The organism is Phreatobacter sp. (genome assembly GCF_030691135.1).
Lineage (GTDB): Bacteria > Pseudomonadota > Alphaproteobacteria > Rhizobiales > Phreatobacteraceae > Phreatobacter.
On the sequence record NZ_JAUYFA010000072.1, the window covers coordinates 1 to 55,707 of the forward strand.

Sequence of the window (55,707 nt, forward strand, 5' to 3'; positions counted from 1 at the left end):
CCAGATCGGCGAGTTCATCGAGACGCTGAAGACGGAACTGTCGCTCTCGGCGGACCAGAAGGAGCGGATCGACGCCATCGTCGCCGAGGTGCGCCCGCAGTTCCGCAGCCTTTCGGACCCGTCGATGGACCGCGCCCAGCGCGTGACGCGCATGCGCGAGATCCGCGCCGACATGGCCCGCCGGATCGACGCCGCGCTGACGGCCGACCAGCGCAAGGCCTTCGCCGACATCCGCGCCCGTTACGACGGCGCCAGGAGCGCCGATGGCGGCATGCCCGGGCGCGTCTTCGTGGTCGGAGCCGACGGCCAGCCGCAGGCGGTGGCGCTGCGCCTCGGTATTTCCGACGGCGCCATGACCGAGGTGCTGACCGGCGACCTGGAACCGGGACGCGAGCTGATCATCGGCACCGGCCAGGCGCCAGGGGCGGCGCCGGCGTCGCGCGGCTTCCGGATGTTCTGATGGCGCTGATCGACACCACCGATCTCGCCCGCCACTACACGCTCGGCGACCAGGTGGTCACGGCGCTGGCCGGCGTGTCCGTGAAGGTCGAGGAAGGCGAGTTCGTCGCCGTCATGGGGCCGTCTGGCTCCGGCAAGTCGACCTTCTTGAACCTGGTGGGATGCCTCGACCGGCCGACGGCCGGCCGCTACGTGCTCGACGGCGAGGAGGTCTCGGCCATGTCGGCCGATGCCCTCGCCGACGTGCGCAACCGCAAGATCGGCTTCGTCTTCCAGCAGTTCAACCTGCTCGACCGCCAGGACGCCCTGGCCAATGTGGCGCTGCCGATGGTCTATGCCGGCGTCGCCCGCCGCGAGCGCCGCATCCGCGCCGAGGAGGCCCTCGGCAATGTCGGCCTCGCCGAGCGGGTCCACCACCTGCCGACCCAGCTCTCGGGCGGCCAGCAGCAGCGCGTCGCCATCGCCCGCGCCCTGGTCAACCGGCCGAAGGTGCTGCTGGCGGACGAGCCCACCGGCGCCCTCGACAGCCGCACCTCGCTGGAGATCATGGCGCTGTTCCAGGACCTCAACCGGCGGGGCATGACGGTGCTCATCGTGACGCATGAGGCTGACGTGGCGAGTTTCGCCGGACGGGTGGTGCGGTTCCGCGACGGCAAGGTGCTGTCCGACACGCGGCAGGAGCCGCTGGATGCGGCCAAGGCGCTGGGGGAACTGGTGGACGAGGTGGCGTGAGGGGGTCATCGCTCCTCACCAGGACGCCGTACCCTCCACCGTCATGCCCGGCCTCCACGAACGACTTTCCATCACCGGAGAGGGCCATGGTTCCTCACGGCCCCACCCGCACCCTCCCCTTGTCGCTCCGCTCCAAGGAGAGGGGGACTACGACGTCGCGCCCTGCGGGCGCCGGCGGAGCCAGGCCCAGCCGATCCCGGCGGGAGGGCGTTCAGAGCGTCACCGGATGGGGTACCGGTAGGGCCAGGCCCAGCCGATCCAGGGGGAGCGGAACGTCATAGTCCCCTCTCCACGCGCAGCGTGGGGAGGGTGCGGGTGGGGCCTTCTTCGGCGAAGGTTCAGCCATTCGCGTCATTCAGGCCCAGTTCACGAACCTCCACCGTCATGCCCGGCCTCGTGCCGGGCATCCACGAATTCCATCTCCATCGTCGTGTTCAAGTCGTGGATGCCCGGGGCAAGCCCGGCCATGACGGAGAGGGCGGTGTCCCACCTCTCCCCGCCGGAGAGAGGTGGAGGCGGCGCCCCGCACGCGCCCGCCCCTCTCACCCTCCGTTCACCACCTCACTCCCACACATAAAGAAATCTTTATGTCTTTATTGCCTCCCGCCGGTCCCCGTGCTACAGCCCCGCGCGACAAGCCGGTCATTCCGCCGGCCCTGCGCACTTCCGAGGAACCCATGGCTCTCGACCAAGGCAACGACTTCATCGTCCAGGACATCTCGCTCGCTCCGTTCGGCCGCAAGGAGATCGACCTCGCCGAAACCGAAATGCCGGGCCTGATGGCGACGCGCGCCGAGTTCGGCGCCTCGCAGCCGCTGAAGGGCGCCCGCATCGCCGGCTCGCTGCACATGACCATCCAGACCGCGGTGCTGATCGAGACCCTGAAGGCTCTCGGCGCCGACATCCGCTGGGTGTCCTGCAACATCTACTCGACCCAGGACCATGCCGCCGCCGCCATCGCCGCCGCCGGCATCCCGGTCTTCGCCTACAAGGGCGAGACGCTGACCGAGTACTGGGACTACACCGCCAAGCTGTTCGACTGGCACGGCGGCGGTTTTCCGAACATGATCCTCGACGACGGCGGCGACGCCACCATGTTCGTCCATCTCGGCCTGCGCGCCGAGAACGGCGACACCGCCTTCCTCGACAAGCCGGAATCCGACGAGGAAGTGATCTTCTTCGCGCTCCTGAAGAAGAAGCTGGCCGAGAAGCCGAAGGGCTGGTTCGCCGAGCTCGCCAAGTCGATCAAGGGCGTGTCGGAAGAGACCACCACGGGCGTCAACCGCCTGTATCAGCTGGCCGCAGCCGGCAAGCTGCTGTTCCCGGCGATCAACGTCAACGACAGCGTCACCAAGTCGAAGTTCGACAATCTCTACGGCTGCCGTGAATCGCTGGTCGACGCGATCCGTCGCGGCACCGACGTCATGATGTCGGGCAAGGTCGCCTTCGTCGCCGGCTTCGGCGATGTCGGCAAGGGTTCGGCCGCCTCGCTCCGCCAGGCCGGCTGCCGCGTGCTCGTCTCCGAAGTCGATCCGATCTGCGCCCTGCAGGCGGCGATGGAAGGCTACGAGGTCGTCACCATCGAGGACGCCCTGCCGCGCGCCGACATCTATGTCACCGCCACCGGCAACAAGGACATCATCACGGTCGACCACATGCGCGGCATGAAGGACCGGGCGATCGTCTGCAACATCGGCCACTTCGACAACGAGATTCAGGTCGCCGGCCTGAAGAACTTCAAGTGGAACAACATCAAGCCGCAGGTCGACGAGATCGAGATGTCGTCCGGCAAGCGCATCATCCTCCTGTCGGAGGGTCGCCTGGTGAACCTCGGCAACGCCATGGGTCATCCGTCCTTCGTCATGTCGGCCTCGTTCACCAACCAGACGATCGCCCAGATCGAGCTGTGGACGAACCCCGGCAAGTACGAGAACAAGGTCTACACGCTGCCCAAGCACCTCGATGAGAAGGTGGCCATGCTGCATCTGGAAAAGATCGGCGTGAAGCTGACCAAGCTGCGCCCCGACCAGGCCTCCTATATCGGCGTGCCGGAGACGGGCCCGTTCAAGTCCGACCACTACCGCTATTGATCGCAGGCTTCGGCTTTGCGACAGAAAGGCCCGGCCTCGCGCCGGGCCTTTTTTGTTTCGGGCGAGCTGCATCGGGGAATTGCGTCCTTCGAGGCTCGTTCGCTTCGCTCTCTCGCACCTCAGGATGTGGGATGGTGTGCATGGCATCGATGTCTGTTGAAGCGCGGCCGTTCCGGCTTGCTCAACCAGGGTGCCCTTCTTTCCCGTCCTCATCCTGAGGTGGGAGCGACAGCGGCCCTCGAAGGACGCACTGGACTGATGCAGCGCCATAGACAAGACCCGCCATGCCCCTGACCCTCTCCACCCTCGCCGCCGGCATCATCGCCCCCCTCGTCGGCTTCGCCGGCACGGTGGCGCTGGTCATCGCGGCGGCGCAGGCCGTCGGGGCGACGCCGGCGCAGACAATCTCCTGGCTTGCCGCCGTATCGCTCGCCAAGGCGCTCGGCGGCATGGCGCTGACCTGGCGCTACCGCATCCCGATCGTGCTCGCCTGGTCGACGCCGGGTGCGGCGCTGATCGGCGCCTCGTCCGGCATCGCCTTTCCCGAGGCGGTCGGCGCCTTCGTGCTGGCCGCCGGGCTCATCATCCTCACCGGCCTCGTCAAGCCGCTGGGCGACTGGGTGGCACGGCTGCCCGCCGCCATCGCCGCGGCCATGCTCGCCGGCATCCTCGTCAGGTTCGTCATGGACGTGGCGCTGGTCGCGCCCGGCGCCCCCTGGCTCGTCCTGCCGCTGGTGGCGATCTTCCTCGTCATGCGCCTCGCCCATCCGGCGAGCGCCATGCTGGTGGTCGTCGTGGCCGGCGTGGCCCTGACCTATGCGATGGGGCTCGCCGGGCCGCTGCCGACCGATCTCGGCCTCGCCCATCTGGAATGGACCAACCCGGTCTTCGCGCCGGCGGTGCTCATCGGCCTCGGCGTGCCGCTCTATCTCGTCACCATGGCGGGACAGAACCTGCCCGGCATCGCCGTGCTCAGGGCCAACGGCTATGACCCCAAGGTCGGGCCGATCATCGCCACGACCGGGTTCGTCTCGCTGGTCTCGGCGCCCTTCGGCGCCCACCCCTCGAACCTCGCCGCCATCACCGCGGCCATCGCGGCGGGGCCAGATTCCCATCCCGACCCGGCGAAGCGCTGGCCGGCCGGCATCGTCTACGGCCTCGCCTTCATCCTCTTCGCCGCCTTTGCCGGCCCCTTCGTGGCGCTGTTCGCCGCCATGCCCAAGGCGCTGATCACGACCATCGCCGGACTTGCCCTGAGCGGCGCGCTGATGGGCTCGCTGGCGGTCGCCATGGGCGAGGCGCGGACGCGCTTTCCGGCGCTGCTGACCTTCGCGGTGGCGGCCTCGGGGGTGACGGTCGCCGGCGTCGGCGCCGCCTTCTGGGGCCTCGCGATCGGGCTCCTGGCCTATGCGGTCGAGCGGGGCTGGCAGGCCATGTCGAAAGCGTGAGGCGCGTCACGAGGCGGTGAACATCCCATGCCCGCGCCTTGAACAGGGGGCGTCCGGCGCTTACCTTGACGGCAACGTTCCGATTCCTCCGGACCCACCAGGAGAACCACCATGGGCGCTGTCGCCGCCACCACCGACGCATCCTTCGACGCCGACGTCATCCAGTCGGACACGCCGGTCGTTGTCGATTTCTGGGCCCCCTGGTGCGGCCCCTGCCGCATGATCGCTCCCGCCCTCGACGCCATCTCGGCCGAGATGGGCGACAAGGTGAAGATCGTGAAGGTCAATGTCGACGAGAACCCGAAGATCGCGTCGAACTACGGGATCATGTCGATCCCGACGCTGATGATCTTCAAGGGCGGCCAGATGGTCGACCGCAAGACCGGCGCCTCGCCGCAGGCGGCCTTGAAGCAGTGGATCTCCGGCCACGCCTGACCGGCCTCTGCCCTCCCCGTCTCGCGAAAGCCGCCGGTTTCCGGCGGCTTTTTCGTATGCGGCCCCGGATTTCTCCGACTGCCGAAGGCCCCCGCGCCGTGACAGCCTGACGGGGTGACTGTCGAGAGCGACACGCTTCCCCCTCCCCCGATCCGCCGGCGCCTCGCGAACGGCGGGGCGCGGGTGCTTGACTGGCTGCTGCCGCCGCTCTGCATCGCCTGCCGCAATCCCGTCGGCAGCCACCACGCCCTCTGTCCCCATTGCTGGAAAGGCGTCGCCTTCATCACCGCCCCGGTCTGCGAGCGGCTCGGCACGCCGCTCGCCTTCGATCTCGGCCCCGGCGCGCTGTCGCCGGCCGCCATCGCCCAGCCGCCGGCCTTCGACCGGGCGCGGGCGGTGTTCCGCTTCGACGATGTCGGCCGGGCGCTGATCCATGCGCTGAAATATGGCGACCGGCTGGAAGTGGCGGTGGCACTGTCCGGCTGGATGGTGCGGGCCGGACGCGACCTGCTGATCGATGCCGATGCGCTGGTGCCGGTGCCGCTGCACTGGACGCGGCTCGTGGCCCGGCGGTTCAACCAGGCGGCCGAGCTCTCCCGCCACATGGCGGCGCAGACCGGCCTCGCCAATGAGGCGCTGCTGCTCAGGCGCGTCCGCCGCACCCGCCATCAGGTGGGGCTGACGCGGGCGCAGCGGCTGGACAATGTCACCGGCGCCTTCCGCATCGCCGAGGACCGCAAGGGCTGGGTGCGCGGCAAGCGGCTGGTGCTGGTGGACGACGTCCTGACCACGGGGGCGACCATCGAGGCCTGCTGCCGGGTGCTGAGACGGGCAGGTGCGGCCCGCATCGACGTGCTGACCGCGGCGAGGGTTGTGGAGGGGCCTTTCGCGGTCCATATCTGAGGGCCTGCCACCACCGCCACGGAAGCCGCGATGCCGGAAATCGTCGTCTACACCAAGGATTACTGCCCCTATTGCCACGCCGCCAAGGAGCTGCTGCGCAAGAAGGGCGCCGCCTTCACCGAGGTGGACATCCAGAAACATCCGGACCGGCGCGCCGAGATGATCCAGAAGGCCGGCGGCCGGACCACGGTGCCGCAGATCTTCATCGGCGGCAAACATGTGGGCGGCTGCGACGACATCCATGCGCTGGACGGCGCCGGCAAGCTCGACCCGATGATCGCGGCCTGAACCATGGCCGAAGCGATGGGCGGATCCTTCACGGCGGCCTGCGTGCAGATGCGCGCGGACGTCGCGGTCAAGCCGAGCGTCGATCAGGCCATCGCCCTGATCCGCGAGGCGGCGCGGGCCGGGGCGGATTATGTCCAGACGCCGGAAATGACCAATATCCTGCAGCCGGACCGGCCGAAATTCTTTGAGGCGATCCGCTCCGAGGCGGAGGATCCGTCGATCCCGCTGTTCCAGGCCGAGGCCATGGCGCTCGGCATCTGGCTGCATATCGGGTCGCTCGCCATCCGCATCGGCGAGAAACAGGCGGCGAACCGGGCCTATCTCATCTCGCCCGACGGCGAGGTGGTCGCCGCCTATGACAAGATCCACATGTTCGACGTCAACCTGCCCAACGGCCAGACCTACCGGGAATCGGCGGCCTATGCGCCCGGCGACGTGGCGGTGACGGCGGACCTGCCGTGGATGCGGCTCGGCGTCACCATCTGCTACGACCTGCGCTTTCCCCATCTCTACCGGAAGCTCGCCGAGCAGGGCGCCGGGGTCATGGCCATCCCCTCCTCCTTCACCGTGCCGACGGGGGAGGCGCACTGGCATGTGCTGATGCGCTCGCGCGCCATCGAGAACGGCGCCTTCGTGATCGCGGCGGCACAGGGCGGCCTGCATGCCTGCGGCCGGTCGACCTATGGCCACAGCCTGATCGTCGACCCCTGGGGCCGCATCCTGGCCGAGGCCGACCATGACGAGCCCGGCGTGATCCTCGCCGCCATCGACCCGTCCAGGGTCGGCGAGACCCGTGGCCGCATTCCCTCGCTGACGAATGGCCGGGTGTTCCGCGTGGCGGAGGCGCCATGATCCGCTACGCGCTCCAATGCGAGAAGGCCCATGCGTTCGAGAGCTGGTTCCCCTCCTCCGACAGCTATGAGGCGCAGCGCAAGCAGGGCTTCGTCGCCTGCCCGGTCTGCGGCTCGACCCGCGTCGACAAGGCGCTGATGGCGCCGCAGGTGGCCCGCAAGGACCGCCGCGCCGCGGCGGAATCGACGCCGCCTGCCGCCGCGCCGCCCGCCCCCGTCGCCATGGTCTCGCCGGCCGAACAGGAGCTGCGCGCCAAGATCCGCGAGTTGCGTGAGCATCTGGTGCAGAACGCCGATCCGGTCGGCGAGCGCTTCGCCGAGGAGGCGCGCAAGATCCATTACGGCGAGACCGAACACCGGTCGATCTATGGCCGGGCGAGCCCCGACGAGGCCCGCGAGCTCGCCGAGGAAGGCATCGAGTTCCATGCCCTGCCGGTGCTGCCCGACGACCGCAACTGATGCGGCACCGGGCGGGCTTTGCCGCGGCGGCGTGGCCTGCTAGGCGGTAGGCCCAAGGAGCTCTCCCATGCATCGTCCCCTGCTCGCCGCCGCCTTCCTCGCCCTTGTCGCCAGCCCGGCCCTCGCCGCCCCCGCGAGTGTCCGCATCGCCAATGAGAGCGTGGCGACGCTCTGCGCCGAGGAGGACAATGTCGACCTCAGGCTGCACAGCCCGTCGGTGCGGCGCTTCCGGGTCGAGGCGACCCATCCGGCGGTGATCGGCACGATCGTGCAGGACATCACGGCGCCGGACTTCACCGACTGCACCATCACCGACAAGGCCGATTTCCGCTTCACGCCGCGCACGGTGGTCATGCACGAGGACGACCGGCTCAAGGTCGTCGGCATCACCTTCGACAAGTTCTGGCGGCCCGAACAGGTGCCGGTGACGGTCGGTTCGCGCACCGAGAGCGGCTTCCACCTGTTCCAGCTCTTCCTCAAGGAGGGCACCGCGGCACCCTACGAGTTCCTGGTCATGTATCCGGTCGACGGCTACTGGCGGCTGAAGCCGCGGCCGCCGGCGCATCTGCCGGACATCGTCTACGGCACCTCGGCGCTGATCGGCCCGATCGAGGTGATGCAGCGGCCGGTGGTGAACCTCTCGGCCATCCGCTTCGACCCCGCGACGATGACCTTCCAGCTGAGCTTCCGGGCCGGTGGCAGCGCCACGGTCAAGGTGGCGGAGATCGACCGGGTGCGGGTCGCGCTCGACGTGACGCTGGAGCGGCCCGTGACCGGTGGCCCCTTCACCGGCCTGCGCTCCATGTATGTGACGGAGACCAATGCCGACGGTGCCCGCGTCGAATGGCGGGCGGCCGGCGCCAACCGCTGGCAGGAGGCCCCGGTCATGGATTTCCGCGGCGGCGAGGGCATCGAGATGAAGCTGACGCGGGCGGTGCCGAGCCGGCACAACACTTCGGCGCCGGACTATCGCTTCATCGGTTTCGCCGACTGAGACACCAACGAGCGGCCGCGCCGCGGGGGAAGAACGCCATGCACGCCATCGTCATCGAAGGGTTCGGCGATCCCGCCGCCACCATCCGCCTGAAGGAGATGCCCGAGCCGGCGCCGCCCGGCCCCGGCGAGGTGACGGTGGAGATGCTGGTGCTCAACATCAATCCCTCCGACCTCCTGCAGATCCAGGGTCTCTACGGCACGTCGCGGCCGCCGCTGCCCTTCATTCCCGGCGGCGAGGCGGTGGGCCGCATCGCGGCTGTGGGCGAGGGCGTCAGCGGCCTCGCCGTCGGCGACATCGTCTCGCCGATGATCCTCAATTGCTGGGTCGAGCGGGTGACGATGAAGGCCGGGCTGGTGATGAAACTGCCCGTCGACATCGACCTCAGCCAAGCCGCCATGCTGAAGGGCAATCCGGCCACCGCCGAGGCGCTGCTGTCGGATCAGGTGGCGCTAGCGCCCGGCGACTGGCTGATGCAGAACGCGGCGAATTCCGCCGTCGGCACCTTCCTGGTCAAGCTCGCGGCGCAGCGGGGGATCAAGACGCTGAACGTGGTGCGCCGCGACGGCGCGGTGGCGGGTGTGAGGGAGGCCGGCGGCACAGCCGTGCTCGCCGATGCGCTGGAGGACCCCCGCGCCTTCCGCAAGCGGGTGCAGGAGGCGACCGGCGGCGCGCCGGTGAAGCTCGCCATCGACGCGATCGGCGGGGCTGCGACCGGCGTCATGGCCGGGGCCCTCGCCGACGGCGGCACCGTGGTCAACTACGGGCTGCTCTCCGGCGAGCAGTGCCGGATCGACGCCCAGCACCTGATCTTCCGCAAGATCACGCTGAAGGGCTTCTGGCTGATCCACTGGTTCCAGGATGCCGGCCGGGCGCGCATCGCCGAGACCTATGGCCGGATCGCCCGCGGCATGGCCGAGGGCACGCTGACGACGCCGGTGGCGGAGGTGGTGCCCATGGCGGAAGCGGCGCGGGCCATGGCGCTGGCAGGCGAAAGCGGCCGGACCGGCAAGGTGCTGATGGTGACGCCGGCGGGCGTCGCGGCGGGGGTGTGACGGCAGGGAGCTGTTGCCTCATCGCCCCGTTCGGGAGCGCCGCTGTTCAGAGGCCCCACCCTGACCCTCCCCGCTGCGCGGGGAGGGGGACTTCCACGGCGGCCCATCCCGTCATCCCTGGCGCCAGGCGCGACCGGTAGAATGGAAGCGGGACGTCATAGTCCCCCTCCCCGCGCAGCGGGGAGGGTAAGGGTGGGGCCTCGTTTCGATGTCCGCTCGTGCCGAGTCTTGCTCCGGACGGACACCCCACAGGGCGCCCGCCGCATCACGCGTAGAGGCGCTTGATGGCCTCGGCATATTTCGCCTCGATGGCCTTGCGGCGCACCTTCATCGTGGCGGTGACCTCGCCGTCGTCGTGGTCGAGTTCCTTGTCGAGGATCTCGAAGCGGCGGATGTTGGCGACCTGGGCGATGGTCTCATTGGCCTTGTCGACGGCCTGCTGGACGAGGTCAACGACCTCGGGCGCCTGCGACAGGTTCTTGTAGTTGGTGAAGGCGATGCCCTTCATCTCGGCCCATTTGCCGACCGTGTCCATGTCGATCTGGATCAGCGCCGCGACATATTTCTGGCGGTCGCCAAAGACGATGCATTCCTTGATGAAGGGGCTGAGCTTCACCGCATGCTCGATCTCGGTGGGCGACAGGTTCTTGCCGCCGGCGGTGATCATGATGTCCTTCTTGCGGTCGATGACCTTGAAGTGGCCGCCCTGCATCTCGGCGACGTCGCCGGTGCGCAGCCAGCCGTCGACGATGGTCTGACGGGTGGCCTCCTCGTTCTTGTAATAGCCCTCGAAGATGGTGGCGCCGCGCGCCATGATCTCGCCGTCCTCGGCGAGCTGGACCTGCGTGCCCTTCATCGGCTTGCCGACCGTGCCGACGACGACGTCGTCGAGCGTCTGGCCGAGGATACCGCCCGAGGTTTCGGTCATGCCGTAGATCTCGACCAGCGGCACGCCGATGGTGCGGAAGAAGCGGATGACCTCGGGCGAGATCGGCGCCGCGCCGGTGAAGGCGATGCGGCAGCGGGTCAGGCCGATGGCGTTCTTCAGGGCGCGGAACACCGTGACATAGGCGAGGGCATAGGTTGCCCGCTCGGCGAGCGTCCATTGCGACCGGGGCTTGTCGGCGAAGGGCGCGCAGCGGTCGAAGGCGGTCTTGTACAGCCATTTCTGGACCGGACGCGCCTCGTACATCTTCACGCGGATGCCCGAATGCATCTTCTCCCAGATGCGCGGCACGCCCAGGAAGCTGGTGGGACCCACCTCGCGCAGGTCCTCCTGGACCGTGCGCAGCGACTCGCCGAAATCGACCCTGCTGCCGGCATAGAGCGGCCCGAAGACCGTGGTCGCCTGTTCCGCCACGTGGCAGAGCGGCAGATAGGACAGCGCCGTCCAGCCCGTGCCGATGCCGTAGCGGTCGATAAGGCCGTTGGCGCCGGCGCGGATGTTGCTGAAGGAGAGCATGGCACCCTTCGGCTTGCCGGTTGATCCAGAGGTATAGATCAATAGAGCAATGTCGGAGAGCCGATGGTCGCGCATCAGGTCGTCGATGATCGCGGGGTTCTTCTCGTACTCGGCGCGGCCCAGCGCCTCCACCGCATCGAAGGTCATGACCAGGCCCGGCTCGTAGCCGGCGAGGCCGCGGTCCTCGAGGGCGATGATCTTCCTGACCTTGGGCAGGTCGGCGCGCGCCTCCACCACCTTGTCGATCTGCTCCTGGTCCTCGCAGACGACGATGGTGCAGTCGGCATGGTCGAGCACATAGGCGACTTCGTTGGCCGGGCTGGTCGGATAGACGCCGACCGTGACGGCGCCGAGGACGCCGGCGCCCATCTGCGACAGCACCCATTCGATGCGGTTCTCGGAGATGATGCCGATATGGCCCCTGGGTTCGAGGCCGACGGCGCGGAAGCCGAGGGCGAGATGGCACGACCGCAGCCAGTAGTCGGCAAAGGTCGTCGGACGCCAGATGCCGAAGCGCTTCTGCCGGAGGGCGATCTCAGCCCCGCGCTCGACCGCGTGTTTCTTCAGCATCTGCACGACCGAGAGCGGCGGCAGGGCGGCTGCGGGATCGGCCGCCGCAGGGCTCGCCGCCTCGCGGGCCATGTCCAGCGGAAGGACGGTTGCGGTCATGACAGCCACCTCTTGCGCCTCTTGTAGTGCTTGATGTCGCGATAGCTCTTGTGGGCGAGACCGAGATAGAATTCCTGCACGTCGCGATCCGCGATCAGCTTCTCGGTCGGCCCGTCGATGACGATGCGCCCGGTCTCCATGATGTAGCCATAGTGGGCGATGGAGAGGGCGACGGAGGCGTTCTGCTCGACGAGGAGCATGGAGACGCCCTCCTCGGCATTGATGCGGGCGATGATGCCGAAGATCTCCTCCACCAGCAGCGGCGCGAGGCCGAGCGAGGGCTCGTCGAGGAGGATGACGCGGGGCTTGGCGACCAGGGCGCGGCCGATGGCCAGCATCTGCTGTTCGCCACCCGACAGATAGCCGGCAATAGACTTGCGCCGCTCGGCGAGGCGCGGGAAGTAGCGGTAGACGATGTCGAAGTCCGGCGTGACGCCGGAACGGCCGGTCAGGGCATAGGTTGCGGCGGTGAGGTTCTCCTCGACCGTCAGGTCGCCGAAGATGCGCCGGCCTTCCATGACGTGGAACAGGCCGCGGCGGACCAGCTTGTGCGGCGCGCTCTGCTCGACGGTCTCGCCGTCGAACCTGATCCGCCCCTCGGTGACGAGGCCGTTCTCCATCGGAAGGAGCGCCGACACGGCCTTGAGCACGGTCGACTTGCCGGCACCGTTGGAACCGAGGAGGGCGACGATCTTGCCCTTCGGCACGGCGAGCGACAGGCCGCGCAGGGCCTGGATCGCCTTGCTGTAGACCACCTCGATGTTGTTCACCTCGAGAATGAGGTCGCCGGTCGTCGCCATGGGGCCCTCGGGCACTGGAGATGGGATGGCGGGGCGGCCGCGCGCGGCGACCGCCCCTGCCGGGATCAGGCGCTGGCCGTGATGGTGATCCAGTCGGAGGCCGGCTTCAGCATCTTGTCGGCGGCGCTGTACTGGTAGACGCGGCCATGCGGGAAGGAGTTGTTCACCATCGAGACCGGCACGCCGAAGATGCCGCCGGTATCGTAGTTCTTCAGCGCGCGGGCGTGCTTCATCATGTTGACGACGTTCAGCTCCTCGTTGGCGCCGAGGGTGCGGCGCAGCACCTCGATGGCCAGCATGGCGTTGGTCCAGCCCTGGTAATAGGCGTGGGTGCGGGTCTTGCCGACATTGGCGGCCCGGATCGCCTCGACCTGGACGCCCTTGGCATCGGCGTCGAAGTTGTAGCAGGAGACGCCCATATAGCCGTCGGCGGCAGCGCCGGCGCGGTTCATCAGCACGGTGTCGGTGGAGTAGAACGTGCCCATGAACTTCGAGGTCATGCCGGCCTGGCGGGCCTGGGCCATGAATTCCGGGATCGGCTGCAGCACATAGCCGTGGAAGATGACGAAGTCGGGGTTGCGACGGCGGATCTTGAGGACATCGCCCGAGACGTCGACCGAACCCGGCTGCGTGACGATCTTCTCCACCACATTGAGCTCGAGGCGCTTGGCTTCGGCCTCGGCGGCAGCGATCGGGTCACGGCCGAACTCGGTGTCGGAATGGACGAAGACCACCGAGGCGCCCTTCTTCTGGGCGGCGATGTAGCGCAGCAGCACGCGCATCTGGTCCGAATAGTTGGGACCGGGGATCCACTGGTTCGGGAAGGCCTGCGCATTGTCGATCTCGGAGGCGAAGGAGGCGCCGCCCATGACGGTGGTGCCGCGGCGGTTCAGCTCCGGATTGATGGCCTTCTGGAAGCCGGTCGAATCACCGAAGAAGACCGGCGTCTGATGCTGCGAGGTGATGCGGGTGAAGATGGCGACGGCATTGTCGACGCGGTAGCCGGAATCCTCGTTGACATAGCGGATGCGGCGGCCGGCGACGCCGCCGGCGCGGTTGACGAACTCGAAATGGTCGCGGCCGCCCTCGAAGCCCTCGACGCCGGCGAAGGCGAAGACGCCGGACATCGGGTTGGCGGCGCCGATGACGATTTCGGGGGCCTGGGCAAAGGCGCGGCCGCTCGCGGTCGAGACGAGGGCGGCGCCGAGGCCGAGCTGGTGGAATGCACGGCGGGTCAGACGGGTCATGGTTGTCTCCTCTGGGGTTGGATCCCGCCTTGGCGGCGGTTCTTGTGTCTTGGGCTCACGTCCTGAACGGCCAGAGGGCGAAGTAGCGGCGCGTCCTGCGCCACATCTCCGCGAGCCCCATGGGTTCGAAGATGAGGAAGCCGATGATGAGCAGTCCGAAGATGATGTTGCGGACCGGGGCAAGATAGATGGATGCGTCGGGGAACCAGGGCACAAGGGCCGTGGCCGAGAGCTTCAGGAATTCCGGGATGAGCGTCATGAAGACGGCCCCGAAAATCCCGCCGACGATGGTGCCGGCCCCGCCGACGATGACGGCGGCGAGGAAGAAGATGGAGGCGAGCGCCGGGAAGCTCTCCGGCGTGACGACGCGGAAGAGATAGGCCCAGAGGCCGCCGGCGACGCCCGCATAGAAGGACGAGATGGCGAAGCTCATCAGCTTGTACTTGAGCAGCGAGATGCCGATGATCTCCGCCGAGATGTCGCGGTCGCGGATGGCGATGAAGGCGCGGCCGACGCGGCTGCGGAAGAGGTTCTTGGCCGCCAGCACCATGATCACGGTGATGGGCATGACCAGCCAGTAGAGCCGGTCCGGCGTCGCCAGCTCGATCCCGGCGATGGTGGCGGTGGGCACGTTGAGGCCGCGCAGGCCGCCGGTCACCGGCGTCCAGTTGAGGAAGACGAAGCCGAGGATGACGGCGGCGGCGAGCGTCGCGATGGCGAGGTAGAGACCCTTGATGCGCAGCGAGGGCAGGCCGACGAGATAGCCGATGCCGGCAGCGACGGCGCCGGCGAGGACGAGATTGAGCAGGACCGGCGTGTCGAAGCGGCCGTCGAAGAAGGCCACCGTATAGGCGCCGACCGCCATGAAGGCGGCATGGCCGAGGCTGACCTGGCCGGTATAGCCGGTGAGGATGTTGAGGCCGGTGGTGGAGATGACGTTGATCATCACCAGCACGGCGAGGAACATCCAGTAGTTCGAGCCGTTCAGCGGAAACAGGACGAGCCCTGCGAGCAGCAGGCCGAACCAGACCTTCTGGGTGTCGGTCTTGAACAGCCCCTCGTCGGCCGCGTAGCTCTCCTTGGCGGTACCGACGCGCATCAGAGCCTCTCGATCTCGTGGGTGCCGAACAGGCCGTAGGGCCTGACCACCAGCACGACGAGCAGGATGGTGAAGGTGGCGAGAAGCTTGAACTCGCCGCCCATGAAGCGGCCGACCATGGCTTCGAGCCAGCCGATGAAGAGGCCGGCGATGAGGGCGCCGAGGATCGAGTCGAGGCCGCCGACGATGACCACGACGAAGACCGACAGGCCGAACAGGCCCATCGCCGAGGAGATGCCGCCGACCGAGCCGACGAGGATGCCGGCCAGCGCCGCGACGACGGCGGCCAGCATCCAGGAGAAGGAGAAGACCCCGGGCACGTCGATGCCGACGGAGGAGGCCGCCGCGCGGTCGGTGGCCGTGGCGCGCAGCGCGATGCCGCCGCGCCAGAACGAGAAGACCGTGATCAGCACCGCCATCGCCGCCGCGGCGATGACGAAGGAATAGGCCGTCTTCGAGGGAATGAAGACCTCGCCGAAGAGGACCGGCTGCGAGGGCAGGAATTCCGGCAGGCGGCGCGGCTCGGCCGACCAGACGAGCTCGACGACGCCGATCAGCACCGAGGTCAGGCCGATCGTCACCATGAAGACCGAGACCGGATTGTCCTTGAGGAGCGGGCGGATCATCGTCCGCTCGATCAGCCCGCCGATGACGGCGGCCACCGCCAGCGTCAGCGGCACCGAGGCCCAGATCGGCAGCGAGAGGCCCGCCGAAAAGCCGTAGAAGACGAAGGCGCCGATCATCAGCATCTCGCCGATGGCCAGATTGATGACCTTGGTGGCCTTGTAGATGATGACGAAGGCGACCCCGGTCAGCGCCATGAGCGAACCGGTGCCGATACCGGCGAGGCTGGTCTCGACGATGTCGATGAATTCCACGGCCATCACGCCACCTCGCCCATTGCGGCGCCGTCGAGAGCAGCCTTGCGCGGATCGCCGGAGCCGCCGAGATAGGCCTTGATCACGTCGGGGTTGTTGCGCACCTCGGTCGGCGAGCCGGCGGCGATGCGGCGGCCGAAGTTCAGCACGCAGACATGGTCGGAAATGTCCATGACCATGCCCATGTCGTGCTCGACGAGCAGCACGGTGACGCCCCATTCGTCGCGCACGTCGAGGATGGCGCGGGCCATGTCCTCGGTCTCCTCGCGGTTCATGCCGGCGACGGGCTCGTCGAGCATGAGGATGCGCGGGCGCATGGCCAGCGCCCGGGCGAGTTCGACCTTCTTCTGCAGGCCGTAGGGCAGGATCGCCACCGGCACGTTGCGGATATGGTCGAGCTCGAGGAAGTCGATGACGTCGCGCTCGATCTCGGCGCGCAGCTCCATCTCCTCGCGCCGGGTCTTGCCCCAATAGAGGAAGGCGCCGAAGACGCCGGAGGTCAGATGGGCGTGGCGGCCGAGCTTGATGTTGTCGAGCACGGTCATGCCGCGGAACAGCGCGATGTTCTGGAAGGTGCGGGCGAGGCCGAGCTTGGCGCGGTCACGGGCCGGGACCTGGGTGATGTCGACGCCGTCGAGCTTCACTGTCCCGGTCTTCGGCCGGTAGAAGCCGGAGATGGCGTTGAAGGCCGAGGTCTTGCCGGCCCCGTTCGGGCCGATCAGGGCCGTGATGGAACCGGGCTCGACATGCAGGTCGATGCCGTCGAGCGCCTTCACCCCGCCGAACTGCAGCGACAGGTTCTCGACGTCGAGACGGGCGGCGGGCGGCCGCACGGGCGCGGCCGAATGTGATGGCGACACCGCCAATTCCTCCCCTGGAAGTGCCGCGCGGCTTCAGCCGTCTTCGACACCGATGCGTTCCTGCGCGGGCCGCGAGACCCGTTCCTTGCTGGCAACCTACTCATGGGTACGGCGAGGTCAATGTGAGTTGCGCCGAATTCGATCCGATTCAGCCCTTCGGAGGATGGCGAGACGTCGCATCCCATCAAAAATCAGCTTGGAACGTCCAGCCACGGAACCACTGCTCACCTAGTGGCCAGAATCTCCGACGCAGACGTGTTGCATAACCATTTTCGTATTAGCTTGATCTGTCCACTCGCCTGCCACGCATTGTAACTTTGCCAATACGTGAACGAACCATCTCTCAACGAATCTGGCTGCTCGTGCAATATGACAAGCGATTTACTCTTCGAAGAGTCCAACCACCCCTCAAAAAATGTGTTAATTGTGAAATCCCCCCAGCCGTACCCAGACATTATTACGTGATCTACATCCTTCAGATTTCTAGCAAAATGATAAAATACATCATTGTAAATGCCGTAATGGTACATAATTGCCTTTTCTCTTCCAGTGAGAAAAGAAGCCTGATGACGCAAAGGAACTACTCTTCGTCCGTTTAAGTCAATTATATTTGCTATTTTGCCCCTGTCTGCCATCCCAATTTTTGTTATCCCATCCTTCCAGAACCGGAACCAGTTTATTGCGCCATGAAGCTTAAAGATACGCACCCTTGAAGCCTTGTACGTCCCCTCATTAGCCCAACGAACATCCCCATCGGGCGGTCCGAAGCCATCCGCGTAATCTATCCCCTCCGACTGCAAAAATTGCTCAATCAGAACGTCGTGATTCAGCGAGAATATTGAAATATTTTTAGCTTTTTTATATTTTATTAATTCTAATAAAGACTCAAATCCATACTGATACTGTTTATCCAATGAATCGGATATTGTTTCCTCAATGTAGTCACATATCAGATTGCATTTGTCTGATAGGTATTGCATTTTTTCGTACTTTGATCCGCCGACTAGCTCATCTTTTATTCTATTGAGGCCGCTATGCATGAAGGAGGATGTAAATATGTTATCGCAACGCCCTTCTCCCCAAAACCCAATCTCACTACAAAGCGAAAACAAGTCCTCATAGTTTGGCTCGTTACTTCTAAATGCCGGCCCAGAAAACGAAAAACCAGAGCCTCTACGGAATATTCCTTGGCGTCTCATGTTTTTTTTAAATAACTTTGATAATACTTCTAGTATCCTCACATGCTCTTGATTGTTCAATAATGGATCTAAGGTGCGAATCTTTGTCGTCGCCTCCAGTGCCGTTGGCAGCTTAGAGGGAACAGAGACGCCAGCTCCAAAGAAAAACATTAGGTGCAATTTGAGCCCTCGCCCTATCGAACGCTGGGACATATTCTGTATGATTTTTTGCTTCATATTATTCGATTAAATACGTATACGTTCACTTTTAAATACGCGGATACATTACAATCAACACTTACAGATCTGCTTCGGCCGACCGCTTCCGTCGATCATCCATTCGGGCAGGGACGCCGAATGGCTGATGTCAATCGGCCAGGAAATTGGGGAGTGCTATTCGAAGGTCGGCTGGGCCATTTGCAGTGGCTCGACCGCCATCCCATGCCGGGTCTTGCCAGCGGCCCTGCCCTCGTCCCATGATCCCGCCCCACAACGGACCGTCAGATGTCCGGATCGTCGAGAGAAACGCACACAGGAAGGAGGCGCACCATGTCGGAGCGCAGGAAAGACTTCGCCGTCACGCGGCGCATCGCGGTTGCCGGCATCGGCGCCGCCGGCTTCGGCGCCGTCATGGCGCCCTGGGTCTCGAAGGCCCAGACGCTGAAGACCGAATACAAGCTCTCCGTCGTCGGCAACCGCCCGATCGCGCTGTCGGAAGGCGCGTTCCAGTGGGCGGAGATGGTGACGCAGCGCACCAACGGCCGCATCAACGTCAAAGTCTATCCGGGCTCGCAGCTGGTCGGCGGCGACCAGACCCGCGAACTCGTCGCCATGCGCCAGGGCATCATCGACTTCACGGTGTCCTCGACCATCAACATCTCGCCGCAGGTGCGCGAGATGAACATCTTCTCGCTGCCCTTCCTGATGCCGAACCACCGGGCCTTCGACGCCATCGTCAACGGCGAGGTCGGGCAGGCCCTGTTCAAGGTGATGGAGACACGCGACGTCGTGCCGCTCGCCTGGGGCGAGAACGGCTTCCGCGAACTGTCGAATTCCAAGCGGCCGATCCAGAAGCCGGAGGATCTGCGCGGCCTGAAGATCCGCTTCGCCGCCGGTGCCATCTTCGCCGACATCTACAATGGCCTCGGCGCCAATCCGGTGCAGATGTCCTTCGCCGACCTGCAGCCGGCGCTCTCCACCGGAGCGGTCGACGGCCAGGAGAATCCGGTCAACCTGTTCCTCGGGCTGAAGATGGACGCGCTCGCCCAGAAGCACATGACGATCTGGAACTATTGCGTCGATGCCGGCCTCTTCCATGTCGCCAAGCCGGTCTGGGACACGTTCTCGGCCGCTGACAAGGAGATCGTCCGCGAGAGCGCCCGCGATGCCGCCAAGGTGCAGATCGGCGCGACCCGCAAGGGCCTCGGCGTGGTCGACCCCAACGACAAGTCCTCGCTCGAGGAACTCGCCCGGCGCGGCGTCGCCACGGTGACGCTGACGGCCGAGGAGAAGCGCGTCTTCGCCCGCGCCACGCGCCCCGTCTTCGACAAGTGGGCGGCGCAGGTCGGTGCCGATCTCGTCAAGAAGGCCGAGGCGGCCGCCAACGCGGCGAGCTGATCCTCGCCTCCTTCCGATCAAACCCGGTGCAGCCGGTCGGTCCGCCGGCCGGCTGTCATCGCCTGCAGACCTCGCCCGCCTGCCCGATTCCGCCGTCCGAAAGCGTCCCGCCTTGCCCGTCGACCGCGACCCTACGGCGATCCCGCCGGCCCCGAAGACCCGCGTGCCCCTGAAGCTCGAGGAAATGCTGATCGCCGCCGCCATGGCGGCGATGGCGCTGATCACCTTCGGCAACGTGGTGGTGCGCTATCTCACCAATGTCTCCTTCGCCTTCACCGAGGAATATTCGGTGGTGCTGATGGTGGTGGTGACGATGGTCGGCTCGTCGCTGGCCATCGCCACCGGACGCCATATCCGCATCGGCGTGCTGATCGACGGGATGACGCCTGCCCGCTGGCGCTGGTGCGAGATCGCCGCCCTCGCCCTCGTCATCGTCTGTTTCGGCCTTCTTCTCGTCCATGGCGGCCGTCTCGCCTGGGACGAATACCGCTTCGAGGTCCTCTCGCCGGGCCTCGGCAACCCGCAATGGATCTATTCCGGGATGCTGCCGCTGCTGTCGATCGCCGTGATCGCGCGGGCCGCCGGCCGGATCATGCGGCTCGCCCGCGGCGAGGACGCATGACCGCCACCATCCTTTTCGTCGCCTTCGCGGCGATGCTGCTCGCCGCCGTCCCCGTCGGCGTCTCCCTCGGGCTCGCCGGTGCGCTGGCGATCTGGCTCGCCGGGCAGAGCATCATGGCCATGCCGACCAACGTCTATGCCGGCATCGCCAAATACCCGCTCATCGCCATTCCGATGTTCGTGCTGGTCGGCGCCGTCTTCGACCGGACCGGCGTCGCGCTGCGCCTGGTGCGCTTCGCCACCGCCCTGGTCGGTGCCGGCCGCGGCGCGCTGGCGACCGTCTCGGTGCTCGTCGCCATGGTCATCGGCGGCATCTCGGGTTCCGGTCCGGCCACCTCCGCTGCGGTCGGCCAGGTGGTGACGGATTCGATGGTGAAGGATGGCTATCCGCGCGCCTTCATCGCCTCCACCGTCGGCGCCGCCGCCGCCACCGACATTCTCATTCCGCCGTCCATCGCCTTCATCATCTATGCGGTGATGGTGCCGGGCGTCTCGGTTCCCGCCATCTTCGCGGCGGGCATGATCCCCGGCATTCTCGCCGGCCTCGCCATCATCGTGCCGATCCTCGTCATCTCCTGGCTGAAGGATTTCGGCGGCAAGTCGCGCGCCGAAGGCGATGCGCTGACCGTCTGGGGCACGTTCAAGGAGGCGATCTGGGGACTGATGGCGCCGATCATCATCCTCGGCGGCATGCGCATCGGCGCCTTCACGCCGACGGAAGCGGCCGTCATCGCCGTCGCCTACGGCCTGTTCATCGGTTTCTTCATCTACCGGACCCTGACCCTGCGCGACGTCTACGAGATGCTGGTGGAGGCGGGCGAACTCTCCGCCGTGATCCTCATCGTCGTGGCGCTGGCTTCGGTCTTCGCCTGGTCGATCTCGACGCTCGGCATCGTCCAGCCGATCGCCGACGCCATCGTCGGGCTCGGTCTCGGCGGGGCCGGCACGCTGGCGCTGCTGGTGGTCCTGCTCATTATCGTCGGCATGTTCCTCGACGGAATATCGATCTACCTGATCCTGCTGCCGATCCTCATCCCCATCGCCAATTCCTTCTCCTGGGACCTGGTCTGGTTCGGCGTGATCCTCACCATGATGATCGCCATCGGCCAGTTCACGCCGCCCGTGGCGGTCAACCTGATGGTCTCCTGCAAGATCGCCCGGGTGCCGATGGAGGCGACGATCCCCTGGGTCATCTGGATGGTGCTGGCCATGACCATTGCCATGGCGATGGTAGCGGCGGTGCCGGATCTGGCGCTCTGGCTGCCGCGGGTGCTGGGGCTCTGAGCGCGCCGCGCGGGCGCCCCGGCGTCCGGTTCATCCTTGATGCACCGCGGAAAATCCACCATTGTCCGCCGGTCGACTGCAACCGGACGGGCGCAGGTTCACCAGAGGCCGTCGAGGCCCGCTGAGAGGCGATTACGCGATGAGTTCAAAGGTCTATTCCTCCGCCAGGGAGGCCCTTGCGGGCCAGATCAAGGACGGCATGACGATCATGTCGGGCGGGTTCGGTCTCTGCGGCATTCCCGACGTGCTGATCGAGGCGGTGCGCGATTCGGGCGCCAAGAACCTCACGGTCATCTCGAACAATGCCGGCGTCGACGGGGCCGGCCTCGGCATCCTCCTGGAGACCAAGCAGATCGCCAAGATGATCTCGTCCTATGTCGGCGAGAACAAGCTCTTCGCCCAGCAGTTCCTCTCCGGCGAGCTGCAGCTCGAGTTCAACCCGCAGGGCACGCTCGCCGAGCGCATCCGGGCGGGGGGCGCCGGCATCCCGGCCTTCTTCACCAAGACGGGCGTCGGGACGGTGATCGCCGACGGCAAGGAAGTCCGTGACTTCGACGGCGAGACCTTCGTGATGGAGCGCGGCCTGTTCGCCGACATCTCCCTTGTCCACGCCTGGAAGGCCGACAAGGAGGGCAACCTTGTCTTCCGCAAGACCGCCCGCAACTTCAACCCGATGATGGCCACCGCCTCGCGCATGACCATCGTCCAGTGCGAACACCTGGTGGAAGCCGGCGAGATCGACGGCGACGCCATCCATACCGCCGGCATCTATGTGAAGCGCATCGTCCACGTGCCGAACGCCGCCAAGCGCATCGAGCAGCGCACCACCCGCCCCAAGGCAGCCTGAGAGGAACACTGACCATGGCCTGGACCCGTGACCAGATGGCCGCCCGCGCCGCCAAGGAACTGCGCGACGGCTTCTACGTGAATCTCGGCATCGGCATTCCGACGCTCGTCTCCAACCACATCCCCGCCGGCATGAACGTGCAGCTCCAGTCGGAGAACGGCATGCTCGGCATGGGCCCCTTCCCCTATGAGGGCGAGGAGGATCCCGACCTCATCAATGCCGGCAAGCAGACCATCACCGAACTGCCGACGACGAGCTATTTCTCCTCCTCGGACTCCTTCGCGATGATCCGCGGCGGCCACATCAACCTGTCGATCCTCGGCGCCATGCAGGTGGCGGAGAACGGCGATCTCGCCAACTGGATGATCCCGGGCAAGATGGTGAAGGGCATGGGCGGCGCGATGGATCTCGTCGCCGGCGTGCAGAAGGTCGTCGTCGTCATGGAGCACACGGCCAAGGACGGCCCCAAGCTCCTGAAGCGCTGCAACCTGCCGCTGACGGGCGCCGCGGTCGTCGATCTCGTCATCACCGATCTCGGCGTCTTCGCCATCGACAAGAAGGGCGGCACCGGCATGACGCTGATCGAGCTCGCCGAGGGCGTCACCCTCGCCGAGATCGAGGCCAACACCGAGGCGAGCTTCACCGTCGCGCCGGGCCTGGCGGCGGCGGCCTGAGCCCCGGGCGGGGCCTGCGCCCGGCACCGATCCGAGCCGGGAGGCCGCATGGGCCTCCCATTGTCATTGCCGCGCCGCGTCATGCATGATGTCACGTCGGTTTGCGGCCATCGAAATGCCATGTCGCATCTCCATGGTTCCGGCTTCTTCAGGATTGTGACCTCAACGGTCCGCCCAATCGGGGGCGGCCCGGGCCGGGATCGGGACCGCTGCGCTTGAGCCTTGCTTCACCCATCCGCCGCTTGGTCATCGTGGTCGGCGCGGTCACTCTGGCGCTGGCCGGCGTGCTGGCGCTGGTGCCGCTGCTGCTGCCCACCGAGACGGTGCGCCGCACGGTGGTGACCGAGCTCAGCGAGCGCCTGGGCATGCCGGTGTCCATCCGCGGCGACATCGCGGTCTCGGTGCTTCCGCAATTCTCCATCCGTCTCGCCGACGTCCGTTTCGGCGAGGGGGATGCGGCGACGGGCGAGCCGCCGGCGCGCGCCGATGCGGTGGTCGGCGCCCTGCGGCTGCTTCCGCTGCTGTTCGGCAACGTCGCGGTGTCCGACTACACGCTGATCCGGCCGAGCATCTCCGTCCAGGTCGCCGCCGACGGCGCGTCCAACTGGGACAAGTCCTTCGAGCGGCTGCGCGAGAAGACCCGCCTCAGGCGCGGCGGGCTGACCGATTTCCGCATCGCCGACGGGTCGGCGACGGTAAACGACCTGAAGACCGGCCGGCACTTCGCGGTGACCGGCATCGAATTCGCGGTGTCCTGGCCGGGAGCCGACCGGCAGGCCAATGTCTCGGGCAAGCTGACCGTCAACGGCGAGCAGCTGGAGGTCAACGCCATCGTCGCGCGGCCGCAGGCGCTCTTCATCGCCGAGCCGACCGGCCTCAAGATGCGATTCGCCTCGGGGCCGGTGCGTGGTGGCTTCGACGGCTCGCTGACCAACGGCGACACCGTCACCGCCGTCGGCGCCCTGACGCTGGAAGGCGCTTCGATGCGCAACTTCCTGCGCTGGATCGGGCAGAACCCGGGTATCGGCCCCTCGCTCGGCAGCTTCGCGCTGAAGGGCCAGGTGGAGGTCCTGCCGAATTCCCTCGCCTTCACGAAGGTCAATGCGGAGCTCGACGGCAATGTCGCCGACGGGGCGCTGATGGTGAGCTTCGCGGGGGAGCGGCCGCAGATCCGCGGCACGCTGGATGCCGGACGCTTCGTGGCGACGACCTATTTCCGCGACCTCAACCTGACGCCGTACGCCGGACGGGGCTGGAGCCGGCGACCGATCGACCTCTCGGCCATCTCCAGCATCGACCTCGACCTCAGGGTCTCGGCCCGCGAGCTGATCGTCGGCCGTGCCCAGTTCGGCCGGTCCGCCGCCGCGCTGAACGCCCGCAACGGTCGTGTGAACGTCACGCTGGGTGAGGCTCTGGCCTATGGCGGCGTCCTCAGCGGGGCCCTGGTGGTTTCGCCGAGCGGCGAGAGCATGGATGTCAGGGCGTCGATGACCGTGCAGCGCGGGCAACTCGCCCTGGGGCTCGGCGAGTGGTTCGGGTTCCGTCGTCTCGACGGCACGGCCAATATCCAGCTCGGCCTCGAGGCGCGCGGCGGCAGCATGGCCGAACTCGCCCGCACCACCAGCGGACAGATCACGCTCAACGCCATCGAGGGTGCCGTCTACGGCTTCAATGCGGAGGCGATCCTGCGGCGCCTCGAGCGGCGGCCACTCTCGGTCGTCGGCGCCGATGCGCGGTCCGGGCGCACGCCTTACGAGCGGGTCGCCGCCACGGTGCGCATCGTCGGCGGCGTGGCGACCACCACCGACATGCTGCTCGAGGGGCAGATGGTGCGCGTCAGCGTCGAGGGCTCGGCCCAGCTTCCGACGCGCGAACTCGACATGCGCGGCATCGCCACGCTGAAGCGCACCGCCAGTGCGGCGCCGCGCCCGGGGGAGGGCGATTTCGAGCTTCCCTTCGTCGTGCAGGGGTCCTGGGACGATCCCTTCATCCTGCCCGATCCCCAGATCCTGATCCGCCGCTCCGGCGCCGCCGCGCCGCTGCGCGACATCACCCGCGATCGCGACGCGCTGCGCGCGGTGCTGGACGCCATCAACCGGCAGGCCGGTTTCGACAGCGACCCCGCGCCACTGCCGCCGATTTCGTCCTACACCCCCTATCCGCCGATCCCGCCGCGGAACTGACGCTTCGCCTCTCCTCCACGGGATGGCGGTGTGCGAGGGTTTCGGTATCACGGTGCCCGTCCCGATTCGCCTGCCAGAGCCGCCATGCCCTTCCAACGAGACCTCTTCCCGCCCCCGTTCCGGGTCACCCGTCCCTGGCCCTCCGCGAGACGCCTCGTCGCCGCCGCGCTCGTGGCGATGATCGCGACGGCGGTCGCCTTCCCGACCCTCGCCCAGGTGGCCGCGCCGCCGGCCGCGTCGCAGCAGGTTCCGGCACCGACGCCTGCGATCGCCGCCGCCCAGTCGGCGCTCGACACGGCGCGCGCGACCCTCGACCAGTCCGAAGCCATGCTGGAGCGCCATCTCTCCGAGGGTGAACTCGCCGGATTGCGCAGCCGGCTCGACCCGGTGCGCCAGGCGCTGATCGAGGTGGTCGGCCAGATCGAACCGCGGCTGACCGATGCCCGCGACCGCCTCAACCAGCTCGGACCGAAGCCGGCCGAAGATGCGCCGGCCGAATCGGCCGAGGCACGCCAGCAGCGCGACGAGCAGACGCGGGTCGTCGGCGAACTCGATGCCCGGGTGAAAGCGCTGAAGGTGCAGCAGGTGCGCGTCGACCAGATCGCCGAGCGCATCACCGACCGCCGGCGGCAGCTGTTCACGGCGCAGCTCCTCGAGCGCTCCGTTCCCATCGTCGATCCACGCTTCTGGCTGCAACTGTCCGAGGCCCTGCCACGGCTCGGAATCTCGGCCCGATTTCTCGCCGAGGACTGGTGGCATCACCTGACGCAGGTGGCGGGCGTGAGCCGCATCGCCGCTGCGCTCGGTCTCGGCCTGATCGTGGCGCTGATGCTCTATTCGCTGTACCGCCAGGCCCGTCGCTACGGGCTCTACGCGAGCCCCGCGGACGTTCCGACCTCCGGCCTGGCGCGCATCAAGGCGGCGATCCGCACCGCCCTCGAACGCTCGCTCGTCCTGCCGATCCTCGCGGCGAGCCCGCTGCTCATCGTGCAGAACTTCGACCTCGTGCTGCCGCGCGCCCAGCCCATTCCCTGGGCGCTGTTCTTCGCCGTGCTGATCGTTTCCGTCACGCGCGGCGTGATGCAGGCCGTCATGGCGCCCGGCGCCCCGGCCTACCGGCTGGTGGCTCTGCCGGACGCTTTCGCCGAGGCGGTCTTCGTGTCGGTCAGGGCGGCCGCCTGGATCCTCGCTGTCGGCATCGTGGCGCTCGCCTTCGCCCGGGTGATGATCGCGCCTGTCGCCGTGACCGTGGTCGTCACCGGGCTGACCGCCGCCGGCATCGCGGTGGTGATCTTCCTGTTTCTGCGCGGCACGACCCAGCGCCACTTCGACAGCGAGGACGGCGGTGTTCCAGAATCCGCCCATCATGTCATGCCGCCGCCATGGGCATGGACACGCCCGGCGCTCTGGATCGCGCTCGCCCTCATCACGGTCGCCCTCGTCGCCGGCTATACGGCGCTGGCAGCCTTCATCGCCAGCCGCATCGCCGGCGCCGTCGTCATCGCCGCCATCACTGTGATGGTGCTGGCCTTTCTCCACGCCATCATCGCCGAATGGTTCGGCCCCTCGACGGTTCGCGGACGCTCGCTCTCCGCCGCCATCGGCATCCGCCCGGACCGGCTCGACCTCATCGGCACGCTGTTCGGCGGCGCCCTTCACGTCATGGTGCTGCTGGCTTCGGCCATGGCGGTCTTCGGCCCCTGGGGCTTCGGCGGCGCGGCGGCCTCGCTCGACGACGCCTTCTTCGGCATCCGCTTCGCCGAACTCTATTCCCTCGCCGTCACCCTTCTCGGTGCGGGCGTGATCCTCGCCATCGGCATCCTCGTGGTGCGCGCCGTGATGAGCTGGTTTCGCGACAAGGTCCTGCCGCGGACGGGCATGGATTCGGGCCTGCAGAACTCCATCGGCACCATCGTCGGCTATGCCGCCTTCGCGCTGGTGGGGAGCCTGGTGCTGCGCCAGATGGGTCTCGACCTGTCGAACATCACCATCATCGCCGGTGCCCTTTCAGTCGGCATCGGCTTCGGCCTGCAGTCCATCGTGCAGAACTTCGTCTCGGGCCTGATCCTGCTCGCCGAGCGGCCGATCCGGGTGGGCGATTCCATCGTCGTGAAGGGCGAGGAAGGCCATGTCCGCAAGATTTCCGTGCGCTCGACCGAGATCGAGACCTTCGACCGCGCCACCGTCATCCTGCCGAACGCCGAACTCATCAGCGGCGTCGTCAAGAACTGGACGCTGTCGAACACGCTGAGCCGCATCACCATTCCGGTGCGCGTCGCCTATGATTCCGACCCCGACCTCGTCCGCGACCAGATGGTCGCCGCGGCCTGCGACAACCGCTTCATCGTGCAGGACCCGCCGCCACGGGTGCTGCTGATGAGGTTCGGCGATACGGGGCTCGAATTCGAGCTGCGCGGCGTCGTGACCAATGTCGAATATGCGCTGACGACGCGTTCGGACCTGCAACTGGCGATCCTCAGCCGCTTCCGCCGCTACGGCATCATCATCGCGCCGCCAGTGCAGAATGTTCAGACGACGGCCGATCCGGCGCTGGAGGCGGCCGAGACCGCAGTCGCGGAGGCCCCCGCCGAGACGCCCGCGAAGCCCAAGGCGGCTTCCCCGACGCCGGGCAAGCCCGGGCCGAAGCCCTCGCACTGAGGCGGATTCCGGCGGGGTCGTCCCCGATCCCGCTGGTGAATGTTCAGCCCCCGGCCCGGCCGATGGTCTCCGACAGCGGCGTCACCGCATCGCCGACCCAGGCGCGCAGGGCCATCAGCCCCGGCGGTGTCACGGTCAGGGCGCGGCCTTCGGTGGACGGGCGGACCCAGCGGCGTGCCACGGCGTGGTCGAGAATGGCGCGGCCGAGCGTGCCGCCGAGATGTGGCCGCCTTTCGCTCCAGTCGAGACAGGCGCGGCAGAGCGGCCGGCGGCCGGCCTCGAGGGCGGAGAGGTCGACGCCCTCGGCGCGGAAGAAGCTGCGGCCGGCTTCTGTCAGGCTGACCTGACCCTCCGCCGCGGTGAGGCGCCCGTCGGCGAGGAGGCCCTCGTAGAGGCGCACGGCCCATTCACCGGCCATGTGGTCATAGCAGGTGCGGGCCTGGCGCAGGGCCGGGTCGCGCGGGCCGGGCCGCGTGCGCAGACGCCCGGTGCGGGCGGCGAGCCCCATCAGGCCCTCCAGCACATGGGCGACGTCGGGCCCGGAGAGACGGAAATAGCGGTGGCGGCCCTGCGCCTCGACGAGCACGAGGCCGGCCTCGCTGAGCCGCGCCAGATGGCCGCTCGCCGTGGGGGCCCTGACGCCGGCCTCGCGCGCGAGCTCGCCGGCGGTCAGCGCCCGGCCGGCCATCAGCGCGCCGAGCATGTTGGCGCGGGCGGGATCGCCGATCAGGGCGGCGATGGTGGCGATGGACGGACCTTCCTTCATGTGACGCCTCCCCGGACGACGGGATGTCCCGCAACCTCGGACAGGCTACACCGGGCGGGGCACGATTGCTTCGTCCTCCGCCGAAACGTCGGGCCCCCGAACCGGTGGATTGTGCGGCTCTCGCCTTCGCAGTCAGGATCCCGCCATGGCCATGCTCGCCCTCGCCGCCGCCGTCTTCGTCCTCGCCGGCCTCGTCAAGGGCGTTATCGGGCTCGGCCTGCCGACGATCGCGGTCGGCCTCCTCAGCCTGTTCATGGCGCCGGCCCAGGCGGCATCGTGGATGCTGGTGCCCTCGCTGCTGACCAATGTCTGGCAGGTGGCGGCGGGGCCGAATCTCTGGCCGCTGACCCGGCGGCTCGCCACCCTGCTCATAGGGCTCGTGGCGGGCACCTGGCTCGGCAGCGGCATCATCACCGGGGCCTCCGCCGGTCACGCCTCGGTGGCACTCGGGGTGGTGCTGATGGTCTATGCCGGGCTCGGCCTGTCGCCGCTACGGCCGCGCGTGCCGGCCCGCGCCGAGCCTTTCCTCTCGCCGCTGGTGGGGCTTATGACGGGGGTGGTCTCGGCGGGGACGGGCATCTTCGTCATGCCGTCGGTTCCCTATCTGCAGGCGCTGGGGCTCGAGAAGGACGACCTCGTCCAGGCCCTCGGCATCACCTTCCTCGTGGCGACCGTGGCGCTCGGGGTGGGCCTGTTCAGCGAGGGCGTGCTGGCGGGCGGCACCGCCCTCATATCGCTGTGGATGCTGGCGCCCGCGCTGCTCGGCATGGCGCTGGGACAGGCGATCCGCGCCCGCATCAGCCCCGCCGCGTTCCGGACATGGTTCATGATCGGGCTGATGCTGCTCGGCGCGCATCTGGCGGTGAAGCCGCTGCTGTGAGGTGGATGCGAGAAGGATGACCCACCCGCACCCTCCCCGCGCTGCGCGCAGGGAGGGGGACTTTGACGTCCCGCCTCTCCGTCGACGGCTGGGCCTGGCGCAGCCGATGCTAAGGGTTCGAGACGTCGTAGTCCCCCTCCCCTTGGAGCGGAGCGCAAAGGGGAGGGTGAGGGTGGGGCATTCGGCAGCGAGCGCGCCCCCCGCCCTACCCCGTCAGCCATTCCCGGAGCTTGGTCACCCGCGGCTTCATGCGGCCGCCGTCGACGGCGATGCGCAGCGCGCGTATCTCGCCGACCATGACGACCAGCGACCGCCCACGCGTCACCGCGGTGTAGATGAGGTTGCGGGCGAGCATGGCGTAATGCTGCGTCGTCACCGGGATGACCACCGCCGGATATTCCGAGCCCTGGCTCTTGTGGATCGTCGTGGCATAGGCCGGCATGAGGTTTTCGAGGTCGCCGAACGAGTATGAGATCTGGCGGCCGTCGAAGAGCGCGACCAGCTCGCCCTCGTCCTGATCGATGCGCAGCACCTGGCCGAGATCGCCGTTGAAGACGTCGCGGTCATAGTCGTTGGCGGTCTGCATGATCCGGTCGCCGGCGGCATAGGTCCAGCCGTAGCGCTCGATGGAGCGGCCGGCCGGGGGATTGAGCACCTTCTGCAGCTCGACATTGAGGTTGCGGGCGCCGAGCACGCCCTTGTTCATCGGCGCCAGAACCTGGACGTCGCGCATAGGGTCGAGGCCGAAGCGGCGCGGGATGCGCTCCTTAACCATCTCGATGATCTTGGCGAGGCCGCTCTCGGGCGTCGTCGCCTCGACCCAGTAGAAGTCGCTCTCGGCGCCGGCCGGCACGGCTTCCGGCATCTCGCCGCGGTTGATGCGGTGGGCGGTGGCGATGATGCGGCTCGCCTCGGCCTGGCGGAAGACTTCCGTGAGACGCGCGACCGGAACGAGGCCCGAGGCGATGATGTCGGCAAGCGCCTGACCGGGACCGACGGGGGGCAACTGGTCGACGTCGCCGACGAGCAGCAGGCCGGCATCGGCGGGCAGCGCCTCGACCAGGGCGAGCATGAGCGGGATATCGACCATGGAGGTCTCGTCGACCACCAAGAGGTCGCAGTCGATGAGGTTCTCGCGCCCGCGCGAGAAGGCGCCGAATTCCGGATCGATCTCCAGCAGGCGGTGGATGGTCTTCGCCTCGATGCCGGTCTGCTCGGTCATGCGCTTGGCGGCGCGGCCGGTCGGGGCGGCGAGCACCACGGAGATCTCCTGCCGGGTGAGGAGCTTGAGGATGGTGTCGAGCAGCGTCGTCTTGCCGACGCCGGGGCCGCCGGTGATGACGGAGACCTTGGCCGACAGGATCGTCGCCAGGGCTTCCCGCTGCGAGGGGGCGAGCGGCTTGCCGGTGCGCGCCTCGACGCGCGGCACTTCCGTGGCGAGGTCGATCTTGCCCCAGGGCGGCGAGCCCCTGGCCAGATCGCGCAACCGCTCGGCGATGATCGTCTCGGCGCGGTGCAGGTCCTTCAGGAAGAGGTGCGGCTCGCCGCCGATCGTGTCGGCGACGAGGTTGCGGGCGGCGATTTCGGCGGCTGCCGCGTCCTCGATGAGGGCGATGTCGCCGTCGAGCAGGCGGGCGGCGAGCGCCACCGCCTCGTCGCGCGGCAGGCCGGTATGGCCGTCGTCGCGCGCCTCCTGGAGGGCATAGGTGATGCCGGCACGCAGGCGCTCGGGCGCGTCGCGGGCAAGGCCCAGCGACACCGCCACCTGGTCGGCGGTGAGGAAACCGATGCCTTTGACATCGCGGGCGAGGCGGTAGGGATCCTGGCGGATAAGGCCGATGGCGTCGGTGCCGAGCGCCCGGAAGACACGCGCCGCCTGGCCGAGGCCGAGGCCGTGCTCCTGCAGGAAGACGCCGAGATCGCGGACGATGCGATCCTCGGTCCAGCTCTCGGTGATGCGGCGGATGCGGGCCTCGGTGAGGCCGACGATCTCCTTGAGGCGGTGCGGCTCGTGGTCCAGCACCTCGAAGGTGCGCTTGCCGAAGGCCTGGACGATCTTGTGGGCGGTGGCGATGCCGATGCCCTTGATGGCGCCGGAGGCGAGATAGCGCTCGATGCCATCCTTGGAGGCGGGCGGCGCGGTGACGAGGCGGGTCGCCTTGAACTGCAGGCCATGGGTGCGGTCGTTCACCCAGGAGCCCTCGGCCGTCATCATCTCGCCGGCCGCCACCGCCGAGGTCGTGCCGACGATCGAGACGGGCTGCGGCTTGCCGCGGACGCGCACCTTCAGCACCGCGAATCCCGTCGCGGGGGAGTGGAAGGTGACGCGCTCGATGGTGCCCGTCAGGGTCTCCAGCGGGCTGTCGGAGGACGAAGGCAGGGCGCTCGCGCGCATGGAGGCGAATCGCGTGGGGGTTGCGGTGAACGGAGCCGGAACCCTAGACCGGTGGGGATGGGTCGTCCACGCACAAGCGCCCGCCCGGGCCCTGCCCCTTGCAATCGGCCGCCGCGTCCCCATCTGAAGTTCACTGGCCGACGCGGCCTGCCTCTCCGGCGATGCGCGCAACGTTTCCCTCGGGAACCTGTTGCAGCCCGCCACGTTCGAGACGGCATGGCGGTTCCCGCCGGACATCATGCCCTGCCGACCGGCAGAGCGATGCCCCGGCGAGTATCTCGGCCTGACGCGAGATCACCTCATCCAGTCGACCGCGGATGTAACGGCGGCAAGAGGGTGGTCCAGCGTCGACAAATTCTGTATGACGCGAACCCTGGCATCGAGCGGAAGACCCGCTTCGCCGGGGTTTTCTGCGCCGGGAACGCCGGCGCAACGACGGAGAAGCCGAGCTTATGGCGAAGGAAGACGTCCTCAATTTCGAAGGCAAGGTGACGGAGGTCATGCCCGATGCCCGGTTCCGCGTGGAACTGGACAATGGTCACATGGTCGTCGTCTACACGGCCGGGAAGATGAAGAAGAACCGGATCAAGACGCTGGTCGGTGATCGCGTGACCGTGGAGATGACGCCCTACGATCTCGACAAGGGCCGCCTCGTCTTCCGTCACAAGGGCGATGCCCCGCCCCCCGGCCCGCGTCCCGGCGGTGCCCGTCCCGGCGGTCCGCAGCGCCGGCGCTGAGCCGACATCTCCCGGCGCGGATTCATCCGCGCCCGACGGTGCCCACCACGGCGACCTGACGGTCGCCGCTTGCCGTTATGGGCCTTCCATGTCCGCCGGATCTTCACTTTCCCGCCCCGCCACCCTCGCCGGCTTCGGCGCCATCGGCCTCTGGGGCCTGCTGGCGCTGTTCACCGCGGCGTCGGGGACGGTGCCGCCGTTCCAGCTGACGGCCATGACCTTCGCCGTCGGCGGCGGCATCGGGCTGGCGGTGGTGGCGACGCGGCCGGGCGGCCTGTCCCTGCTGGTCCAGCCGCCGCGGGTCTGGCTGCACGGCGTCGCCGGGCTGTTCGGCTATCACGCGCTGTATTTCACCGCGCTGCGCTTCGCCCCGGCGGCGGAGGCCAATCTCCTCAACTATCTCTGGCCGCTGCTGATCGTCGTCTTCTCGGCGCTGCTGCCGGGCCAGCGGCTGAAGCCGCATCACGTGCTCGGCGCGCTTCTCGGCCTCGCCGGAACGGTGCTGCTCATCGCCGGCCGCGGCGATCTCGGGGCCGGCTTCTCGTCCGGCCATCTCCTCGGCTACGCCGCCGCCCTCGGCTGCGCCGTGGTCTGGTCGGTCTATTCGGTGACGGCGCGGCTCCTGCCCAACGTCCCGACCGAGGCGGTCGCCGGCTTCTGCCTCGCCACGGCGGGCCTGGCGCTCGGCTGCCACCTGGTGCTGGAGACCACCGTCTGGCCAGCCTCCGCCGTCGAGTGGCTGGCGATCCTCGCCCTCGGCCTCGGTCCGGTGGGGGCGGCCTTCTATCTGTGGGACCGCGGCATGAAGCGCGGCGACATCCAGGTGCTGGGGGCGGCGAGCTATGCCGCGCCGGTGATCTCGACCCTGGCGCTGGTCGCCTTCGGCCATGCCCAGGCGAGTCTGATCCTGGGGGTGTCGGTGGCGCTCATCGTCGTGGGGTCCGTGGTCGCGGCGAAGGACATGCTCAGGCGGTAAGGACTGAAAAGGCCCCACCCGCACCCTCCCCTCGCTCACGCGAGGAGAGGGGGACTTCGGCGTGGCGTTCATGTCTCGCCGGTCGCGCCAGGCTCATCGCCGGTGATCTCACTCCAAGGTTGTAGTCCCCCCTCTCCGCGAAGCGGGGAGGGTGAGGGCGGGGCCTTGCTGCCGTGGTCAAGTCATGGAGGCCAGGCATGACGCACTTGCCCCATGCAGGTCTGCCGACCCCCCTCAGCCCTGGGCCATCCGCCGGCAATGGTAGTCATAGCCCAGGGTGAAGCCGAGGCGCGTGTAGAGCGCATGGGCCTTCAGGTTGGTCTTGCGCACCTGGAGATAGGCGGTATGGGCGCCGTGCGAGCGGCCCCAGTGCAGCAGCGCGCCGATCATGCGCTGTCCGGCGCCCGAGCCGCGCGCGGCGGGCGTCACGGCGAGATCATAGAGGCCAACATAGCCGCGATCGGCGACGGCGAGGCCGAAGCCGACCGCCTGCTTGTCGATATAGACGGTGGCGAAGGCGGTCTCGACGCGGATGGCGCCGACGATGCGGGCGAGCATGTCGCGCTGCCAGTCGGCGAGCTCATAGGCCCCCGCCGCCCCGTCGATCCAGGCCTGCGAGGGCTCCTCGGACAGGACGACGGCGGCATCGGGCGCGCCCGTCATCTTCACCCGCTCGGCCAGCGAGGCGACCATGACATCGGTCTCGTCGTAGACGGTCCAGCCGGCGCTGGCGAGGGCGGCGTCGATCCCCTCCCCGGCCAGCGGCGTGATGCGGACCATCGGCTCGATGCCGGCCTTGCGGTAGAGCGTGCGGACGGTGCGGATCAGCTCCTCGCCGGAGATCGACGAGGGGTAGAAGGGGCTCGCCGCATTGGAGCGCTTGGTATGGCCGCCGGCCATGCGCAGGAGCCAGCCGTCGCAATAGACGGTCTGCAGCGCCGGCCAGGCATTGAAGAGGCGCTCCTCGAGGGTGCGGACGAGGGCGATGTCGGTCATGGGACTGCCTGTCAGGTGCCCGGCATCCAGCCGGGGGGCGCCAGCCGGAAGCCGGCAAAGTCGAAACCGGGGGCGACGGTGCAGCCGACCAGCGTCCAGTCGCCGAGGCTCTCGGCCGCCTGCCAGTGGTGCGGCGGCACGACGCCCTGCGGCCGCTCGCCGCCGGCGAGATCGGCGCCGAGGACGAGGTGGGTGACCGGCCCGGCATCGCTCGCCGCCAGCGACAGTCTCAGCGGCGCACCGGCGTGCCAGTGCCAGATCTCGACGGCATCGACCGTGTGCCAGTGGGACCGCTCGCCGCGCCTGAGCAGGAAGTAGATCGCGGTGGAGGCGGCGCGCCCGTCCGCGCCCGGCGCATCGCGGAAGGTCTCGACGAAGAAGCCACCCTCGGGATGGGGTTTCATGCCGAGCAGGGCGATGATGGCGTCGGCGGTCATGGTCGTGGTCATGCTGGCGGTCACTTGCGGTTGCGCCCGAAATCCGGATCGGCGGTGTCCTGACGCTGGTCGATGATCGAACGGCGGATGGCACGCGTGCGGGTGAACAGGTCGAAGAGCTGGTCGCCCTGCCCCCAGCGGATGTTGCGCTGGAGGGCGATGAGATCCTCGGTGAAGCGGCCCAGCACCTCCAGCACCGCCTCCTTGTTGTGGAGGAAGACATCGCGCCACATGGTCGGGTCGGAGGCGGCGATGCGGGTGAAGTCGCGGAAGCCGCCGGCCGAGAATTTGATGACCTCGCTCTCGGTGACGGTCTCGAGGTCCGAGGCGGTGCCGACGATGTTGTAGGCGATGAGATGCGGCACGTGGCTGGTGATGGCCAGAACCAGGTCGTGATGGTCGGGCGCCATGACCTCGGTCTTCGAGCCGAGGCCCTGCCAGAAGGCCGCGAGCCGCTCGACGGCGTCCGGGTCGGTGTCCGGTACCGGGGTGAGGATGCACCAGCGGCCGTGGAAGAGTTCCGGGAAACCCGAATCCGGTCCCGAATGCTCGGTGCCGGCCACTGGGTGGGCGGGGATGAGATGCACGCCGGCCGGCATGTGCGGCGCCATCTGCGCGACGATGGAGCCCTTGGTGGAGCCGACATCGGAGACGATGGCGCCGGGTTTGAGATGCGGGCCGATGGCCTCGGCCACCGCGCCCATGGCGCCGACGGGCACGCAGGCGATGACCAGATCGGCACCGCGGACGGCAGCCGCCAGGTCGGTCGTCGTCTCGTCGGCGATGACGAGCTCGCGGACGCGCGCGATCACCGCCTCGGAACGGTCCGCGGCGACCACGCTACCGGCGAGCGGCAGGGTGCGCAGGGCACGGGCGATCGACGAGCCGATGAGGCCCATGCCGATCAGCGCGACCTTGCCGAAGAGAGGGGGCTCGGGACGAGGCTCGCCGGTCACCGCGTCATGAACTCGGCAAGGGTCGCGACGAAGTGGCGGTTGGCCTCTTCGTCGCCAATGGTGAGGCGCAGCGCATCGGGCAGGCCATAGGCGCCGACCCGGCGCAGGACGAGGCCCTTCGAGACCAGATAGGCGTCGGCATCGGCGGCGGTCTTGCCGGCATCCCTGGGGAAATGCAGCAGCAGGAAATTGCCGACGGAGGGAGTCACGGTCAGGCCGAGCTTCTCGATCTCGGCGGTCAGCCAGGGCAGCCAGGTGTCGTTGTGCTCGACCGCCTTCTGCAGGAAGGCCTGGTCGGCGATGGCGGCGGCACCGGCGGCGATCGCCGCGGCATTGACGTTGAAGGGCCCGCGGATGCGGTTCACCGCGTCGATGAGATGGGCCGGGCCGACCATCCAGCCGATGCGCAAAGCGGCGAGGCCATAGATCTTCGAGAAGGTGCGCGTCATCACGACATTCTCGTTGGTCGCCACCAGTTCGAGGCCGCTCTCGTAGTCGTTGCGGCGGACATATTCGGCATAGGCGGCGTCGAGGATCAGCAGCACCGATTTCGGCAGGCCGGCATGCAGCCGCTTGACCTCGTCGAAGGGGATGTAGGTGCCGGTCGGGTTGTTGGGGTTGGCGAGGTAGACGATCTTCGTCTTCGGCGTCACCGCCGCGAGAATGGCGTCGACATCGGCCGTGAGGTTCTTCTCCTTGACGATGACCGGGGTGCCGCCGGCCGCCAGGATGGCGATCTTGTAGACGAGGAAGCCGTGCTCGGTGAAGACACCCTCGTCGCCGGGCCCGAGATAGGCGTTGGTGAGCAGCGACAGCAGTTCGTCCGAGCCCGAACCGCAAAGGATGCGGTCGGCATCGAGGCCGTAGAGCGCGGCGATGGCCTGGCGCAGCTCGGCCGAGGTGCCCTCGGGATAGAGTTCGAGCTTGCCGGCGAGCTTGCTGTAGGCCGCGATGGCGTTCGGGCTGGCGCCGAGCGGCGTCTCGTTGGAGGAGAGCTTGTAGACCTTGGCGACGCCCGGCGCGCCGGACTTGCCGGGAACATAGGCATCGATCGCCATCACACCGGGACGGGGAACGGGACGCGTGGCTTCAAGGGTCATGTCGGCACCGGATGAGGGGCGGGCCCGGCGGCAGGAACCGTCAGGCGGCTATCGGCTTTGCGGTGTAGCCGACCGTGCGGGCGGCTTCAACAGCCATGCCCGAGGCGACGTCCTGGGCGATCTCGGCCTCGGAGGCCTCGCGCGGGCCCCAGGCGAGGAGATGGTGGCGCCCACCCTCCTCGGCGCTGGCCAGAACCGCGTCGACATGAACCGGCGGCGCACCCTTCAGGGTCAGCGCGACGAGGCGCGTGTCGAGGCCGGCCGTGTCGATCGAGGGGTGGCCGATGACCAGGGCCTGGGGCGGCCGCGGGCTGGCGGCGCGGGCAATGGCGGGGGCGGTCGCCATGGCGATGGGCTGGTCCGGGCCGCCGAGCTTCTCCCACCAGGCGTCGCGGGCGGGACCGAGGCCGATGAGGCCGAGATCGCCGCGGTCGCGGGCAATGGCGGCGATGACCGAGCCGGGGCTGGAATGTTTGACCAGCGGCACGCCGAAGCCGAAATGGAAGCGGGCGAGTTCGCGGGCGTTCTCCTGCTCCGGCCCCATCACCACATGGACGGAGTGGGGCGACTGGACATAGGTGAAGGTCGAGATGATCTGCCGCCAGATCTGCACCACGAGTTCCACCGGCAGGCGGCCCTTGTGGTTGTCGACGAGGCGGCGGACGACGTCGGCCTCGCGGGCAGGCCTGAAGGCGGAGCCGGTCTCGGCGGTCTTCTTCACCTCGATCAGCGTCTCGATGATCTGGCCGCGCTCCATGAGAAGGCCGTGCATGGCGGCATCGATGCGGTCGATCTCGCCGCGCAGGTCGGCAAGGCTCGGCAAGGTGGGATCGGTCATGGCAGGTCCGGCCGGTCGCGGCGTCAGGAGAAGAGGGTGTCGGTGGCGGTGCCCGGCAGGGCGGCTGTGACCTCGATCTCGACCTTCATCTCGGGCTTGAACAGGCCGGCGACGACGAGAAGGGTGGAGGCCGGGCGGATGTCGCCGAAGACCTCGCCGAAGATCGGGAACACCTTCTCGGCATCGGCCGCATCGGTGATGTAGTAGGTGGCGCGGACGACGTTGGCCATCGAGGTGCCGGCCTCCTTCAGCGTCGCCGCGATGGTGCGGAAGCAGTTGCGCGTCTGCTCCTCGACGCCCTCGGGCAGCGTCATGGTGGCATAGTCGTAGCCGGTGGTGCCGGCGACGAAGACGAAGCCGCCCTGCACCACGGCGCGGGAATAGCCGGCGGTCTTCTCGAAGGGCGAGCCGGTGGAGATGAGGCGGCGTTCCATGGCGGTGGTCCTGTCGTGGGGCGCGGGCCGAGAGGTTTACACAGTCGCGGCCGCCGGGAACAGATCGCGCAGCGCGGGGAAGGGGCTCGCTCCCGGCGCGGCGGGAACCGCTCAGTCGGCGGGCGTGCGGCCGGCGGCGGGATCGGCCTCCAGGCGATAGCCGAGGCCGCGCTGGGTATGGATCAGCGGCACCGCTCCGCTGTCGATCTTGTTGCGCAGCCGGCCGATATAGACGTCGACGATATTGGTGAGCGGGTCCTCGTTGACGCCCCAGACATTGGCGAGGATGCGCTCGCGGCTGAACAGCCGCCCCGGCGCGCTCATCAGCAGCTCGAGCAAGGCCAGTTCGCGCACCGTGAGGGCCACGACCTTGCCGGCGCGGGTCACCTTCATCGTGGTGCGGTCCAGTTCCAGGTCGGCGACCCGCAGGACGGTGGTGGCGGCCGCCTTGAGGCCGCGGCCGCGACGCCGCAGGGCCTCGATCCGCGCCAGCAGCTCCTCGAAGTCGAAGGGTTTGCACAGATAGTCGTCGGCCCCGAGGCGCAATCCGGCGACGCGGTCCTCGACGGTCGAGAGCGCGGTCAGGACGAGAATGGGAAGCTCGACCTGGGCGGCGCGCAGGGTCTGGCAGACCTCCAGGCCGGTGATGTCGCCGAGCATGATGTCGAGGATGACCAGCGTCGTCTCGCCGCCGGCGGACTGCTCCTTCCAGGCCGCCCGGGCGAGGTCCAGCCCGTCGCGGCCGTTGCGGGCCACCTGCACGCGCATGCCCTCGGCGCGCAGGCCGCGCTGCAGGAAGTCGGCGATGCGGTGGTCGTCCTCGACGATCAGGATGTTCATGCGGGAACCTTCGGCACCTGGACGGCGAGCGGCAATGTCACGGTCGCCGTCGTTCCGCGTTCGGGGGCGCTGGTGAGTGAAATCTCGCCGCCGTGACCGCGGACGAGGACCCTTGCGATGGGAAGGCCAAGCCCGCTGCCATCGGCCCGATGGCTGATCGCGTTGGGCGCCCGGTGGCTGCGGTCGAAGACCTTCGGCAGTTCCTCGGCGGCGATCCCGATCCCCTCGTCGTGGATCCGCACCTCGACCTTCGCCGGTTCACTCGCGATCCGCACGGCCTCCAGCCGGACCGCCTGGCCGGGGCGCGAATAGCGCACGGCATTGTCGACGAGCGCCAGCAGGAGCTGTCTGAGGCGGTCGGCATCGCCGCTCATCTCGAGCGCCGCGGGCCAGGGTTCGTGATGGAGCCGCACCCCGCTCGCCAGGGCCATGGCCTCGCCGTGGGAGAGCACGTCGTTCAGGACGTCGACGAGATCGACGGCAACCCTGCGCAGCGACAAGGCGTCGATGTCGCTGCGGGCCATCGTCAGGAGATCGTCGATGGCGAGGCCGAGCTGGCGCGAGGCGTCGTCGATCCGACGCAGCGAGCTCCGGTACTCGTCGACGGGCTTGAGGGAACCGCGCAGGGCGACCTGCGCCTCGCCGCGGATGGCGGTCGTCGGCGTGCGCAATTCGTGGCTGATGTCGGCGAAGAGCTGGCGTCGGCGCACCTCCGCCTCGCGCTGGGCCGCCAGCGCGGAGGTCAGTTCGTCGGTGCGGGCGGCGACCTGCTCCTCGAGAGCCTGGCGCGCCTCGGTCTCGATGCGCCGGCGCTCGGCCAGTTCGGCCGCCATCGCATCCATGCTGCGGGCGACGGCGGCGAACTCGTCGGAACCGGACAGGGCGATGCGGTGCGACAGGCGGCCCGCCCGCAGCGCGGCGGCGCCCTCGGACAGGCTGCGCAGCGGACCACGCAGGGCGCGGGCGAAGAAGACGGCGAGCAGCAGCGCCGCCAGGGCGAGCGTCGTGGTCGATCCGACCCAGAGCCGTCTCAGCCAGGCCAGCGCATCGTTCGTGTCGGCCCGCTTCTCGCGCAGGGAGACATCCTCCCGGTCGATGCTTTCGGCGAGCAGCAGGCGCAGATCCTGCCCTTCCGCCCGGTCGAACAATTCGTTGGCGATCGACCAGGCGAGGTTGGTGTCCATGCCGACGGGTGGCGGGTTCAGGCTCGCGAGCCCCCGCTCCAGCTGCGCGATGCTCCCGTCGAGCACCACCAGCGCATCGCGGCGCTGGGCCTGCCGCTGGCGCGCGGCCGGGCCGTCATCGAGCACCACGGCCTGGTCGGCGAGCCTCTTGAGATCGGCGAGGATGATCCGCATCCGCTGCAGCAGCGCGTCGCGATGGCTGTCGCGCGCATCCGCCCCGAACTGCCGCTGGGCGAGCCAGGTGCGCAATTGCTGCTTCTCGGAGCGCAGCTCGGTGAAGCCCTGCCTGATGTCGGCGGCGACACGCCCGCGCAGCACGTGGCGCTCCGCCTCCCCCACGGCCCACAGCGCCACGGCGCCCTGGATCACGGCGATCGAGCCGAGGGCCGCCAGGGCCAGCGTCAGGCGCCGCCCGAAGACATTGGTCTGCTGCGTCGGCGGTGGGGTCGTCATCCGATGTTCATGAAGAATTCAGTGCGCGCTCATGCCGGGTTCAAGTCGGCGTCAGCCGCGGTGCCTACAACGTCAGGGCGCGGTCGAAAACGCCCGCCCCGCCTGACGACGACAACGTAACCCTAGGAGAGCACATGTCCGCCCGAAACTCCATCATGACCGCCGCGCTTCTCGCTCTGGCCGTTCCGTTCGGCGCCGCCTCGGCCCAGACCACCGTGGTCAACCAGGCCGTGACCCAGACCGAGGTCCTCGCCGCCCAGCGCGCCTGGTGCGACGCCCTCGTGAGCATCAGCACCACCCATGCGTCCCAGGGGCAGGCTGCCGCCAAGGCCCTGGCCGAGCGGGTGATCGACGCCGCCTACGGCTACCAGATGGGCGCCGTCCTGTTCAAACCGACCCTGACCGTGGCGCCGCAGACGTTCCGCACCACCCGCGCCGGCGCGCTGGCCTATTTCGTCGGCGGCGACACCGCCTTCCCGAACGACAAGGGCTTTGCCCTGAACGGCTGGACGAAGTGCGAGATCGCCAACAGCGCCATCTTCATCGCCGGCGACTCCGCCACGACCATGGGCAATGTCAGCATCACCGGCCCGAACGGCGCGGTAACGACGGTCGACAAGACCTGGAAGTTCGTGAAGGACGATGCCGGCCGGCTGCGCATCGTCGTCCATCACTCGTCGCTGCCCTACCGTCCGAACTGAGCCGGCGGGGCGGGCGGGTTGCGCCCGTTCCATCATCGACCCGTTCCCCCGGATGACCCGGCGCCCCTCGCGCCGGGTCGTTCCGTCAGAGCCAGGGACGCGCCGTCGAGACCGTCTTCTCGAAGCTGTCGATCGACTTTTCCTTGACCATGGTCAGGCCGATATCGTCGAGGCCGTTGAGGAGGCAGTGCTTGCGGAAGGGGTCGAGGTCGAACTTGATCGTGCCGCCGTCGGGGCCGCGGATCTCCTGCGCCTCGAGGTCGACGGTGAGCGTCGCGTTGGAGCCGCGGTCGGCATCCTCGAACAGCTTCTCGAGCTGCTCCGGGGTGACGGTGATCGGCAGGACGCCGTTCTTGAAGCAGTTGTTGTAGAAGATGTCGGCGAAGCTGGTGGAGATCACGCAGCGGATGCCGAAATCGAGCAGCGCCCAGGGGGCATGCTCGCGCGACGAGCCGCAGCCGAAATTGTCGCCCGCGACCAGGATCTGGGCGTTGCGATAGGCCGGCTTGTTCAGCACGAAATCCGGGTTTTCCGACCCGTCGTCCTTGAAGCGCGCCTCGGAGAACAGGCCCTTGCCGAGGCCGGTGCGCTTGATGGTCTTCAGATACTGCTTGGGGATGATCATGTCGGTGTCGACATTGATCGTGCGCATGGGCGCGGCGACGCCGGTGAGAACGGTGAATTTCTGCATGGGTTTTCCCCTCGATGCTCGTTGCCGCCCGTGTATCAGAGCCGTGACATGCCCTGCAAGCAGGCCGCCGGGACGGGCGGGGTTGCAGCGACGGTCCGGCCGGCCGATATGGCGGTGACGAGGGAGAATGCGATGAGCCTGTCCGACACCATCACCGAGAAGCTGACAGCGGCCTTCGCCCCCGAGGCGCTGGAGGTCATCGACGAGAGCCACCAGCATCAGGGGCATGGCGGCTGGCGCGAGGGCGGCGAGACGCATTTCCGGGTGAAGCTCGTCTCGGCGGCCTTTGCCGGCAAGTCGCGGGTCGACCGCCACCGCATGGTCAACCAGGTCCTCGATGCGGAACTGAAGGGCCGCGTCCATGCCCTGGCGATGCAGACCAAGGCGCCGGGGGAGTGAGGAGAGGGCCTCGCGGCCCCACCCACCGACTACAGCCCCGCCACCAGCCGGTCAGCGGTGGCGAGATTGCAGGCCATCGGCACATCGTAGACCACGGCGAGGCGGGTCAGCGCCTTGACGTCGACGTCGTGGGGGTGGGGCGACAGCGGATCGACGAGGAAGACCAGCAGGCCGATCCTGTCCTCGACGATCAGCGCGCCGATCTGCTGGTCGCCGCCGAGCGGCCCGCTCTTCATCAGGCGGATGTCGAGGTCCGGCATGTCGGCCTTCAGTAGCGCCCCTGTCGTGCCGGTCGCCACCAGCGGATAGCGGACGAGACGCCCGTGGTGGCGGCGCGCCCAGGCCAGCATGTCCGGCTTCTTCTTGTCATGGGCGATGAGGGCGATCAGCCCCCGCGTCGGGTCGGTTGCCGCGTCGTCGGCCATCGGCTGTCCTTTCTGCCTGTCGTCCCGTGATCAGTTGAGGCGGTCGAGCGGCGTGATCTTGAGGGCCGAGATGCGGTTGCGCTGGCGGCGCAGGACCTGGAAGCGGAAGCCGTGGAAGGTGAAGGTCTGGCCGCTCTCGGGGATGGAGCGCGCCTCGTGGATGACGAGGCCGGCAATGGTCGTTGCCTCCTCGTCCGGCAGGCGCCAGTCCATGGCGCGGTTGAGGTCGCGCACCGGCACCGAGCCGTCGACATTGACCGAACCGTCGGGCTGCGGGCGCACGCCGGTGACCTGCACATCGTGCTCGTCTTTGATGTCGCCGACGATCTCCTCGATGATGTCCTCGAGGGTGACGAGCCCCATGACCTCGCCATATTCGTCGACGACCAGGGCGAAATGGGTCTTGCGGCGCAGGAAGGCCTTGAGCTGGTCCTGCAGGCTCGTCGAGTCGGGCACGAACCAGGCCGGCAGGGCGAGCGCCGCGGGATCGATCTTGGTCATGTCGCCGCCGGCAGCGGCGAGGGCGCGCAGCAGATCCTTGCCATGCAACACGCCGATGATGTTCTCCGGCGTGTCGCGCCACAGCGGAATGCGGGTATAGGGCGCGGCGAGAACGTCGCGCACGACCTTTTCCGGGGCATCGCCCGCATCGATCGTCACCATCTTGGTGCGGTGGACCATGACGTCCTCGACGGTGAGGTCCTTGAGGTCGAGAATGCCGCCGACCATGTCGCGGTCGAGCTTGCCGAAGGAGCCCTCCTTGTGCATCAGGTCGACCGTTCCGCGCAGTTCCTCCGCGCCGGTCAGCACGTTCTGATTGTCGCTGATCCGCATGCCGAACAGGCGCAGCACGCCGCGCACGATGGCCTCGACGGCGATCAGGATCGGCCCGAACAGGGCGACGACAACAGCGACCGGTCGCGCCAGGGCAAGGGCGGTCTGTTCCGGCCGCGAGATGGCCACCGTCTTCGGCAACACCGCGGCGAAGACGATGATCAGCACCGACATGATGACGGTCGCGTAGATCACGCCCTCGGCGCCGAAGAAGGCGACGAAGAGGGAGGTGGCGAAGGCCGACACGCCGACATTGACGATGTTGTTGCCCACCAGCATGGCGCCGATGAGGCGCTCGCGCGTGTCGAGCAGACGGCTGATGATACCGGCCCGTTTGTCACCGGCGCTCTCCAGCGCCAGCATCCGCGCCTTCGAGGCGGCGGACATGGCGGTCTCGGCGCTGGAAAAGAAGGCCGACAGCAGCAGGCAGACGACAATGAGTGTCACCGCCAGCCACGGGTTGATCGCAAGTTCGTCCATGATGCTCCCGGCCCAGACGGCCCGCCTCGTCACACGCGGGAAGAAAGACTTCCCCCGCCTAGACCTAACGCCTTCGCGACGCCCGGCAAAGGGTGCGGCCTGGCGCCATAGGCCCCGTCACGCCTCAGGGGGCTCGCTTCTTCGCCATCAGCTCCGCGTCGGACCAGTCGTCCTCGAAACCCATCCGCGTGTAATAGGCGAGCCCACCGGCGTTCTCGCGCCGGATGGTGGCGTCGATCATCTGAACGCCGGCGGCCCTCGCGGCGTTCCGCGTCGCGGCGAAGAGGCGACTGCCGATCCCGCTCTTCTGCGTGCCGATCGCGACGAATGTGGCGATGAAGGCCCAGCCGGGCGGCCGCGGGTTGGCGCCCTTCCAGTCGGGATCGCACCAGGCCAGCGCCTGGAACCCGAGGACGACGCCGTCGACCTCCGCGACATGGCAGCAAATGCCACCCGGGACGTCGATGTGGTGGGCGATCATCCTCTCGGTGTCGAAGGGTGTGCGGTGGGCGGTCGTCCCGCCGCGGCGGATGATGGCGTTGAGGAGATCGGCCATGGCGGCAGCGTCGTGGATCGTCGCCGGGCGGATGACGGGTTCTGCGGTCATGGCCGGGCTCATCCGCGCGCCAGTTCCGCGGCCAGGAAAGCGCGCACCGCAGCCGGATCGACATCCTTGGCGATGAAGCTCTCACCGATGCCACGGGCGAGGATGAAGGTGAGCTTGCCGCGGGCGACCTTCTTGTCCTGGCCGATGGCGGCCATCAGGCGGTCGACGTCGCCGACGCCGCCGGGGATCTCGGACAGTTCGGTGGGCAGGCCGACTTGCTTCAGGTGGTTCGCCATGCGCTCGGCCGCATCCGGCGGGCAAAGGCCGAGCTTCGCCGAGAAGCGGAAGGCCTGGCACATGCCGATGGCGACGCCCTCGCCGTGGACGAGGCGGGCGCCGTCATAGGCGGTGGCGGCCTCCAGGGCATGGCCGAAGGTGTGGCCGAGATTGAGCAGGGCGCGGTCGCCAGTCTCGGTCTCGTCGCGGGCGACGACGGCCGCCTTGGCGCGGCAGGAGGTGGCGATGGCGTGGACGCGGTCGCGGCCGCCCTGGAAGACGCCGCGCCAGTTGGCCTCCAGCCAGGCGAAGAAACCGGGATCGTCGATGAGGCCGTATTTCGCCACCTCGGCATAGCCGGCGCGGAACTCGCGGGTGGAGAGCGTATCGAGCACGTCGGTATCGGCCAGAACCAGGCCCGGCTGGTAGAAGGCGCCGATGAGGTTCTTGCCGTGGCGGGAATTGATGCCGGTCTTGCCGCCCACCGAGGAATCGACCTGGGCGAGCAGCGAGGTCGGCATCTGCACGAAGCCCATGCCGCGGCGGACGATGGCGGCGGCGAAACCGGCGAGATCGCCGACAACCCCGCCGCCGAGGGCGAGGACGATGTCGCCGCGCTCCAGCCGGTGGCTCAGGATCTGGTCGACAACCTCTTCCAGCACGGCGAAACGCTTGGTCGCCTCGCCGGGGGTGACGGTGATGCGGTGATGGCGGATGCCGGCTGCGGTGAGGCTCGCCTCCAGCGCCGGTCCATGGAGATCGCCGACATGGGCATCGGTGACGATCGCCACGGCGCGGCCGGGAAAGCGGGCGGCGATGCGCGCCCCGGCGCCGGCGATGAGGCCGGCACCGATGAGGATGTCGTAGGAGCGATCGCCGAGCACGACGGGAACGCGCGTCGCCGCACCGGCTTCGTCGAGGTCGGAAAGCAGGGTCACGGCAGCGCTCGTTCGGCGGGCGGGAGGATGTGGCAGGCGAGAGCCCGGATGACGTCGTCGGCGACGTCCTCGTGGGTCGCCTCGCGGGAGACGACGGTCAGCGCCGCCTCGGCATAGACGGGATAGCGCTCGTCCATCAGGCGCTTCAGCACCGCCTGCGGATCATCGGCCTTGAGCAGCGGCCGGTCGCCGCGCCGCTTGACGCGCTTCATCAGTACGTCGAGCTCGGCCTTGAGCCAGATGGAGATGCCGCGCTCGCGGATGCGATCGCGCGTGTCGGGGTTCATATAGGCGCCGCCGCCGGTCGCCAGCACCTGCGGACCGGTATCGAGGATGCGGGCGACGACGCGGACCTCTCCCGAGCGGAAATAGGCCTCGCCGTGCTTGTCGAAGATTTCGGGGATGGTGAGGTCCGCCGCCTTCTCGATCTCGGTGTCGGCATCGACGAAGGGCAGGCCGAGCCGGTGGGCGAGCCGCCGGCCGATGGAGGATTTGCCCGCGCCCATCAGCCCGACGAGCACGATGGAGCGCGCGCCGAGTGCCTCGCGCAGCCGCTTCACGTCGATGTCGGCCCCCGCCGCACTCATGACCATACCGCCATGCTCCCGTCTCTCACGAAAACGGCGGGAAGGGCAACCGGCAGGATCGGACGCGGGTCAGGCTTCGGCCGCCCGTGCCGCGATGGCGTCGGCGATGGCGACGAGCTTGCGGGCCATGTCGGCGTGCAGCCGCTCGACCATGCGGCCCTCGACCTGGATGGCGCCCCTGGCGGCGTTCTCGGGCAGGTCGAAGGCGGCGATGATGGTCCGCGCCCAGGCGACCTCCTTCTCGGCCGGCGAGAAGGCGGCGTTGCAGGGACCGATCTGGTTCGGATGGATCAGCGTCTTGCCGTCGAAACCCATGTCGCGGGCTTCGGCGCATTCGCGGGCGAAACCGGCCTCATCGGCGATCTCGTTCCAGACGCCGTCGAGGATGGCGAGGCCATGGGCGCGCGCGGCGGCGAGCGAGAGCATCAGCCAGGCGTTCATCGGCGCCCGGCCGGGCACGATGCGCGCGCCGGTCTCCTTGGCGAGGTCGTTGGTACCCATGACGAAGCCGGAGAGCCGCGTCCGCCGGTCCGCCGCGGCGGCGGCGATGGCGGCGGCGTTCAGCATGGCGAGCGGCGTCTCCATCATCGCCCAGACGGCGGTGCGATCGGGCCCGCCGGCGCCGACGATGGCCTTGCCGGCGGCGACGAGATCCTCCGGGCGGCTGACCTTGGGGATGAGGATGACATCGGGGCCGGTCGGCGCCAGCGCCTTCAGATCGTCGGCGCCCCAGGCGGTGTCGAGGCCGTTGATGCGCACCACCACCTCGCGATGGCCGAAGCCGCCTGCGGTCACGGCGGCGGCGACCTGGCCGCGGGCAACCTCCTTGGCATCGGGCGCCACCGCATCCTCGAGGTCGAGGATGACGACGTCGGCGGCAAGCGTGCGGGCCTTGTCCAGCGCGCGGGCATTGGAGCCGGGCATGTAGAGGACGGAGCGGCGGGGACGGAGCGGCATGGCTTTCGGGTCCGAAGGTGGGCTATGTGCGGGCAAGGCTAGCTGCATCGCAGCATGCATGCCATCGTCCTTCCGAACGAGACCGGCCCACCCCGAAAGAGACCGAGCGTGACACACGCTGATGTGCTGATCGTCGGCGGCGGAATCATGGGTTCCTGCACCGCCTATTTCCTCAAGAAGGAGCTCGGCTATGCCGGGACGGTGCGCGTCATCGAGCGCGATCCGACCTATGCACAGGCCTCCACGACGCTGTCGGCCGCTTCCATCCGGCAGCAGTTCTCGACCCCTGAGAACATCCGCATGAGCCGCTTCGGCATCGACGTGATCCGCTCCCTCAAGGACCGGTTCGGCGCGGATGCCGATATCGGCTTCCGCGAGGGCGGCTATCTGATCCTCGCCTCGCCGGATGGGCAGGAGGTGCTGGAGGCCAACTGGCGGACTCAGGCCGCCGAGGGCGCCGACATCCTGCTCCTCGGCCCATCCGAGCTGCAGGCGCGCTTTCCCTGGCTCTCCACCGAGGACATCGCGCTCGGCGCCTTCGGCCGCAGCGGCGAGGGCTGGTTCGACGCGGCCATGCTGCTCGACCTGTTCCGCAAGGCGGCGCGGGAGGCCGGCGCGACCTACGAGAAGGGCGAGGTGGCCTCGCTGGTGCGCCAGGGCGACCGTGTCACCGGCGCGGTGATGACGGATGGCTCTTCGCGGGCCTGCGGCACGCTGGTGCTGGCCGCCGGCGCCTGGGCGGGACGGCTGGCGGCGGGCATCCAGGTGCCGCTGCCGGTGGAACCGCGGAAGCGCACGGTCTTCGTGGTGAAGTGCCCGGCGACCTTCCCGGACATGCCGCTGATCGTCGATCCCTCCGGGGTGTGGATGCGGCCCGAGCGCGATCTCGTCATCGGCGGCTGGGGGCCGGGCGCCGACGATCCCGACCCGGCAGCCTACGGCGACTTCGAGCCGAACCACGATGAGTTCGAATCCTACGTCTGGCCGGCCTGGGCAACGCGCATCCCGGCCATGGAACAGCTCCGCCAGATGCGCGCCTGGGCCGGGCATTACGATTTCAACACGCTCGACCACAACGCCATCCTCGGCCCCCATCCGGATGTCGCCGGCCTGATGTTCATCAACGGCTTTTCCGGCCACGGCCTGCAGCAGGCCCCGGCCGCCGGACGGGCGCTGGCCGAGCTCATCGTCCATGGCGGCTATCGCAGCCTCGACCTCTCCGTCTTCGGTTTCGACCGCATCCTGCGGAACGAGCCGGTTCTCGAACTCAATGTGATCTGACCCCGGAGCCTCCCCCATGAAGATCTGCATCTTTGGCGCCGGCGCGGTCGGCGGCAATGCCGCGGCACGGCTGATCGCGGCGGGTGACGCCGAGGTCTCCATCGTGGCGCGCGGCGCCCATCTCGCCGCCATCCGCGAGAAGGGCCTCACGCTGCATACCGAGGGCCAGACGCTCGGCGGCAAGCCCCATGCGGCGACCGACGATCCCGCCACCCTGCCGCCGCAGGACCTCGTCGTGGTGACACTGAAGGCCCATTCGCTGCCGGCCATCGCCGCGCCGCTGAAGGCGCTGCTGGCCCCCGGCGCGGCGGCGGTGTTCTTCACCAATGGCGTCCCGTGGTGGTGGAACCACGGCCTCAGCGAGGACGGTTCGCTGCCGCTGCTCGATCCGGAGGGCCGGCTGTGGCGCGACCTCGGGCCGGAGAGCGTGCTCGGCGGCGTGGTCTATTCCGCCAATGCGGTGACCGAGCCGGGCGTGATCGCCCATTCGGCCGGCAACCGCTGGATCATCGGCGAGCCGACGGGCGACGTCTCGACCCGCGCCGATGCCGCCGCCGCGATCTTCCAGAAGGCCGGCCTCAACGGCGAGGTCACCGGCGACATCCGCAAGGCCATGTGGGAGAAGCTCGTCCTCAACATCGCCGCCAATCCGCTCTGCGCCCTCTCCCGCCTGCCGCTCGGCCGCTGGCACGAGGTGCCGGGTCTCGGCGATCTCGGCGTGACGCTGATCCGCGAGCTCCTCGAGGTGGCGAAGGCGCTGGGCTGGGACCTGACCGCGACGGTCGATCCCGCCGCTTCGCTGCCGGCGCGGCCCGGCCGCCCCGGCGGCAAGCCCTCCATGCTGCAGGACGCGGAGGCCGGCCGTCCCATGGAGGTCGAGGCGATCGTCGGCCAGTTGCAGGCCTTCGGCCGCGAACAGGGGATCGCCACGCCGGCCATCGACGTGGTGCTGCCGCTGCTGCGCTCGCTCGACGCGGCGGTGAGCCGTCCGCCGGTGAAGGTGTGAGGGGGTGAGGGTGTGAAGCGGTTTCGCCGATGAACCCGTGCATCGTGCCCCACCCGCACCCTCCCCTCGCTGCGCGAGGAGAGGCGGACTTCCACCGCGCGTTTCGTTCCGACGGCGCGAGCCTGGCGCTACCGCCGCCATCTGGCTGGCGGTCGTAGTCCCCCTCTCCGCGCAGCGCGGAGGGTGAGGGTGGGGCGTTCCCGAACTGCCGCTCCGGCGCGCTCCGGATCACCCTTCACCGGTTCGACATCGGCCTCCGGCGCACGTCGGGACGCAGGTGGTGGAACGGGATGACGCCGGTATCGTCGAGCGCGGCGCCCGGCGAGGCACCGACCACCACCGAATCGGCATAGGGCTGCCAGTCGCCGCGGAAATGCACCGAGCTCTTCAGCACGACCACCTTGTAGGCGGTGATATCGACGCCGAGATGGGTGCAGACCGCGATGCAATGCGGCTGCTGGCGGACCGAGCCGACGACGAGGTCGATGCCGCCGATCCTGAGCCAGGCCGAGAGACCCATATTGATCGGCTGGCCGCCGACCATCGGCCCGGTGCCGGTGAAGCGGCCGTCGGAGACGGCGACCACCTCCGCCTGCGTCGTCAGCGGCTCCTCGCCGGGGCCTGATCCCTTCGCGGCGAAGGTGACGGCGATGGTCGCGCCCTTGCCGGCGGCACGGGCGGCCGTGGCGATCTCCGGCTCGTGGAAGAGCGCCATCAGCGTCTCCTTGGCGCCGCGGTTGATCATGGCCTTGAGGAAACCGGTGGTGATGGAGGAGCCGCCGGCGCCGGGATTGTCCTGGGTATCGGCGATGATGACCGGCTTCGAGGCGAGCGCGGCGCGGGCAAAGGCGAGCGTCACCGCCTCGTCCTGCGGCTTGGCGAGATGTTCGAGGAAAGCGGCTTCCGATCTCAGCACCGCCTTGAACAGCCGGTCCACGGCCTCGTCCACCACGGCCTGTTCGGCGCCGTAGCCGATGACGGTGGCGCCCATGTCGAAGATGTCGGCGGAGGGAAAGCCCGGGCAGAGCGAGAGATGCACGCCGGTTTCCGCCTCGATCTCGCCGAGCAGGGCATAGAGCCCCTTCATCGGCTCGATCATCGAGCAGCCCGAGGCGATGGGAATGAGGAAGGGCATCTGCCGGAAGGCGCGGGCGGGCCGCGGACCCCAGGACACCACCCGGTCGAACCATTCGGCGACGCGCTGGCCCGTCTGCAGCCAGTCGATATGGGGATAGGTGCGGTAGGCCGACATAAAGCTGGCGGCATCGACCATCTGCCGGGTCACGTTGGCGTGGAGGTCGAGGGAGGCGACGACCGGCACGGCGGGGCCGACGAGGCGGCGGACGCGGGCGAGCAGTTCGCCCTCGGCATCCTCGATGGTCTCGGTGGTCATGGCGCCGTGCAGTTCGAGGAAGACGGCATCGGGGGCGGCATCGGCGATGTCGGCGAGGATGTAGGCGACCGCGCGCTCGAAGACCGCGTCCTCGACCCGGCCCGAGGGCTGGGCGAAGGACCAGGAGAGCGGCACCATCTGATGCCCGGCCTTCTCGGCGACGCCCATGAAGCCGGAAACCGCGATGTTGAAGGGGCGGAACTTGGTCAGGATCTCAGGCCCGCGGGTGAAGCCCGGCCAGGCGCCTTCCTGGTTGAACATCGCCCAGGGCGTCGGTGCGGGAACGAAGGTGTTGGTCTCGTGCATGAAACCGCCGACGGCGATGCGCATGGGAAGGGTCTTTCGGGCGTTGAATGGGGCACCATTGGTGGCGGATCAGCCTCCCAGCGTCACCCCTCGATGCGGCGTGGCAGGTGTGCGGCACGAAAAACGCCGCCGCGTTGACCGCGGCGGCGTCCCACTCGGCAAGGTCCGAAACCGTCACCCCATGGTCGGGATGACGAAGCTGGCGCCGTCCTTGATGCCGGAGGGCCAGCGGGAGGTGACGGTCTTGGTCTTGGTGTAGAAGCGGAAAGCGTCCGGGCCGTGCTGGTTGAGGTCGCCGAAGGACGAGCGCTTCCAGCCGCCGAAGGTGTAGTAGGCCAGCGGCACCGGGATCGGCACGTTGATGCCGACCATGCCGACCTGCACCTTGGCGGCGAAGTCGCGGGCGGCATCGCCGTCGCGGGTGTAGATGGCGACGCCATTGCCGTATTCGTGGTCGTTGGCGAGGTCGAGGGCCTCATTGTAGGTCTTGGCGCGGACAACGGAGAGGACGGGACCGAAGATCTCCTCCTTGTAGATTCGCATGTCCTTGGTGACGTTGTCGAACAGGCAGCCGCCCATGTAGTAGCCGTTCTCGTAGCCCTGCATCTTGAAGCCGCGGCCGTCGACGACGAGCCTGGCGCCTTCCTCGACACCGATATTGACGTAGCCCTTGACGCGCTCGAGCGCCTGGGCGGTGACGAGCGGGCCGAAATCGGCGTCGGCCGAGGTCGAGGGGCCGATCTTCAGGGCCTCGACGCGCGGCACGAGCTTGTCCATCAGGCGGTTGGCGGCTTCCTCACCGACCGGAACAGCGACTGAGATCGCCATGCAGCGCTCGCCGGCCGAGCCGTAGCCGGCGCCGATGAGTGCATCCGCTGCCTGGTCCATGTCGGCGTCGGGCATGATGATCATGTGGTTCTTGGCGCCGCCGAAGCACTGGACGCGCTTGCCGCTGGCACAGCCGCGGGCATAGACATATTCGGCGATGGAGGTGGAGCCGACAAAGCCGACGGCCTTGATGTCCGGGTCGTCCAGCACCGCGTCCACCGCTTCCTTGTCGCCGTTGACGACGTTGAAGATGCCCGGCGGCAGGCCGGCCTCGAGGAAGAGTTCGGCGAGCATGAGCGGCACGCCCGGATCGCGCTCGGAGGGCTTCAGCACGAAGGCATTGCCGGCGGCAATCGCCGGGCCGGCCTTCCACAGCGGGATCATGGCCGGGAAGTTGAACGGGGTGATGCCGGCGCAGACGCCGAGCGGCTGGCGCATCGAGTAGATGTCGATGCCGGGGCCGGCGCCCTCGGTATATTCGCCCTTCATCATCTGCGGGGCGCCGATGGCGAATTCGACCACTTCGAGGCCGCGCTGGATGTCGCCCTTGGCGTCGGGGATGGTCTTGCCGTGTTCGCGGGCGAGCAGCTCGGCCATCTTGTCGTTGTCGCGGGCACAGAGCTCGAGGAACTTCATGAGGACGCGGGCGCGACGCTGCGGATTGGTCGCGGCCCAGGCGGGCTGGGCGGCCGCGGCATTCTCCACCGCCGCGCGCACTTCCGCCCTGGAGGCGAGCGCCACCTTGCCGAAGACCGAACCGTCGAGCGGCTGGAACACGTCGGCGGTGCGGCCGGAGGTGCCGGCGACATGCTTGCCGCCGATGAAGTGACCATAGTTGCGCATGGGATCGTCTCCTCTGGGATGGTCATCCCTAGAGCGAAGCCATGCGGCAACCAAGCGCCAAGTTGGCGCATGCGTTGTGCGCAAATTGGCGTAAGATGACGGGATGACGCCAAACTGGGATCATGTCCGGGTCTTCCTCGCCGTGGCGCGCGCCGGGCAGTTCCTCGCCGCGGCGCGGGCGCTGGCGCTCGACCATGCGACGGTGGCGCGGCGCATCACGCTGCTGGAGGACCAGCTCGGCACGCAGCTCGTGGCCCGGTCGACGGCCGGCATCGCCCTGACCATTGCCGGCGAAAAGTTCGTTGCCGCCGCCGAGTCCATGGAGACCGCCTGGCTCGATGCCCAGGCCGATGTCTCGCAGGTCGACCGCGTCATTTCCGGGACGATCCGCATCGGCGCGCCGGAGGGGTTCGGCGCCCTGTTCCTGAGCGCCCGGCTCGGGCGGCTGGCCGAACGCCATCCGGACCTCACCATCCAGCTCGTGCCGTTGCAGCGGACCATGTCGCTGTCGAAGCGCGACGCCGACCTCGCCGTGGTCATCGACCCGCCGACCGACGGGCGCCTGACCGTGCGCAAGCTGACCGATTACGGCCTCGGCATGTATGCGACAGCGCCCTATCTCGCCCGCCATGGCCGGCCGGAAACGCCGGAGGCGCTGCGCCGGCACCTGCTCGTCACCTCGGTGCAGGAACTGCATTATTCGCAGTCGCTGACCTATTATCCGCCCGCCTTCGATGCGGGACAGCGCCGCTTCGAATGCGCCAGCGTCCTCGCCCTGATGGAAGCGGTGAAGGCCGGCGTCGGCATCGGCGTGCTGCACGACTACGCGGCCCGCGACGCCGGCGGGCTCATCCGCGTGCTGCCGGAGCTGGCGATCCGCCGCACCTATCACCTCGTCGCCCATGTCGATACCCGCCGCATCGCCCGGATCGACGAGGCCTACAGGTTCCTGGTGGAAGAGGTGGAGGCGGCCGCAGGCCTGTTCCTCTGACGGTGCTCAGGGCGGCGGACGATCGAGATCGAGCGCCTGCGCGACCCGCTCGCTCGCCGGACGGGCGAGGACTTCCGCCGGCGCCCCCACCTGGAGAATGTCGCCCCGGTCGATGACGGCGAGACGGTCGGCGAGGCCCGCCGCCTCGTCGAGGTCGTGGGTGACGAGGAGGATGGGCACCCGGATGGCCGTGCGGATCGCCGCCAGTTCAGCATGGAGCTCGCGGCGCACGCGCCTGTCGACCGCCGAGAAGGGTTCGTCGAGGAGAAGGACGGCGGGATCGCGGGCGAGAGCCCGGGCGAGCGCCACGCGCTGCTGCTGGCCGCCGGAGAGTTCGGCGGGATAGCGCCCTTCCAGCCCGGCGAGATGGACGAGGGCGAGCAGCCGGCCGGCCTCGGCGGCGCGCTCCGCCGCCGGCCGGTGGCCCATGGCCGCCGCGACATTGGCGAGTGCCGTCATGTGGGGGAAGAGCGCGTAGTGCTGGAAGACCAGGCCGGCCCGCCGCTCATGCGGCGGCAAGGCGATGCCGGCGGCGCTGTCGAGCCAGGTGGTGCCGCCGCACCGGACCCGGCCCTGGCGCGGCTGGTAGAGCCCGGCAATGGCCCTGAGCACGGTGGTCTTGCCGCTGCCGGAGGGTCCGACGAGAGCCAGCATCTCGCCGGCCGCGCAGGTCAGCGCGACGGCGAGGGGAATGGGTGACACCTGGTGCAGCTCGACGGTCAGGCCCACCTCATCCATGGCGGCGGACCATGCGGCCGGAGAGCAGCGAGGTCGCGGCGAGGGCCACGACCGAGACGACGACGAGCACCGCCGACATGGCATGGGCCGCCGCATCGTCGAAGGCCTGGACGCGGTCGTAGATGGCGATGGAGAGGGTGCGCGTCTCGCCCGGCAGCGATCCGCCGACCATCAGCACGACGCCGAACTCGCCGAGCGTATGGGCGAAGGTCAGCACCATGCCGGTGACGATCCCCGGCCAGGCCAGCGGCAGGTCAATGCGGCGCATGACCGTCAGCGGCGCCATGCCGGAGACGGCGGCGGCCTCGCGCACCTCCTGCGGGATCGCCCGGAAGGCCTGGACCATCGGCTGGATGGCGAAGGGCAGGTTGGCGATAACCGAGGCGATGAGCAGCGCCTCGAAATGGAAGACGAGCTGGCGTCCGACGAGCGCCTGCCAGACCTGGCCGATGGGCGAGGCGGCGCCAAGGCCGACCAGCAGATAGTAGCCGAGGACGGTCGGCGGCAGGACCAGCGGCAGGGCGATGAGCGCCTCGACCAGCCCCTGGCCGCGGAACGGATGGAAGGCGAGGCGGCGCGCCACGACGAAGCCGATGGGCAGCAGGATCAGGACGGTCGCCGCGCCCAGTTTCAGCGACAGGGAAAGCGCGACCCAATCCATCGCGATGTCAGGACTGTTCGCCGGCGATGAGGAAACCGTGCC

54 protein-coding genes and 1 pseudogene (1 of these 55 only partly in view) are annotated in these 55,707 nt (G+C 68.4%); 26 read left to right on the forward strand and 29 right to left on the reverse strand.

The features are described from left to right. The 11 genes and pseudogenes from Q8O26_RS12705 to Q8O26_RS12755 all read left to right on the forward strand — a co-directional run. Positions 1-460 (forward strand): annotated as a pseudogene (locus Q8O26_RS12705) (hypothetical protein); the annotation flags it as partial. Then, positions 460-1,191 (forward strand): ABC transporter ATP-binding protein, encoded by a 732-nt coding sequence (locus Q8O26_RS12710; RefSeq protein WP_305576133.1) that lies wholly within the window; start codon positions 460-462, stop codon positions 1,189-1,191. The pseudogene Q8O26_RS12705 and the gene Q8O26_RS12710, both read left to right, overlap by 1 nt. 677 nt (positions 1,192-1,868) lie before the next feature. Further along, on the forward strand, positions 1,869-3,281 hold the full coding sequence (gene ahcY, locus Q8O26_RS12715; RefSeq protein WP_305576134.1) for an adenosylhomocysteinase: 1,413 nt from the start codon (positions 1,869-1,871) through the stop codon (positions 3,279-3,281). 284 nt (positions 3,282-3,565) lie between these two features. After that, the gene (locus tag Q8O26_RS12720; protein WP_305576136.1) at positions 3,566-4,729 is read left to right on the forward strand and encodes a benzoate/H(+) symporter BenE family transporter; all 1,164 of its coding nucleotides are present in this window, start codon (positions 3,566-3,568) and stop codon (positions 4,727-4,729) included. 111 nt (positions 4,730-4,840) lie between these two features. Next, positions 4,841-5,164, forward strand: coding sequence for a thioredoxin (gene trxA, locus Q8O26_RS12725; protein ID WP_305576138.1), 324 nt, complete (start codon positions 4,841-4,843; stop codon positions 5,162-5,164). A 183-nt stretch (positions 5,165-5,347) separates the two neighbouring features. Continuing rightward, positions 5,348-6,067 carry a ComF family protein gene (locus tag Q8O26_RS12730; RefSeq protein WP_305576140.1) on the forward strand — a complete coding sequence of 240 codons (720 nt, stop codon included), beginning with the start codon at positions 5,348-5,350 and terminating at the stop codon, positions 6,065-6,067. A 30-nt stretch (positions 6,068-6,097) separates the two neighbouring features. Continuing rightward, on the forward strand, positions 6,098-6,355 hold the full coding sequence (gene grxC, locus Q8O26_RS12735) for a glutaredoxin 3 (RefSeq protein ID WP_305576142.1): 258 nt from the start codon (positions 6,098-6,100) through the stop codon (positions 6,353-6,355). A gap of 3 nt (positions 6,356-6,358) precedes the next feature. After that, positions 6,359-7,207: a carbon-nitrogen hydrolase family protein gene (locus tag Q8O26_RS12740; protein ID WP_305576144.1), complete on the forward strand. Its 849-nt coding sequence runs from the start codon at positions 6,359-6,361 to the stop codon at positions 7,205-7,207. Further along, positions 7,204-7,665: a DUF1178 family protein gene (locus tag Q8O26_RS12745; RefSeq protein WP_305576146.1), complete on the forward strand. Its 462-nt coding sequence runs from the start codon at positions 7,204-7,206 to the stop codon at positions 7,663-7,665. Before Q8O26_RS12740 ends, Q8O26_RS12745 begins: the two co-directional genes overlap by 4 nt. A 67-nt stretch (positions 7,666-7,732) precedes the next feature. Then, a complete protein-coding gene (locus Q8O26_RS12750; protein ID WP_305576148.1) occupies positions 7,733-8,659 on the forward strand; it encodes a hypothetical protein in 927 nt (308 codons plus the stop codon). A gap of 38 nt (positions 8,660-8,697) precedes the next feature. Beyond that, positions 8,698-9,714, forward strand: a complete 1,017-nt coding sequence (locus tag Q8O26_RS12755; RefSeq protein ID WP_305576149.1) for a zinc-dependent alcohol dehydrogenase family protein — start codon at positions 8,698-8,700, stop codon at positions 9,712-9,714. A gap of 265 nt (positions 9,715-9,979) precedes the next feature. Here Q8O26_RS12755 and Q8O26_RS12760 read toward each other — a convergent pair whose 3' ends face one another. From Q8O26_RS12760 to Q8O26_RS12790, 7 genes are all read right to left on the reverse strand, one after another. After that, positions 9,980-11,845 (reverse strand): long-chain fatty acid--CoA ligase, encoded by a 1,866-nt coding sequence (locus tag Q8O26_RS12760; protein ID WP_305576151.1) that lies wholly within the window; start codon positions 11,843-11,845, stop codon positions 9,980-9,982. Then, a complete protein-coding gene (locus tag Q8O26_RS12765) occupies positions 11,842-12,645 on the reverse strand; it encodes an ABC transporter ATP-binding protein (RefSeq protein ID WP_305576153.1) in 804 nt (267 codons plus the stop codon). The genes Q8O26_RS12760 and Q8O26_RS12765 overlap by 4 nt, the downstream gene beginning before the upstream one ends. 65 nt (positions 12,646-12,710) lie before the next feature. Continuing rightward, the gene (locus Q8O26_RS12770) at positions 12,711-13,892 is read right to left on the reverse strand and encodes an ABC transporter substrate-binding protein (RefSeq protein ID WP_305576155.1); all 1,182 of its coding nucleotides are present in this window, start codon (positions 13,890-13,892) and stop codon (positions 12,711-12,713) included. A gap of 55 nt (positions 13,893-13,947) precedes the next feature. Continuing rightward, positions 13,948-14,991, reverse strand: a complete 1,044-nt coding sequence (locus Q8O26_RS12775) for a branched-chain amino acid ABC transporter permease (protein ID WP_305576156.1) — start codon at positions 14,989-14,991, stop codon at positions 13,948-13,950. Further along, entirely contained in the window at positions 14,991-15,875 is an 885-nt protein-coding gene (locus Q8O26_RS12780; protein WP_305576158.1) for a branched-chain amino acid ABC transporter permease, read from the reverse strand. Before Q8O26_RS12780 ends, Q8O26_RS12775 begins: the two co-directional genes overlap by 1 nt. Next, on the reverse strand, positions 15,875-16,729 hold the full coding sequence (locus tag Q8O26_RS12785; RefSeq protein ID WP_305576160.1) for an ABC transporter ATP-binding protein: 855 nt from the start codon (positions 16,727-16,729) through the stop codon (positions 15,875-15,877). Before Q8O26_RS12785 ends, Q8O26_RS12780 begins: the two co-directional genes overlap by 1 nt. Before the next feature lie 224 nt (positions 16,730-16,953). Then, positions 16,954-18,144 carry an SIR2 family protein gene (locus Q8O26_RS12790; protein ID WP_305576163.1) on the reverse strand — a complete coding sequence of 397 codons (1,191 nt, stop codon included), beginning with the start codon at positions 18,142-18,144 and terminating at the stop codon, positions 16,954-16,956. 312 nt (positions 18,145-18,456) lie between these two features. On the opposite strand from Q8O26_RS12790, the gene Q8O26_RS12795 reads away from it, so the two are divergent. From Q8O26_RS12795 to Q8O26_RS12825, 7 genes are all read left to right on the forward strand, one after another. Then, the gene (locus Q8O26_RS12795) at positions 18,457-19,524 is read left to right on the forward strand and encodes a DctP family TRAP transporter solute-binding subunit (RefSeq protein ID WP_305576165.1); all 1,068 of its coding nucleotides are present in this window, start codon (positions 18,457-18,459) and stop codon (positions 19,522-19,524) included. A 163-nt stretch (positions 19,525-19,687) separates the two neighbouring features. Then, a complete protein-coding gene (locus tag Q8O26_RS12800; protein ID WP_305576166.1) occupies positions 19,688-20,146 on the forward strand; it encodes a TRAP transporter small permease in 459 nt (152 codons plus the stop codon). After that, positions 20,143-21,429, forward strand: coding sequence for a TRAP transporter large permease (locus tag Q8O26_RS12805; RefSeq protein WP_305576168.1), 1,287 nt, complete (start codon positions 20,143-20,145; stop codon positions 21,427-21,429). Before Q8O26_RS12800 ends, Q8O26_RS12805 begins: the two co-directional genes overlap by 4 nt. A 139-nt stretch (positions 21,430-21,568) precedes the next feature. Next, the gene (locus Q8O26_RS12810; RefSeq protein WP_305576170.1) at positions 21,569-22,276 is read left to right on the forward strand and encodes a CoA transferase subunit A; all 708 of its coding nucleotides are present in this window, start codon (positions 21,569-21,571) and stop codon (positions 22,274-22,276) included. Positions 22,277-22,290: 14 nt separating this feature from the next. Continuing rightward, positions 22,291-22,950, forward strand: coding sequence for a 3-oxoacid CoA-transferase subunit B (locus Q8O26_RS12815; RefSeq protein ID WP_305576172.1), 660 nt, complete (start codon positions 22,291-22,293; stop codon positions 22,948-22,950). 215 nt (positions 22,951-23,165) lie between these two features. Then, positions 23,166-25,133, forward strand: a complete 1,968-nt coding sequence (locus Q8O26_RS12820) for an AsmA family protein (RefSeq protein WP_305576174.1) — start codon at positions 23,166-23,168, stop codon at positions 25,131-25,133. Between the two features lie 84 nt (positions 25,134-25,217). Beyond that, on the forward strand, positions 25,218-27,791 hold the full coding sequence (locus Q8O26_RS12825) for a DUF3772 domain-containing protein (protein WP_305576176.1): 2,574 nt from the start codon (positions 25,218-25,220) through the stop codon (positions 27,789-27,791). A gap of 43 nt (positions 27,792-27,834) precedes the next feature. Here the strand turns inward: Q8O26_RS12825 and Q8O26_RS12830 are convergent, their stop codons facing one another. Then, a complete protein-coding gene (locus tag Q8O26_RS12830; RefSeq protein ID WP_305576178.1) occupies positions 27,835-28,557 on the reverse strand; it encodes a helix-turn-helix transcriptional regulator in 723 nt (240 codons plus the stop codon). 145 nt (positions 28,558-28,702) lie between these two features. Between Q8O26_RS12830 and Q8O26_RS12835 the strand changes: the two genes are divergently transcribed. Beyond that, entirely contained in the window at positions 28,703-29,437 is a 735-nt protein-coding gene (locus Q8O26_RS12835; RefSeq protein WP_305576180.1) for a sulfite exporter TauE/SafE family protein, read from the forward strand. A 205-nt stretch (positions 29,438-29,642) separates the two neighbouring features. Here Q8O26_RS12835 and Q8O26_RS12840 read toward each other — a convergent pair whose 3' ends face one another. Next, entirely contained in the window at positions 29,643-31,832 is a 2,190-nt protein-coding gene (locus tag Q8O26_RS12840; protein WP_305576182.1) for an ATP-dependent RecD-like DNA helicase, read from the reverse strand. 452 nt (positions 31,833-32,284) lie between these two features. Here Q8O26_RS12840 and infA point away from each other — a divergent pair, with 452 nt between their 5' ends. Next, positions 32,285-32,569 (forward strand): translation initiation factor IF-1, encoded by a 285-nt coding sequence (gene infA, locus Q8O26_RS12845; protein WP_106750684.1) that lies wholly within the window; start codon positions 32,285-32,287, stop codon positions 32,567-32,569. Between the two features lie 88 nt (positions 32,570-32,657). Then, positions 32,658-33,545 (forward strand): DMT family transporter, encoded by an 888-nt coding sequence (locus Q8O26_RS12850; protein WP_305576187.1) that lies wholly within the window; start codon positions 32,658-32,660, stop codon positions 33,543-33,545. 234 nt (positions 33,546-33,779) lie between these two features. On the opposite strand, the gene Q8O26_RS12855 is transcribed toward Q8O26_RS12850, so the two are convergent. The 8 genes from Q8O26_RS12855 to Q8O26_RS12890 all read right to left on the reverse strand — a co-directional run bounded on the left by Q8O26_RS12855 (position 33,780) and on the right by Q8O26_RS12890 (position 40,783). Continuing rightward, complete coding sequence (locus Q8O26_RS12855) at positions 33,780-34,541, reverse strand: N-acetyltransferase (RefSeq protein ID WP_305576189.1); 762 nt, start codon at positions 34,539-34,541, stop codon at positions 33,780-33,782. A gap of 11 nt (positions 34,542-34,552) precedes the next feature. After that, positions 34,553-34,990 carry a cupin domain-containing protein gene (locus Q8O26_RS12860; protein ID WP_305576191.1) on the reverse strand — a complete coding sequence of 146 codons (438 nt, stop codon included), beginning with the start codon at positions 34,988-34,990 and terminating at the stop codon, positions 34,553-34,555. 8 nt (positions 34,991-34,998) lie between these two features. Beyond that, positions 34,999-35,934: a prephenate/arogenate dehydrogenase family protein gene (locus Q8O26_RS12865; protein ID WP_305576193.1), complete on the reverse strand. Its 936-nt coding sequence runs from the start codon at positions 35,932-35,934 to the stop codon at positions 34,999-35,001. Beyond that, on the reverse strand, positions 35,931-37,034 hold the full coding sequence (gene hisC, locus Q8O26_RS12870) for a histidinol-phosphate transaminase (RefSeq protein ID WP_305576195.1): 1,104 nt from the start codon (positions 37,032-37,034) through the stop codon (positions 35,931-35,933). The genes Q8O26_RS12865 and hisC overlap by 4 nt, the downstream gene beginning before the upstream one ends. A gap of 40 nt (positions 37,035-37,074) precedes the next feature. Next, positions 37,075-37,872 carry a chorismate mutase gene (locus Q8O26_RS12875; RefSeq protein WP_305576197.1) on the reverse strand — a complete coding sequence of 266 codons (798 nt, stop codon included), beginning with the start codon at positions 37,870-37,872 and terminating at the stop codon, positions 37,075-37,077. Between the two features lie 23 nt (positions 37,873-37,895). Then, on the reverse strand, positions 37,896-38,306 hold the full coding sequence (locus Q8O26_RS12880; RefSeq protein WP_305576199.1) for a RidA family protein: 411 nt from the start codon (positions 38,304-38,306) through the stop codon (positions 37,896-37,898). A 111-nt stretch (positions 38,307-38,417) separates the two neighbouring features. Then, positions 38,418-39,146, reverse strand: a complete 729-nt coding sequence (locus tag Q8O26_RS12885; RefSeq protein ID WP_305576201.1) for a response regulator transcription factor — start codon at positions 39,144-39,146, stop codon at positions 38,418-38,420. Continuing rightward, on the reverse strand, positions 39,143-40,783 hold the full coding sequence (locus Q8O26_RS12890; protein ID WP_305576203.1) for a cell wall metabolism sensor histidine kinase WalK: 1,641 nt from the start codon (positions 40,781-40,783) through the stop codon (positions 39,143-39,145). Before Q8O26_RS12890 ends, Q8O26_RS12885 begins: the two co-directional genes overlap by 4 nt. A gap of 134 nt (positions 40,784-40,917) precedes the next feature. On the opposite strand from Q8O26_RS12890, the gene Q8O26_RS12895 reads away from it, so the two are divergent. Next, a complete protein-coding gene (locus Q8O26_RS12895; RefSeq protein ID WP_305576205.1) occupies positions 40,918-41,484 on the forward strand; it encodes a hypothetical protein in 567 nt (188 codons plus the stop codon). A gap of 85 nt (positions 41,485-41,569) precedes the next feature. Here Q8O26_RS12895 and leuD read toward each other — a convergent pair whose 3' ends face one another. Continuing rightward, a complete protein-coding gene (gene leuD / locus Q8O26_RS12900) occupies positions 41,570-42,175 on the reverse strand; it encodes a 3-isopropylmalate dehydratase small subunit (RefSeq protein ID WP_305576207.1) in 606 nt (201 codons plus the stop codon). A 132-nt stretch (positions 42,176-42,307) separates the two neighbouring features. On the opposite strand from leuD, the gene Q8O26_RS12905 reads away from it, so the two are divergent. Further along, positions 42,308-42,574: a BolA family transcriptional regulator gene (locus Q8O26_RS12905; RefSeq protein ID WP_305576209.1), complete on the forward strand. Its 267-nt coding sequence runs from the start codon at positions 42,308-42,310 to the stop codon at positions 42,572-42,574. A gap of 29 nt (positions 42,575-42,603) precedes the next feature. Here the strand turns inward: Q8O26_RS12905 and Q8O26_RS12910 are convergent, their stop codons facing one another. The 6 genes from Q8O26_RS12910 to Q8O26_RS12935 all read right to left on the reverse strand — a co-directional run bounded on the left by Q8O26_RS12910 (position 42,604) and on the right by Q8O26_RS12935 (position 47,618). Next, a complete protein-coding gene (locus Q8O26_RS12910; protein ID WP_305576211.1) occupies positions 42,604-42,999 on the reverse strand; it encodes a methylglyoxal synthase in 396 nt (131 codons plus the stop codon). Positions 43,000-43,029: 30 nt separating this feature from the next. Next, on the reverse strand, positions 43,030-44,313 hold the full coding sequence (locus Q8O26_RS12915; protein ID WP_305576212.1) for an HlyC/CorC family transporter: 1,284 nt from the start codon (positions 44,311-44,313) through the stop codon (positions 43,030-43,032). Between the two features lie 124 nt (positions 44,314-44,437). Beyond that, positions 44,438-44,920 (reverse strand): GNAT family N-acetyltransferase, encoded by a 483-nt coding sequence (locus Q8O26_RS12920; RefSeq protein WP_305576214.1) that lies wholly within the window; start codon positions 44,918-44,920, stop codon positions 44,438-44,440. 8 nt (positions 44,921-44,928) lie between these two features. After that, complete coding sequence (aroB, locus tag Q8O26_RS12925) at positions 44,929-46,074, reverse strand: 3-dehydroquinate synthase (RefSeq protein WP_305576216.1); 1,146 nt, start codon at positions 46,072-46,074, stop codon at positions 44,929-44,931. Continuing rightward, the gene (locus Q8O26_RS12930) at positions 46,071-46,661 is read right to left on the reverse strand and encodes a shikimate kinase (RefSeq protein WP_371134557.1); all 591 of its coding nucleotides are present in this window, start codon (positions 46,659-46,661) and stop codon (positions 46,071-46,073) included. The genes aroB and Q8O26_RS12930 overlap by 4 nt, the downstream gene beginning before the upstream one ends. A 69-nt stretch (positions 46,662-46,730) precedes the next feature. Beyond that, positions 46,731-47,618 (reverse strand): CoA ester lyase, encoded by an 888-nt coding sequence (locus tag Q8O26_RS12935; protein WP_305576220.1) that lies wholly within the window; start codon positions 47,616-47,618, stop codon positions 46,731-46,733. Between the two features lie 54 nt (positions 47,619-47,672). Between Q8O26_RS12935 and Q8O26_RS12940 the strand changes: the two genes are divergently transcribed. Continuing rightward, a complete protein-coding gene (locus Q8O26_RS12940; RefSeq protein ID WP_371134556.1) occupies positions 47,673-48,899 on the forward strand; it encodes an NAD(P)/FAD-dependent oxidoreductase in 1,227 nt (408 codons plus the stop codon). 16 nt (positions 48,900-48,915) lie between these two features. Then, positions 48,916-49,905, forward strand: a complete 990-nt coding sequence (locus Q8O26_RS12945; protein ID WP_305576224.1) for a ketopantoate reductase family protein — start codon at positions 48,916-48,918, stop codon at positions 49,903-49,905. 235 nt (positions 49,906-50,140) lie between these two features. Here the strand turns inward: Q8O26_RS12945 and Q8O26_RS12950 are convergent, their stop codons facing one another. Together Q8O26_RS12950 and Q8O26_RS12955 are read right to left on the reverse strand one after the other, a co-directional pair. Beyond that, complete coding sequence (locus Q8O26_RS12950; RefSeq protein WP_305576226.1) at positions 50,141-51,628, reverse strand: M81 family metallopeptidase; 1,488 nt, start codon at positions 51,626-51,628, stop codon at positions 50,141-50,143. Positions 51,629-51,778: 150 nt separating this feature from the next. Continuing rightward, on the reverse strand, positions 51,779-53,275 hold the full coding sequence (locus Q8O26_RS12955) for a CoA-acylating methylmalonate-semialdehyde dehydrogenase (protein ID WP_305576228.1): 1,497 nt from the start codon (positions 53,273-53,275) through the stop codon (positions 51,779-51,781). A 103-nt stretch (positions 53,276-53,378) separates the two neighbouring features. Between Q8O26_RS12955 and Q8O26_RS12960 the strand changes: the two genes are divergently transcribed. After that, positions 53,379-54,266, forward strand: a complete 888-nt coding sequence (locus Q8O26_RS12960; RefSeq protein ID WP_305576230.1) for a LysR family transcriptional regulator — start codon at positions 53,379-53,381, stop codon at positions 54,264-54,266. Between the two features lie 6 nt (positions 54,267-54,272). On the opposite strand, the gene Q8O26_RS12965 is transcribed toward Q8O26_RS12960, so the two are convergent. The 3 genes in view from Q8O26_RS12965 to modA are tightly spaced (at most 7 nt apart) and all read right to left on the reverse strand, a layout consistent with a single transcriptional unit that may run on beyond the window. Beyond that, entirely contained in the window at positions 54,273-55,004 is a 732-nt protein-coding gene (locus tag Q8O26_RS12965) for a sulfate/molybdate ABC transporter ATP-binding protein (protein ID WP_305576231.1), read from the reverse strand. Continuing rightward, entirely contained in the window at positions 54,997-55,665 is a 669-nt protein-coding gene (modB, locus tag Q8O26_RS12970; RefSeq protein ID WP_305576233.1) for a molybdate ABC transporter permease subunit, read from the reverse strand. The genes Q8O26_RS12965 and modB overlap by 8 nt, the downstream gene beginning before the upstream one ends. Before the next feature lie 7 nt (positions 55,666-55,672). Further along, a protein-coding gene (gene modA / locus Q8O26_RS12975; protein WP_305576235.1) for a molybdate ABC transporter substrate-binding protein crosses the window boundary here: on the reverse strand, positions 55,673-55,707 show its end. It continues 745 nt past the right edge of the window; 35 of the gene's 780 nt are visible here — the last part of the coding sequence; its start codon lies beyond the right edge, outside the window; the stop codon is at positions 55,673-55,675.

Coding starts and splice junctions, on each gene's coding strand:
- Q8O26_RS12850 (WP_305576187.1), top strand. CDS start 32,658: ATGTCCGCCGGATCTTCACTTTCCCGCCCCGCCACCCTCGCCGGCTTC.
- Q8O26_RS12745 (WP_305576146.1), top strand. CDS start 7,204: ATGATCCGCTACGCGCTCCAATGCGAGAAGGCCCATGCGTTCGAGAGC.
- Q8O26_RS12825 (WP_305576176.1), top strand. CDS start 25,218: ATGCCCTTCCAACGAGACCTCTTCCCGCCCCCGTTCCGGGTCACCCGT.
- Q8O26_RS12960 (WP_305576230.1), top strand. CDS start 53,379: ATGACGCCAAACTGGGATCATGTCCGGGTCTTCCTCGCCGTGGCGCGC.
- Q8O26_RS12810 (WP_305576170.1), top strand. CDS start 21,569: ATGAGTTCAAAGGTCTATTCCTCCGCCAGGGAGGCCCTTGCGGGCCAG.
- Q8O26_RS12940 (WP_371134556.1), top strand. CDS start 47,673: ATGCATGCCATCGTCCTTCCGAACGAGACCGGCCCACCCCGAAAGAGA.
- Q8O26_RS12760 (WP_305576151.1), bottom strand. CDS start 11,845: ATGACCGCAACCGTCCTTCCGCTGGACATGGCCCGCGAGGCGGCGAGC.
- Q8O26_RS12815 (WP_305576172.1), top strand. CDS start 22,291: ATGGCCTGGACCCGTGACCAGATGGCCGCCCGCGCCGCCAAGGAACTG.
- Q8O26_RS12740 (WP_305576144.1), top strand. CDS start 6,359: ATGGCCGAAGCGATGGGCGGATCCTTCACGGCGGCCTGCGTGCAGATG.
- Q8O26_RS12860 (WP_305576191.1), bottom strand. CDS start 34,990: ATGACCACGACCATGACCGCCGACGCCATCATCGCCCTGCTCGGCATG.
- Q8O26_RS12795 (WP_305576165.1), top strand. CDS start 18,457: ATGTCGGAGCGCAGGAAAGACTTCGCCGTCACGCGGCGCATCGCGGTT.
- Q8O26_RS12805 (WP_305576168.1), top strand. CDS start 20,143: ATGACCGCCACCATCCTTTTCGTCGCCTTCGCGGCGATGCTGCTCGCC.
- Q8O26_RS12830 (WP_305576178.1), bottom strand. CDS start 28,557: ATGAAGGAAGGTCCGTCCATCGCCACCATCGCCGCCCTGATCGGCGAT.
- Q8O26_RS12910 (WP_305576211.1), bottom strand. CDS start 42,999: ATGGCCGACGACGCGGCAACCGACCCGACGCGGGGGCTGATCGCCCTC.
- Q8O26_RS12720 (WP_305576136.1), top strand. CDS start 3,566: ATGCCCCTGACCCTCTCCACCCTCGCCGCCGGCATCATCGCCCCCCTC.
- Q8O26_RS12930 (WP_371134557.1), bottom strand. CDS start 46,661: ATGAGTGCGGCGGGGGCCGACATCGACGTGAAGCGGCTGCGCGAGGCA.
- leuD (WP_305576207.1), bottom strand. CDS start 42,175: ATGCAGAAATTCACCGTTCTCACCGGCGTCGCCGCGCCCATGCGCACG.
- Q8O26_RS12885 (WP_305576201.1), bottom strand. CDS start 39,146: ATGAACATCCTGATCGTCGAGGACGACCACCGCATCGCCGACTTCCTG.
- Q8O26_RS12965 (WP_305576231.1), bottom strand. CDS start 55,004: ATGGATGAGGTGGGCCTGACCGTCGAGCTGCACCAGGTGTCACCCATT.
- Q8O26_RS12790 (WP_305576163.1), bottom strand. CDS start 18,144: ATGAAGCAAAAAATCATACAGAATATGTCCCAGCGTTCGATAGGGCGA.
- Q8O26_RS12955 (WP_305576228.1), bottom strand. CDS start 53,275: ATGCGCAACTATGGTCACTTCATCGGCGGCAAGCATGTCGCCGGCACC.
- Q8O26_RS12945 (WP_305576224.1), top strand. CDS start 48,916: ATGAAGATCTGCATCTTTGGCGCCGGCGCGGTCGGCGGCAATGCCGCG.
- infA (WP_106750684.1), top strand. CDS start 32,285: ATGGCGAAGGAAGACGTCCTCAATTTCGAAGGCAAGGTGACGGAGGTC.
- Q8O26_RS12835 (WP_305576180.1), top strand. CDS start 28,703: ATGGCCATGCTCGCCCTCGCCGCCGCCGTCTTCGTCCTCGCCGGCCTC.
- Q8O26_RS12755 (WP_305576149.1), top strand. CDS start 8,698: ATGCACGCCATCGTCATCGAAGGGTTCGGCGATCCCGCCGCCACCATC.
- modB (WP_305576233.1), bottom strand. CDS start 55,665: ATGGATTGGGTCGCGCTTTCCCTGTCGCTGAAACTGGGCGCGGCGACC.
- Q8O26_RS12780 (WP_305576158.1), bottom strand. CDS start 15,875: ATGGCCGTGGAATTCATCGACATCGTCGAGACCAGCCTCGCCGGTATC.
- Q8O26_RS12770 (WP_305576155.1), bottom strand. CDS start 13,892: ATGACCCGTCTGACCCGCCGTGCATTCCACCAGCTCGGCCTCGGCGCC.
- Q8O26_RS12875 (WP_305576197.1), bottom strand. CDS start 37,872: ATGACCGATCCCACCTTGCCGAGCCTTGCCGACCTGCGCGGCGAGATC.
- Q8O26_RS12880 (WP_305576199.1), bottom strand. CDS start 38,306: ATGGAACGCCGCCTCATCTCCACCGGCTCGCCCTTCGAGAAGACCGCC.
- Q8O26_RS12855 (WP_305576189.1), bottom strand. CDS start 34,541: ATGACCGACATCGCCCTCGTCCGCACCCTCGAGGAGCGCCTCTTCAAT.
- Q8O26_RS12840 (WP_305576182.1), bottom strand. CDS start 31,832: ATGCGCGCGAGCGCCCTGCCTTCGTCCTCCGACAGCCCGCTGGAGACC.
- Q8O26_RS12950 (WP_305576226.1), bottom strand. CDS start 51,628: ATGCGCATCGCCGTCGGCGGTTTCATGCACGAGACCAACACCTTCGTT.
- Q8O26_RS12920 (WP_305576214.1), bottom strand. CDS start 44,920: ATGACCGCAGAACCCGTCATCCGCCCGGCGACGATCCACGACGCTGCC.
- Q8O26_RS12710 (WP_305576133.1), top strand. CDS start 460: ATGGCGCTGATCGACACCACCGATCTCGCCCGCCACTACACGCTCGGC.
- hisC (WP_305576195.1), bottom strand. CDS start 37,034: ATGACCCTTGAAGCCACGCGTCCCGTTCCCCGTCCCGGTGTGATGGCG.
- Q8O26_RS12935 (WP_305576220.1), bottom strand. CDS start 47,618: ATGCCGCTCCGTCCCCGCCGCTCCGTCCTCTACATGCCCGGCTCCAAT.
- Q8O26_RS12915 (WP_305576212.1), bottom strand. CDS start 44,313: ATGGACGAACTTGCGATCAACCCGTGGCTGGCGGTGACACTCATTGTC.
- Q8O26_RS12765 (WP_305576153.1), bottom strand. CDS start 12,645: ATGGCGACGACCGGCGACCTCATTCTCGAGGTGAACAACATCGAGGTG.
- Q8O26_RS12775 (WP_305576156.1), bottom strand. CDS start 14,991: ATGCGCGTCGGTACCGCCAAGGAGAGCTACGCGGCCGACGAGGGGCTG.
- Q8O26_RS12895 (WP_305576205.1), top strand. CDS start 40,918: ATGTCCGCCCGAAACTCCATCATGACCGCCGCGCTTCTCGCTCTGGCC.
- Q8O26_RS12890 (WP_305576203.1), bottom strand. CDS start 40,783: ATGACGACCCCACCGCCGACGCAGCAGACCAATGTCTTCGGGCGGCGC.
- trxA (WP_305576138.1), top strand. CDS start 4,841: ATGGGCGCTGTCGCCGCCACCACCGACGCATCCTTCGACGCCGACGTC.
- ahcY (WP_305576134.1), top strand. CDS start 1,869: ATGGCTCTCGACCAAGGCAACGACTTCATCGTCCAGGACATCTCGCTC.
- grxC (WP_305576142.1), top strand. CDS start 6,098: ATGCCGGAAATCGTCGTCTACACCAAGGATTACTGCCCCTATTGCCAC.
- Q8O26_RS12750 (WP_305576148.1), top strand. CDS start 7,733: ATGCATCGTCCCCTGCTCGCCGCCGCCTTCCTCGCCCTTGTCGCCAGC.
- Q8O26_RS12905 (WP_305576209.1), top strand. CDS start 42,308: ATGAGCCTGTCCGACACCATCACCGAGAAGCTGACAGCGGCCTTCGCC.